At 68.3% G+C, this 56,956-nt stretch carries 47 protein-coding genes (2 of these 47 running past the window's edge); 23 read left to right on the forward strand and 24 right to left on the reverse strand.

The window, feature by feature from the left end; genetic code table 11:
* Nucleotides 1-962: the 3' portion of a putative bifunctional diguanylate cyclase/phosphodiesterase gene (locus AC56LG_RS17185; protein WP_497167278.1), read on the forward strand. 1,141 nt of this gene lie to the left of the window's left edge; the window shows 962 of its 2,103 coding nt (coding positions 1,142-2,103); the start codon falls outside the window, past its left edge; it ends in the stop codon at nt 960-962.
* 155 nt (nt 963-1,117) lie between these two features.
* Here AC56LG_RS17185 and AC56LG_RS17190 read toward each other — a convergent pair whose 3' ends face one another.
* The 3 genes from AC56LG_RS17190 to AC56LG_RS17200 all read right to left on the reverse strand — a co-directional run bounded on the left by AC56LG_RS17190 (nt 1,118) and on the right by AC56LG_RS17200 (nt 2,824).
* A complete protein-coding gene (locus tag AC56LG_RS17190; protein WP_497167279.1) occupies nt 1,118-1,636 on the reverse strand; it encodes an ankyrin repeat domain-containing protein in 519 nt (172 codons plus the stop codon).
* A 117-nt stretch (nt 1,637-1,753) separates the two neighbouring features.
* On the reverse strand, nt 1,754-2,299 hold the full coding sequence (locus tag AC56LG_RS17195) for a M23 family metallopeptidase (RefSeq protein ID WP_497167280.1): 546 nt from the start codon (nt 2,297-2,299) through the stop codon (nt 1,754-1,756).
* A gap of 129 nt (nt 2,300-2,428) precedes the next feature.
* Entirely contained in the window at nt 2,429-2,824 is a 396-nt protein-coding gene (locus AC56LG_RS17200; RefSeq protein WP_497167281.1) for a hypothetical protein, read from the reverse strand.
* 241 nt (nt 2,825-3,065) lie between these two features.
* Between AC56LG_RS17200 and AC56LG_RS17205 the strand changes: the two genes are divergently transcribed.
* The 5 genes from AC56LG_RS17205 (at nt 3,066) to AC56LG_RS17225 (ending at nt 6,237) form a co-directional block, all read left to right on the forward strand.
* Complete coding sequence (locus AC56LG_RS17205; protein ID WP_497167282.1) at nt 3,066-3,422, forward strand: YciI family protein; 357 nt, start codon at nt 3,066-3,068, stop codon at nt 3,420-3,422.
* Nucleotides 3,423-3,529: 107 nt separating this feature from the next.
* Nucleotides 3,530-3,955 carry a YciI family protein gene (locus AC56LG_RS17210; RefSeq protein ID WP_497167283.1) on the forward strand — a complete coding sequence of 142 codons (426 nt, stop codon included), beginning with the start codon at nt 3,530-3,532 and terminating at the stop codon, nt 3,953-3,955.
* 9 nt (nt 3,956-3,964) lie between these two features.
* Nucleotides 3,965-4,501: an SRPBCC family protein gene (locus AC56LG_RS17215; protein ID WP_497167284.1), complete on the forward strand. Its 537-nt coding sequence runs from the start codon at nt 3,965-3,967 to the stop codon at nt 4,499-4,501.
* Between the two features lie 24 nt (nt 4,502-4,525).
* The gene (locus AC56LG_RS17220; protein ID WP_497167285.1) at nt 4,526-4,951 is read left to right on the forward strand and encodes a VOC family protein; all 426 of its coding nucleotides are present in this window, start codon (nt 4,526-4,528) and stop codon (nt 4,949-4,951) included.
* Nucleotides 4,948-6,237, forward strand: a complete 1,290-nt coding sequence (locus tag AC56LG_RS17225) for an RNA polymerase sigma factor (RefSeq protein ID WP_497167286.1) — start codon at nt 4,948-4,950, stop codon at nt 6,235-6,237. Before AC56LG_RS17220 ends, AC56LG_RS17225 begins: the two co-directional genes overlap by 4 nt.
* 241 nt (nt 6,238-6,478) lie before the next feature.
* On the opposite strand, the gene AC56LG_RS17230 is transcribed toward AC56LG_RS17225, so the two are convergent.
* On the reverse strand, nt 6,479-6,865 hold the full coding sequence (locus tag AC56LG_RS17230; protein WP_497167287.1) for a cupin domain-containing protein: 387 nt from the start codon (nt 6,863-6,865) through the stop codon (nt 6,479-6,481).
* Between the two features lie 196 nt (nt 6,866-7,061).
* Here AC56LG_RS17230 and AC56LG_RS17235 point away from each other — a divergent pair, with 196 nt between their 5' ends.
* From AC56LG_RS17235 to AC56LG_RS17250, 4 genes are read left to right on the forward strand one after another with little or no spacing between them, the layout of a single operon-like run.
* Complete coding sequence (locus AC56LG_RS17235; protein ID WP_497167288.1) at nt 7,062-7,895, forward strand: ABC transporter substrate-binding protein; 834 nt, start codon at nt 7,062-7,064, stop codon at nt 7,893-7,895.
* 10 nt (nt 7,896-7,905) lie between these two features.
* A complete protein-coding gene (locus AC56LG_RS17240) occupies nt 7,906-8,601 on the forward strand; it encodes an amino acid ABC transporter permease (protein ID WP_497167289.1) in 696 nt (231 codons plus the stop codon).
* Nucleotides 8,602-8,608: 7 nt separating this feature from the next.
* The gene (locus AC56LG_RS17245) at nt 8,609-9,331 is read left to right on the forward strand and encodes an amino acid ABC transporter permease (RefSeq protein ID WP_497167290.1); all 723 of its coding nucleotides are present in this window, start codon (nt 8,609-8,611) and stop codon (nt 9,329-9,331) included.
* Nucleotides 9,328-10,056 carry an amino acid ABC transporter ATP-binding protein gene (locus tag AC56LG_RS17250; RefSeq protein ID WP_497167291.1) on the forward strand — a complete coding sequence of 243 codons (729 nt, stop codon included), beginning with the start codon at nt 9,328-9,330 and terminating at the stop codon, nt 10,054-10,056. The genes AC56LG_RS17245 and AC56LG_RS17250 overlap by 4 nt, the downstream gene beginning before the upstream one ends.
* On the opposite strand, the gene xth is transcribed toward AC56LG_RS17250, so the two are convergent.
* Entirely contained in the window at nt 10,057-10,866 is an 810-nt protein-coding gene (xth, locus tag AC56LG_RS17255) for an exodeoxyribonuclease III (RefSeq protein ID WP_497167292.1), read from the reverse strand.
* Nucleotides 10,867-11,057: 191 nt separating this feature from the next.
* Between xth and AC56LG_RS17260 the strand changes: the two genes are divergently transcribed.
* The 3 genes from AC56LG_RS17260 (at nt 11,058) to AC56LG_RS17270 (ending at nt 13,101) form a co-directional block, all read left to right on the forward strand.
* On the forward strand, nt 11,058-11,576 hold the full coding sequence (locus AC56LG_RS17260; RefSeq protein ID WP_497167293.1) for a hypothetical protein: 519 nt from the start codon (nt 11,058-11,060) through the stop codon (nt 11,574-11,576).
* A 133-nt stretch (nt 11,577-11,709) separates the two neighbouring features.
* Complete coding sequence (locus tag AC56LG_RS17265) at nt 11,710-12,684, forward strand: IS1595 family transposase (protein WP_497167294.1); 975 nt, start codon at nt 11,710-11,712, stop codon at nt 12,682-12,684.
* A gap of 108 nt (nt 12,685-12,792) precedes the next feature.
* The gene (locus tag AC56LG_RS17270) at nt 12,793-13,101 is read left to right on the forward strand and encodes a hypothetical protein (protein WP_497167295.1); all 309 of its coding nucleotides are present in this window, start codon (nt 12,793-12,795) and stop codon (nt 13,099-13,101) included.
* Nucleotides 13,102-13,143: 42 nt separating this feature from the next.
* Here the strand turns inward: AC56LG_RS17270 and AC56LG_RS17275 are convergent, their stop codons facing one another.
* The 5 genes from AC56LG_RS17275 to AC56LG_RS17295 form a co-directional block, all read right to left on the reverse strand.
* Nucleotides 13,144-14,265: a metallophosphoesterase gene (locus AC56LG_RS17275; protein WP_497167296.1), complete on the reverse strand. Its 1,122-nt coding sequence runs from the start codon at nt 14,263-14,265 to the stop codon at nt 13,144-13,146.
* Nucleotides 14,266-14,277: 12 nt separating this feature from the next.
* A complete protein-coding gene (locus tag AC56LG_RS17280) occupies nt 14,278-15,246 on the reverse strand; it encodes an MYG1 family protein (RefSeq protein WP_497167297.1) in 969 nt (322 codons plus the stop codon).
* 338 nt (nt 15,247-15,584) lie between these two features.
* Nucleotides 15,585-16,538 carry an alpha/beta fold hydrolase gene (locus tag AC56LG_RS17285; protein WP_497167298.1) on the reverse strand — a complete coding sequence of 318 codons (954 nt, stop codon included), beginning with the start codon at nt 16,536-16,538 and terminating at the stop codon, nt 15,585-15,587.
* The gene (locus AC56LG_RS17290; RefSeq protein WP_497167299.1) at nt 16,535-17,344 is read right to left on the reverse strand and encodes an SDR family NAD(P)-dependent oxidoreductase; all 810 of its coding nucleotides are present in this window, start codon (nt 17,342-17,344) and stop codon (nt 16,535-16,537) included. Before AC56LG_RS17290 ends, AC56LG_RS17285 begins: the two co-directional genes overlap by 4 nt.
* A complete protein-coding gene (locus AC56LG_RS17295; protein WP_497167300.1) occupies nt 17,341-18,819 on the reverse strand; it encodes a flavin-containing monooxygenase in 1,479 nt (492 codons plus the stop codon). Before AC56LG_RS17295 ends, AC56LG_RS17290 begins: the two co-directional genes overlap by 4 nt.
* Before the next feature lie 86 nt (nt 18,820-18,905).
* On the opposite strand from AC56LG_RS17295, the gene AC56LG_RS17300 reads away from it, so the two are divergent.
* The 6 genes from AC56LG_RS17300 to AC56LG_RS17325 all read left to right on the forward strand — a co-directional run bounded on the left by AC56LG_RS17300 (nt 18,906) and on the right by AC56LG_RS17325 (nt 26,925).
* Nucleotides 18,906-19,538, forward strand: a complete 633-nt coding sequence (locus tag AC56LG_RS17300) for a TetR/AcrR family transcriptional regulator (protein ID WP_497167301.1) — start codon at nt 18,906-18,908, stop codon at nt 19,536-19,538.
* Between the two features lie 174 nt (nt 19,539-19,712).
* Nucleotides 19,713-22,022 (forward strand): sensor histidine kinase, encoded by a 2,310-nt coding sequence (locus AC56LG_RS17305; protein ID WP_497167302.1) that lies wholly within the window; start codon nt 19,713-19,715, stop codon nt 22,020-22,022.
* A 145-nt stretch (nt 22,023-22,167) separates the two neighbouring features.
* The gene (locus AC56LG_RS17310) at nt 22,168-22,692 is read left to right on the forward strand and encodes a Csu type fimbrial protein (RefSeq protein WP_497167303.1); all 525 of its coding nucleotides are present in this window, start codon (nt 22,168-22,170) and stop codon (nt 22,690-22,692) included.
* A gap of 22 nt (nt 22,693-22,714) precedes the next feature.
* A complete protein-coding gene (locus AC56LG_RS17315; RefSeq protein WP_497167304.1) occupies nt 22,715-23,443 on the forward strand; it encodes a fimbrial biogenesis chaperone in 729 nt (242 codons plus the stop codon).
* A gap of 38 nt (nt 23,444-23,481) precedes the next feature.
* Nucleotides 23,482-25,905 (forward strand): fimbria/pilus outer membrane usher protein, encoded by a 2,424-nt coding sequence (locus AC56LG_RS17320; RefSeq protein WP_497167305.1) that lies wholly within the window; start codon nt 23,482-23,484, stop codon nt 25,903-25,905.
* Nucleotides 25,906-25,914: 9 nt separating this feature from the next.
* The gene (locus AC56LG_RS17325; protein ID WP_497167306.1) at nt 25,915-26,925 is read left to right on the forward strand and encodes a Csu type fimbrial protein; all 1,011 of its coding nucleotides are present in this window, start codon (nt 25,915-25,917) and stop codon (nt 26,923-26,925) included.
* A gap of 84 nt (nt 26,926-27,009) precedes the next feature.
* Here the strand turns inward: AC56LG_RS17325 and AC56LG_RS17330 are convergent, their stop codons facing one another.
* From AC56LG_RS17330 to AC56LG_RS17380, 11 genes are all read right to left on the reverse strand, one after another.
* Nucleotides 27,010-27,237 carry a hypothetical protein gene (locus AC56LG_RS17330; RefSeq protein ID WP_497167307.1) on the reverse strand — a complete coding sequence of 76 codons (228 nt, stop codon included), beginning with the start codon at nt 27,235-27,237 and terminating at the stop codon, nt 27,010-27,012.
* 174 nt (nt 27,238-27,411) lie between these two features.
* Nucleotides 27,412-27,777 (reverse strand): response regulator, encoded by a 366-nt coding sequence (locus tag AC56LG_RS17335; RefSeq protein ID WP_497167308.1) that lies wholly within the window; start codon nt 27,775-27,777, stop codon nt 27,412-27,414.
* On the reverse strand, nt 27,770-29,356 hold the full coding sequence (locus AC56LG_RS17340) for a sensor histidine kinase (RefSeq protein WP_497167309.1): 1,587 nt from the start codon (nt 29,354-29,356) through the stop codon (nt 27,770-27,772). The genes AC56LG_RS17335 and AC56LG_RS17340 overlap by 8 nt, the downstream gene beginning before the upstream one ends.
* 73 nt (nt 29,357-29,429) lie before the next feature.
* Nucleotides 29,430-30,041, reverse strand: coding sequence for a response regulator (locus AC56LG_RS17345; RefSeq protein WP_497167310.1), 612 nt, complete (start codon nt 30,039-30,041; stop codon nt 29,430-29,432).
* A 2-nt stretch (nt 30,042-30,043) separates the two neighbouring features.
* Entirely contained in the window at nt 30,044-32,608 is a 2,565-nt protein-coding gene (locus AC56LG_RS17350) for a hybrid sensor histidine kinase/response regulator (RefSeq protein WP_497167311.1), read from the reverse strand.
* 244 nt (nt 32,609-32,852) lie between these two features.
* Nucleotides 32,853-34,658: a glutathione-regulated potassium-efflux system protein KefC gene (gene kefC, locus AC56LG_RS17355; RefSeq protein ID WP_497167312.1), complete on the reverse strand. Its 1,806-nt coding sequence runs from the start codon at nt 34,656-34,658 to the stop codon at nt 32,853-32,855.
* A gap of 3 nt (nt 34,659-34,661) precedes the next feature.
* Complete coding sequence (gene kefF, locus AC56LG_RS17360) at nt 34,662-35,219, reverse strand: glutathione-regulated potassium-efflux system oxidoreductase KefF (protein ID WP_497167313.1); 558 nt, start codon at nt 35,217-35,219, stop codon at nt 34,662-34,664.
* A 293-nt stretch (nt 35,220-35,512) separates the two neighbouring features.
* Nucleotides 35,513-37,201, reverse strand: a complete 1,689-nt coding sequence (locus AC56LG_RS17365; protein ID WP_497167314.1) for a hypothetical protein — start codon at nt 37,199-37,201, stop codon at nt 35,513-35,515.
* A 10-nt stretch (nt 37,202-37,211) separates the two neighbouring features.
* A complete protein-coding gene (locus AC56LG_RS17370; protein WP_497167315.1) occupies nt 37,212-42,029 on the reverse strand; it encodes an SdrD B-like domain-containing protein in 4,818 nt (1,605 codons plus the stop codon).
* An 89-nt stretch (nt 42,030-42,118) separates the two neighbouring features.
* A complete protein-coding gene (locus AC56LG_RS17375) occupies nt 42,119-43,447 on the reverse strand; it encodes a hypothetical protein (protein ID WP_497167316.1) in 1,329 nt (442 codons plus the stop codon).
* Between the two features lie 23 nt (nt 43,448-43,470).
* Complete coding sequence (locus AC56LG_RS17380; RefSeq protein ID WP_497167317.1) at nt 43,471-43,953, reverse strand: hypothetical protein; 483 nt, start codon at nt 43,951-43,953, stop codon at nt 43,471-43,473.
* A 665-nt stretch (nt 43,954-44,618) separates the two neighbouring features.
* On the opposite strand from AC56LG_RS17380, the gene AC56LG_RS17385 reads away from it, so the two are divergent.
* From AC56LG_RS17385 to AC56LG_RS17400, 4 genes are read left to right on the forward strand one after another with little or no spacing between them, the layout of a single operon-like run.
* On the forward strand, nt 44,619-46,316 hold the full coding sequence (locus AC56LG_RS17385) for a methyl-accepting chemotaxis protein (RefSeq protein ID WP_497167318.1): 1,698 nt from the start codon (nt 44,619-44,621) through the stop codon (nt 46,314-46,316).
* 3 nt (nt 46,317-46,319) lie between these two features.
* Complete coding sequence (locus AC56LG_RS17390; RefSeq protein WP_497167319.1) at nt 46,320-47,177, forward strand: CheR family methyltransferase; 858 nt, start codon at nt 46,320-46,322, stop codon at nt 47,175-47,177.
* Nucleotides 47,174-47,683 carry a chemotaxis protein CheD gene (locus tag AC56LG_RS17395; RefSeq protein ID WP_497167320.1) on the forward strand — a complete coding sequence of 170 codons (510 nt, stop codon included), beginning with the start codon at nt 47,174-47,176 and terminating at the stop codon, nt 47,681-47,683. The genes AC56LG_RS17390 and AC56LG_RS17395 overlap by 4 nt, the downstream gene beginning before the upstream one ends.
* Nucleotides 47,680-49,287: a chemotaxis protein CheW gene (locus AC56LG_RS17400; RefSeq protein ID WP_497167321.1), complete on the forward strand. Its 1,608-nt coding sequence runs from the start codon at nt 47,680-47,682 to the stop codon at nt 49,285-49,287. Before AC56LG_RS17395 ends, AC56LG_RS17400 begins: the two co-directional genes overlap by 4 nt.
* Nucleotides 49,288-49,560: 273 nt before the next feature.
* Here the strand turns inward: AC56LG_RS17400 and AC56LG_RS17405 are convergent, their stop codons facing one another.
* From AC56LG_RS17405 to AC56LG_RS17415, 3 genes are all read right to left on the reverse strand, one after another.
* Nucleotides 49,561-55,053: an AAA domain-containing protein gene (locus AC56LG_RS17405; RefSeq protein WP_497167322.1), complete on the reverse strand. Its 5,493-nt coding sequence runs from the start codon at nt 55,051-55,053 to the stop codon at nt 49,561-49,563.
* Nucleotides 55,050-56,234 carry a M48 family metalloprotease gene (locus AC56LG_RS17410; protein WP_497167323.1) on the reverse strand — a complete coding sequence of 395 codons (1,185 nt, stop codon included), beginning with the start codon at nt 56,232-56,234 and terminating at the stop codon, nt 55,050-55,052. The genes AC56LG_RS17405 and AC56LG_RS17410 overlap by 4 nt, the downstream gene beginning before the upstream one ends.
* Before the next feature lie 85 nt (nt 56,235-56,319).
* Nucleotides 56,320-56,956 carry the 3' portion of a LysR substrate-binding domain-containing protein gene (locus tag AC56LG_RS17415; RefSeq protein WP_497167382.1) on the reverse strand. It continues 275 nt past the right edge of the window, so the window shows 637 of its 912 coding nt (coding positions 276-912); its start codon lies beyond the right edge, outside the window; its stop codon occupies nt 56,320-56,322.

Raw genomic sequence — 56,956 nt, forward strand, 5'->3', positions numbered from 1 at the left:
ACCTGGCGCAACCCTATCCGGTGCTGCGCCAGCCGCTGCACCTGACCTTCAGCGCCGGCGTCGCGCTGTCGCGCGGCAGCCTGCACGGCGCCGCCGAACTGCTCGGGCGCGCCGAAGCGGCGATGTACTCGGCCAAGGACAACGGGCGCGACCAGTACCGCTTCTATTCGCCCGAACTCGGCTCGACCGTGACCGAGCGCGTCGAACTCGAGCGCGACCTGCGCGCCGCCGTCGGCACCGGCGCCTTCGCGCTGCACTACCAGCCGAAGATGCGGCGCGACGGCAGCATCGCCGGCTTCGAGGCGCTGATCCGCTGGGACCGTCCCGGCGTCGGCCTGGTCGCACCCGACAATTTCATTCCGCTGGCCGAGCAACTGGGCCTGCTGCTGCACCTGGGACGCTGGGTGATCGAGCAGGCCTGCCGCCAGATCGCCGCCTGGCGCGACGCCGGCCTCGGCACGATCCCGATCGCAGTCAACCTGTCGACCAGCCAGCTGACCAGCGCGGCGCTGCCCGACTACGTGTTCGACCTGATGCGCGAGCACGGCATCGAACCCGGCTGCCTGGAAATGGAACTGACCGAATCGATGATGATGTCCGACCCGGATCTCGCCATCGCCATCCTGCACCGCCTGCGCGGCGGCGGCGTGGCGCTTTCCATCGACGACTTCGGCACCGGCTTTTCGTCGATGTCCTACCTGCGCCAGCTGCCGGTGAACTACCTCAAGCTCGACCGCTCCTTCGTACGCAACTGCGCGGTCGATGCCAAGGACGCCGACCTCTGCGCCGGCATCATGGCGCTCGCGCACAAGCTCGACATGCACGTGGTGGCCGAGGGCGTGGAAACGCTCGAGCAGCACCGCACGCTGGCGGACTGCGATTGCGACCTGTTCCAGGGATTCCTGTTCAGCCGGCCGATGGCGGCCGGGGCGGCGACGGAGTTTTTGCGGCGGACACACTGATGCCGTAACGCCGTTGTAGGGTGGGCTCTCGAGCCCACGCGGTATGACGGATGATCGGTGGATGCCACTGCAACACCTTGGACGCAGGCATCGCGGCTTTCGTTCGACGTCGCGATTTGACTACGCCTGCGTCCGCGTGGGCTCAAGAGCCCACCCTACGATGCGCGACCGTCGAGGTGCTCGTTGAGGAACGCCACCGCTTCGACCGCGCCCATCTTCGCGGCCGCTTCCCGAATGGATATGCCGGCCGCGTCAAGCACCCGCGGATCGGCCCCATGCGCGATCAGCATGCGCATCATCTCCACGCGGTTGAACATGGCGGCGATCATCAGCGCCGTCTTGCCGTTCGGCCCGGCTGCATCGACCTGCGCGCCGCATTCCAGCAGCAGCGTCACCACCGCGGCGTCGCCCTTGAAGGCGGCCCCGGCCAGCGGCGTCTGGCCGGCGTCGTTCAGCAGTTCCGGATCGGCGCCGTGCTCGAGCAGGACGCGCGCGGTATCGACGTGCCCGTGGTAGCAGGCCAGCATCAGCAAGCCGTCGCCGCGCTCGTTGCGCAGGTTGGCGGGCAAGCCCTGTCCCAGCAGCGTCGCCAGTTCCGCAGTCTCGCCAGTGCGCGCATACTGAAACACCCGCCGCGCGAACGCGAGGGTATCGTCGTCGAGTTCACCTGACATGAGGATGGCTCCTTCGTAGTTGTGTTGGCCGTAGCGTACCGTAGGGTGGGCACGGGTGCCCACGCGGACGTGCTGACGCAATGGCTTGACGCCCCCGTCAGTCCGCCCCGCCAGCCATCACGGCGCGTCCGCCACCGCCACCCGCGGCCTGGCCTTCAACAACGGATACGGATTGATCGCCCCATCCGCCTCATAAATCCCGTAATGCAGATGCGGCGGCGTCCCCTTGGCATTGCCCGTGTCGCCCACATACCCCAGCACCGTCCCCGCCCGCACGCGCTCGCCGTTCTCGATGTCGGCATAGCGATCCAGGTGGGCATAGTAATGGCGCTGGCCGCCCGGCCCCAGCACCCAGACCACTTGCCCGCCGAGGCGGTTGGTCGACACGCGCAGCACCACGCCCTCCGTCGCGGCGATCACCGCCGTGCCGCGTTTGGCGAAAATGTCGATACCCTCGTGCTTGCGGCCCTCGCTGCGCGCGCCGCCCCAGGTGTCGCGCAGGCCGCGCGGCTCGACGCCGCGCACCGGTACCGGCAAGGCGCCTGGTGCCGGCATCGACGCCAGGCGCATCGCGTACAGCATGTTCTTGATGTAGGGGCCGAAGAAGGCATAGCCGCCCAGCAGCAGGACCGCGAGCAGGGCGCCGCGCAGCAGAAATCGCATCGGGTCTCCAGGGTAGCTGGCAAAGTGGCCAGTGGAACGGCGCAGACGCGCCGATCGAACGCCCCGGCCTCAAGCGGAGCATTCGCGGTTGTTTGGGCGCGCCCGGGAAGCGCGCCGTGTGTAGCCGGCTTACTGCTCCTTGCCCATCACATCCTGGTCGAGGCTGTGACCGAGCGCATTGCCGCCCCCGTTGCCCGACTGGCTGCTTCCTTGCGCACTCTGCTGGTTGCCGCCGCTCTGGCTGCCCTGGCTCGATTGCGACTGACCGGATTGCGACTGGCTGCCGGCGCGCCCGCGCGTGCCGCGCCCAAGCGCCGGCGTGGTGTCGCCGTCGTCCGGTTCGGCCGCTTGGCGGTTGCCTGCGCGATAGCCGCTGTCGTCCGGCGCCGGCATGCCGATGCCGCCATCGCGCGTGCCCGTGTTCAGGTTGCCGGTGGTGCCGGTGATGCCGGCACTGCTGGTGCCGACGCCCGTCAGTTCGTCGTAGTTGCGGCCTTTCGTGCCCTTGCCTTTGTTCTCGCCCATTGCTGCCTCCTGCTGTCGGTGATTGGTTCCCTCATGGTAAAGCCGGGCCAACAATGGACAATAGGCGCATGCGAGACTGCCTTGTAGGAGCAATCGCACGCGATGTCATCAATCGCAGTGGACGGGCGGCGCGCACGATTGACGCGGCCGGGCAGGGCGCGGTCTCACCCATGCTTTACTCGACCGGCGCCGCGTTGCATACTGCTTGTTCCAATGTCTACATTCATTGATGGGAGAGTCGATGTCGTACATGTTGCTGATCCATGAAGCCGTCGGCCAGCGCGCCACCCGCAGCGAGGCCGAAGGGCGCGTGCTTTACGACCGTATGCTGGCCTTTGGCGACACCCTGCGTGAAGAGGGTGTGCTGCTGGGTGCGCAGTCGCTGGCGCCGCAGAGCCGCGCCACCCGGGTCCGGGTCGAGGGCGGCAAGGCGCGTGCGGTCGATGGCCCCTTTGCCGAAGCCAAGGAAATGATTGGCGGCTTTTTCCATGTGGATGTCGCGACCCATGCCGAAGCGGTGGCGCTGGCGGCGCGCTGCCCGGCGGCCGAATGGGCGACGGTCGAGGTGCGTGCGCTGGCGCCCTGTTACGAAAGCTGAAAAAAATTTTCTGTGGCGTGTCGATTTCCGGCTAGCTGCTTCGTCGTGTGTATGAACCGCCCAGCGCGCGGCATGCGCCGCGCCCGGTCCACACAGAGGAGAACAGCATGCGTTACATGATTATCGTCAAGGCCACCCCCGAATCCGAAGCCGGCTGCATGCCGGGCGAAGACTTGCTGGCCGCGATGGCCGATTACCACGGCGAACTGGCGCGCGCTGGCGTGCTGCTCGACGCCAGCGGCCTGCACCCGTCCAGCCAGGGCTGGCGCATCCGCTACCAGGGGAAGGAACGCAGCATCGTCGACGGCCCCTTCACCGAATCGAAGGAGATGATCGCCGGCTACACCATGATCAGCGTGCGCACCCCCGAAGAAGCACTGGAATGGGCGCGCCGCTTCCCGAACCCGCGCGGCGACGGTCTCGAGGCTGAGATCGAGGTACGCCGCGTGTTCGAGCTCGACGATTTTCCGCAGACCGAGACGCTGGAACGCTTCCGGGCGCTCGAAGCCGGCCAGCCTTCTTTGAATGCCTGAGAGGACGCCATGATCCTCCTCCTCATCGCCGCCGGCGTCGCTGGCGCCGTCGTGCTGGCGGCGGCGCGCCGGCCTGACACGTTCCGCGTCGAGCGCAGCATCCACATCGCGGCGCCGCCCGACAAAATCCAGCCAATGATCAGCGACCTGCGCCGCTTCAATACCTGGAACCCGTTCGCCGACAAGGGTCCGCAGCAACTGACCTACACCGGCCCCGAGAGCGGCGCCGGCGCCACCAGCCACTTCGCCGGCGCGCGCGCGGCCGGGCGCGGCAGCCTGGCCGTGCTCGACGCCACACCGGGCAAGGTGACGATGCTGTTGAGCATGACGGCGCCGCTGCGCTGCGAAAACACCATCGAATTCCTGCTTTCGCCCGGCGTGGGCGGTACCGAAGTCACCTGGACCATGCAGGGGCGCAGCCCGTTCATCGCCAAGCTGATGGGGCTCGTCGTCGATACCGACCGCATGTGCGGATGCGATTTCGAGACCGGACTGGCCGCGCTCAAAGCACAAGCCGAAGCACAGGACGCGCGCAGCGCAGCCTGAGCCCACCATACAAGAGGAGACACCATGCACAAGCAGATTTACGTCAACCTGGCAGTCGAGGACCTGGCGCGCAGCCGCGCATTCTTTACCCGCCTCGGCTTCGAATTCGATCCCCGGTTTACCAACGACGACGGCGTCTGCATGATCGTCGGCGAAAACATCTACGCCATGCTGCTGCGTAAACCCTTCTTCCAGAGCTTTACCAACAAGCCGGTGACCGACGCGCGGGAAAGCACCGAAGTGCTGATCGCGCTCTCCTGCGAAAGCCGCGAGGAAGTCGATGCGCTGGTGGCCAAGGCAATCGACGCCGGCGGGCGCGCGCCCAATCCGAAGCAGGAATACCCCTTCATGTACGGGCACGGCTTCGAGGATCTCGACGGGCACATCTGGGAATTGTCGTGGATGGATGCGGCCGGCGTAGGCTTGAGTTTGGTACCGGCGCAGCCGTGACGCGCGCCAAGGTCGACCAGGCCATCGGCGCCGTCTGGCGCATCGAGTCGGCGAAAATCGTCGCCGGCGTGGCGCGCCTGGTGCGCGACATCGGCCTGGCTGAAGAACTGGCTGGCGACGCGCTGGTGGCCGCGCTCGAACACTGGCCAGTCTCCGGCATTCCCGACAACCCCGGCGCCTGGCTGATGCGCACGGCGAAGAACGCGGCGCTCGACCACCTGCGCCGCGATAAATCCTTTCGCGAAAAATGCGTGCAGATCGGCCACGACCTGGAAGCGCAGGAGGCGCATATTGTGCCGGACTTCGTCGATGACCTCGACGCGGCGCGCAACGACGTCGTCCACGACGACCTGCTGCGCCTGATGTTCACCGCTTGCCACCCGATCCTCTCGACCGAGGCGCGGGTGGCGCTGACGCTGAAGCTGCTGGGCGGCCTGTCCACCGTTGAGATCGCGCGCGCCTTCCTGGTGCCCGAGCCGACCATCGCCCAGCGCATCGTGCGCGCCAAGCGCAGCCTGGGCCAGGCGCGCGTGCCCTTCGAACTGCCGGCACCAGGCGAGCTGGAAGAACGGCTCGGTTCGGTGCTGGAAGTCGTCTACCTGGTCTTCAATGAAGGCTATACCGCCACCGCCGGCGAGGACTGGATGCGCCCGGCGCTGATGGAAGAAGCGCTGCGCCTGGGGCGCATGCTGGCCGCACTGGCGCCGCGCGAGCCGGAAGCGCAAGGCCTGGCCGCGCTGATGGAACTGCAGGCCTCGCGCGCCGCGGCGCGGGTCGACCGCGCCGGCAAGCCGGTGCTGCTGCTGGACCAGGACCGCACACGCTGGGACGGCATCCTGATCCGGCGCGGCCTGGCGGCGCTGGCGCGCGCCCGGCTGCTGGGCGGGCAGGGGCCGTATGCGCTACAGGCCGCCATCGCCGCCTGCCATGCGCGTGCGCGCACGGCGGACGAAACCGACTGGGCCCGTATCGCGGCGCTGTACGGCGACTTGGCGCGCGTCAGCCCGTCGCCGGTGGTCGAACTGAACCGCGCTGTGGCGGTCGGCATGGCCGAGGGGCCGGCGGCCGGGCTGGCGCTGGTCGACGCGCTGGCGCAGGACGCCGCCCTGGAGCGTTACCAGTGGCTGCCGAGCGTGCGTGGGGATTTGCTGGAAAAGCTGGGCCGGCGGCCTGAGGCCGCGGCCGAGTTCGCGCGCGCGGCGCGGATGGCGACGAATGTGCGCGAGCGGGATTTGCTGCTGGAGCGGGCGCGGGTGAATGCGGAGAACGGCCGGCCGGCGATTTGACCGGCATGCCGTTTCCCCTCGCGGCGCATGTGCATCGTCGATCGACGGGTTTGCACACGCCGTAACGCGGGCATGCCTGCCCTACACGTCGGCCGTCGTGTACCGTAGGGTGGGCGTGCCCACGCGTGTGTGCGGGTGCATTGGCATAGCGTCCCCATGCCCGGCGCAGGGGCACGCCGTTGTTTCATGGGTTTGCACATGCTGCACGGCGGGCATGCCCGCCCTGCGCCGGGCGAGCCGCTCAATGGCCGTGCTCTTCCTCAAACTTGTCCGCTTCGGCCTTGGTCGCATGCACGATCCCGTCCGGATGCTCTGGCGGGGTGTACAGGGTGTACAGGCGCAGGGGTTCGGTGGTCGAGGTATTGATGACGTTGTGCTCGGTGCCGGCCGGGATCACGACAGCGACGCCGTCTTCCAGCGCGTGCTCTTCGCCGTCGAGGATGGCCACGCCCGTGCCCTGTTCGACCCGGATGAACTGGTCGTGGCCTTCGTGGTGTTCGCTGCCGATTTCCTCGCCCGCCTGCAGGGTCATGATCACCAGCTGGCTGCGCTGGGTCGTGTACAGGACTTCGCGGAAGTTGTTACCGGCCAGGGTTTTTTCTTCGATGTTGATGCTGTAGCCCGACATGTTTTCTCCAATCAAAAGGCCGGCGCCGCTCACACCGGGCGCCGGGGTGTCTTGATTGTATAGCACGGGTCGAAGCGCTGCCCGGCGACGCTTCTTTATGCCCGTTGAACATGTTCTTATAGGAATTCGATCCTTCGCGGCGTCATTCACCTGACATATAATCTCCGGTTCGTTTATTCACGCTATTGGAGTTCCCATGGCCACCCGCCGCACCCTGCTTGCCTGCGCGATCGCGCTGTCCGCCCAATTCGGCCTTGCCGCCGTCGCCCACGCCGACCAGCTGGCCGACATCAAGAAGAAGGGCGAGATCGTCTTCGGCGTGCTCGGCACCGATGAGCCGAACAGCTTCATCGACCCGAAAACGCGCGAACTGGTCGGCTACGAGATCGACCTGGCGCGCGCCGTGGCGAAGAAGATCGGCGTCAAACCCGTGTTCAAGCAGATGTCGGTCGCCGCGCGCATCCCGGAGCTGCAGCAGGGCCACGTCGACGTGCTGGCCGCCACGCTGACCCACAACAAGGAGCGCGAGTCGCAGGTCGATTTCGCGCTGACCCACTTCGTCACCGGCTCGAAAGTCATGGTACGCAGCGCCAGCGGCATCACCGCGCTGCCGCAACTGGCGGGCAGGAAGGTCGTCACCGTCCGCGGCGGCACCCAGGAAACCAATATCCGCGCCGCCGTTCCGACCGCGACTGTCGTCACCTTCGAGAATACCCAGCAAGCCTTCCAGGCCCTGCAGCAGGGCAAGGGCATCGCCTACGTCAACGACGAATCTTCGCTGCTGGCCGATTACGGCAAGCTCGGTCCGAACGCGAAAAACTTCACGATCCTGCCGAACAGCATCGGCGTGGAATCGATCGCGCTCGGCCTGCGCAAGGGAGAAAAGGGCTTGAAGACCGTCGTCGACGCCACCCTGCGCGAGCTGGAAGCGAGCGGCGGCGCGAGTGCCTTGTTCAACAAGTGGTATGGCCCGGGCACGCGCCCGAACATGGCCAAGCGCGCCTTCACCATCCATACCGACAAGATCTGAGTAGTCTGCCTTGACGTTTTTCGACGCAAACCTGCTGCGGTCGGGCGAATACCACGACTGGCTGGTGCAGGGTTTCATCCTGTCGCTGCAACTGCTGGGCGCCAGCTTCGTCATCGCGCTGCCGCTGGGCGTGGCGATCGCGCTGATGCGCACCTCGCCCAGCGCGCCGCTGCGCGCCGTTGGCGCCAGCCTGGTCGAGGGCATCCGCAACGTGCCGCTGCTGGCGCACCTGCTGTTCTGGTATTTCGCCTTTCCCGAACTGCTGCCCGAGACCGTCAAGCTGGCGCTCTACGACAGCAATCCCGAATTCATCTGCGCCACGATCGCACTCGCGCTGTACGCCGGCGTGCACATGGCCGAAGACATCCGCAGCGGCATCCGCGCCGTGCCCGCCGTCCAGATGGAAGCGGCGCGTTCGCTCGGCCTTGGGCGCATCGCGGCCCTGCGCCTGGTGCTGCTGCCGCAAAGTATCCGCATCGCCGTGCCGCCGCTGCTGTCGCAGACCGTCAACCTGTGGAAGGACACCAGTGTCGCCACCGTGATCGGCGCGGCCGAGATGATGTACCAGGCCGCGCGCGTGGAGACGGCCACCTTCCGCAGCGTCGAAGCCTTCACCTTTGCGACGCTGGCCTACCTGACGGTGTCGCTGGCGATCTCGCTGGCGGCGCAGCTGTACGCGCGCCGCTTCCCGGTGCGCACTGTATGAGACCGGCATGATCGAACTGATTCAAGACTACTGGCTCTACTTCCTGGTCGGCCAATACCCGAACGGGCCGCTCGGCGGCTTGTCGCTGACGATCCTGCTGTCCGCCGCGGCGCTGGTGCTGGCCATGCCGCTCGGCCTGCTGCTCGGTGTAGCCCGCGTCAGCCCATTGCGTGCCGTGCGCTGGCCGGTGGCCGTGCTGGTGCAGGTGGTGCGCGCCGTGCCGCTGCTGCTGGTCGTGTTCTGGGCCTACTTCTTCCTGCCCGCCGTGACGGGCGTGAAGACCGGCCAGGCCGCCACCATGCTGATGACGCTGGTGCTGTTCGACGCCGTCTACCTGGCGGAGATCGTCAAAGCGGGTATCCAGTCGCTGCCGAAGGGGCAGCTCGAAGGCGCGCGTTCGCTCGGTCTGTCGTACCCGCAAGCGCTGCGCCTGGTGATCCTGCCGCAGGCGCTGCGCCACGTGTCGCCGTCGCTGGTGAGCCAGCTGGTGGCGACCATCAAGGCCACTTCGCTCGGCTACATCATCGGCCTGTCCGAAGTCTCCTTCATCGCCACCCAGGTCAACACGCTGGTGTTCACCAAGGCGGTCGAGGTGTACATCATCCTGGCGGCGACCTACTTCATCCTGTGCTTCGGACTCTCGCGCCTCGCCTTCCTGCTCGAACGGCGCCTGAACCGGCGCCCGGACGCGGCACATGCTTCTGTATCGGTACCAAAGGTTTCTCTATGATCCAGCTCGACGGCGTCAACAAGTGGTACGGCCAGTATCACGCCCTGGTCGACGTGTCGGAACACGTCGCCAAAAACGAAGTGGTGGTGGTCTGCGGCCCGTCGGGTTCGGGCAAGTCGACCCTGATCCGCACCCTGAACCGCCTCGAGGAAATCGACGGCGGCCGCATCGTCATCGACGGGCGCGACATCCATGCGCCCGGCCTCGACGTCAACGCGCTGCGCGCCGGGATCGGCTTCGTGTTCCAGCACTTTAATCTGTTCCCGCACCTGAGCGCGCTGGAAAACTGCATGCTGGCGCCGGTGAACCTGAGGCGCGCCAGCAAGGCCGAGGCGCGTGCCTATGCGCTGGAACTGCTCGACGGCGTCGGCCTCGCGCACAAGGCGGACGCCTATCCGCACGAACTCTCCGGCGGCCAGCAGCAGCGCGTGGCGATTGCGCGCGCGCTGGCGATGCGTCCGCCGGTCATGCTGTTCGACGAACCGACTAGCGCGCTCGACCCGGAAATGGTCGGCGAAGTGCTGGGTGTGATGCGCCGCCTGGCCGGGCAGGGCATGACCATGGTCTGCGTGACCCACGAGATGGGCTTTGCGCGCGACGTGGCCGACCGCATCCTGTTCATGAGCGAAGGCCGCATCCTCGAACGCGCCGCGCCGGAAGATTTTTTTACTCACCCCACCCATCCGCGCGCGCAGCAGTTCCTGGCCGACCGCAGCGGGCGCTGACTACGCCTTCTTCCCCGCCTTCTGCGGCGCCAGCGCGCTCAAGTCCAGTTCGATCCAGGTCGGCACGTGGTCGCTCGGCTTCTCGCGGCCGCGAATGTCGTGGTCGGTGCCGGCCGCGCGCAGCGCCGGCGCCAGCGCGGGACTGAGCAGCAGGTGGTCGATGCGCAGGCCGGCATTGCGCCCGTAGGCGTTGCGGAAGTAATCGTAAAACGTGTAGATGACTTCGTCCGGGTGCATGCTGCGCAGCGAGTCGGTCCAGCCCTGGTTCACCAGCCGGTGGAAGGCTTCGCGCGACTCGGGGCGGAATAATGCGTCGGTCAGCCAGCGCTCCGGCTTGTAGACGTCGAGTTCGGTCGGCATGACGTTGTAATCGCCCGCCATCACCACCGGCGCGCCCGTTTCCAGCAGCTGCGCCGCACGCGCGATCAGGCGCTCCATCCAGGCCAGCTTGTAGTCGAACTTCGGTCCCGGCGCCGGATTGCCGTTCGGCAGATATAGGCAAGCCACCACCAGTTCGCCCACCACCGCTTCCAGGTAGCGGCTCTGGTCGTCGCTATCGTCGCCCGGCAAGCCGCGCGTGACTTCGACCGGATCGCTGCCGCGCGCCAGGATGGCGACGCCGTTCCAGCTCTTTTGCCCATGCCAGATCGCGCCATAGCCGGCGCCATTGATCTCGGCCAGCGGGAAGCGTTCCTGCGGCGACTTCAGTTCTTGCAGGCAGACGACGTCCGGCTGTTTTTCTTCGAGGTATTCAAGCAGGCGCGGCAGGCGGCTGCCGATGCCGTTGATGTTGAAAGTGGCGACGCGCATTTTCTCTCCGTTGTAGTGGCCTAGTGACGTTATCTCAGCCGCGCTGTAACCGGCGCACGCCAGCCTGTCAATGTTGCCTCGAAAACATGTATCTTGAGAACGACAGATCGCTTCAAATACTGCTGAGCGTGCGTGGTAACTTTTATAAAAAATATATTATTATTAAATCTTTCTTAACTTCGGAGACACACATGTTCACTTCCTTCCTGCGCACGATTGCCCGTCCAGCTGCCGTTTCCCTCCTGCTGGCTGCTTCGGCCTCGGCATCGGCAGGGGGCTGGGTCACCCAACAACTCGAGGTCGAAGGCACGCTGGTCGAAGCCGTCGGCCCGAACGACAAATGCTTCTCGAAATTCGGCGGCACCATCAGCGGCCACGGCACCAGCGCCCTGATGGGCGGCAAAGTCGTGTTCATCGCCACCGACTGCATCACCCCGATCGGCCCGCTGTTCCACTTCAGCAATGGTAAATTCATCGTCATGACCACCGAAGGCGACCAGATCTTCGCCAACTACAGCGGCCAGTTCGTGCCGACCGGCAAAGGCGCGGAATACGTCTTCTCCGGCGCGACCTTCCAGGTCACCGGCGGCACCGGCAAGTACTCGAAGATCACCGGCGGCGGCATGCTGACCGGCGGTGAAGACATGGTCACGGGCGCCGGCAACATCAAATTGTCGGGCCGCGTGATGTATCTGTCGAACAAGAAATAATTCGCGATACCTCTTCGAACGGCGCCTCGACGGCGCCGTTTTTTTTGGCGCTGTCACCGTTCGCTATGGATGAGGATTGAACTGCTGAGCTCTTGCACGGTCGAACCCGTATCGCCATCGATATGGAGCTGCCATGAAAGCGCCAGGGTTCAAGAAGTGGTTCGCGGCATTGCCGACACTCAACCAGCCGCAGCGGCTACGGGTGCTCGATGCCTTGCGGCCGGCGGCCGGGTTGCAGCAGTTGCTCGCACTGATCGAACAATTGCGCGGACCCGGGCGCCGCTGCCCGCATTGCCGCTGTCCCGGCTGGCACCGCCATGGCCGCGCGAACGGCCTGCAGCGCTATCGCTGCCGCGGGTGCCGGCGCACCTTCAACGACCTCACCGGCACGCCGCTGGCACGGCTGAGCCTGCGCGCCAAATGGCTCGATTACCTCGATGCGCTGCGCGCGTCGCGCCCGGTGCGCGCAGCGGCAGAGCACGTGGAGGTGCACCGGAATACCGCATTCAGATGGCGCCACCGGTTTCTCGACCGGGTCAAGGACGACCGGCCGGTGTGCCTGAACGGCATCGTCGAGGCCGACGAAATGTTTCTACGCGAGTCGCAGAAAGGATCGCGCAAGCTCGACCGGGCGCCGCGCAGGCGTGGTGGCGCGGCGGCAAAGCGCGGTATCTCGCGCGAGCTCGACTGCATCCTCGTAGCCCGTGACCGCAGCGGCCAGACCATCGACGCCGTGACCGGGCGCGGCGCCCTGAGCAAGGCGCAACTCGAGCACCACTTGCTGCCCCACCTCGACCGGCAAGTGCTATTGGTCACCGACGCGCATGCGGCCTACCGCGCGTTCGCGCGGGCGCACGGGATTGCGCACCAGGCCGTCAACCTGCGCGCCGGCGAACGCGTCCGCCGCGAGGCCGCGGGCGCCATTCACGTGCAGAACGTGAATGCCTGGCATCGCCGCTTTCGCGAATGGCTGGCGCGGTTTCACGGGGTCGCGTCGCGTTATCTGCCGAATTACCTGGGCTGGCGCCGCGCGCTCGATGGTGGAAAGGTCACTTCCGCCGATCAATTGCTGCGTCTGACCATCGGCCCCATCAACAGTGAACGGTGACAGCGCCTTTTTTTTCGCCGCCGTTTTCTCCCGTGCGCCGACTGGCCTCCGATGCTGGCACTCTATGATGTAACTGTGCTAACTAACTGAGCGAACGAGGAGAACATCATGTCGACACAAGACGATAAAAAGGACGTCCAGGGCCGCTCCTGGGACCAGATCACCCAGAACGGCACCAGCAGCGCCGGCAGCGTAGGCGTGGGCGGCACCGGCGACAGCGGCAAGCTGCAGCGCGAGGGCAGCGAGCAATCGGCCAGCCGCACCGACGACCTGCTCGACGACGGTTCGTCGCAAGTGGGCGATACCGGCTTTTCGCGCGGCAGTGGCCAGATCCAGACCGGGCTCGAAGGCATCGGCAACCTGACCGGCGGCGCGAAGGGGAATCAGCAGTCGGACAAGGAGGAAGAAAAACGCTGAGCCGCACGAACCAATGCCTGGCGGCGCAGGCTCAGCCCGGGTTCAACGCGGCGCGCGCAGCGTGATCTTGACGATCTCGCCTGGCTGCCACAGGCGCATGCGCGGTCCCCAGCTACCGGCGCCGCGGCTGATGACGAGCTTCATCGGCCCGACGGCGTGCTGGCCGACCAGTTGCGGAAAACGCTGCTGCACCAGGTAGCTGAACGGCCAGATCTGGCCGCCGTGGGTGTGCCCGGACAGCATCAGGCCGACGCCGCGCGCTGCCGCCATCTCGATGACAGGTGCAGCCGGGATATGCGAGAGCAGGATCGTCGCTGCGGCGTTCGGCGAATCGGCCGACGCCGGCAGCACGTCGGCCAGTCCGGTCGTGAGCTCGGCGCCGCCGCGCATGCGGCTGCCGACATCCTCGATCCCGGCCAGCACCAGGCCCGGCGCCAGTTCCGCGCGCCTGTCGCGCAGCCAGCGCACGCCGCCTTCCTCGAATTCGCGCACCGTCGTCTCGGCGTCGCCATAGAACTCGTGGTTGCCGGTCACGGCCCAGACCCCGCGCGGCGCCTTCAAGCCGCGTAATACCTCTGCCAGGCGCGGTTCGCCCAGCGGATTGTCCTCGACCTGGTCGCCGACCATCAGCACGGCGGCCGGTTGCAAGGCGTTGATCTGCGCGACCCGCTTCTCCATCCAGTCGGCGCGGCGCTGGGCGCCCAGGTGCAGGTCGGTCACCATCGCGAGGACGGTGCCGTCCAGCCGTGGCGGCAGGTGCGGCATGACCACTTCCTGCTCGACGATGACCGGTGCACGCACGCCCTGGAAGATCGCAAAGGCGGACAGCAGCATCCCGGCCAGCGCGCCGATGCCGAGCACCCGCTGCACCCGCGCGCGCCACCAGAAGCCGAAGCCGGTGACCAGGTCGGCCGGCAGCAGGCACAGGGTCATCACGAACAGGATGCCGAGCCAGGTCAGCGCGAACTGCCCCGGCCACCAGCGCCAGTCGATCGCTTCGTCGCCCAGGTGTACGCCGCCCAGGTAGACCAGCCAGAGCGCCAGCGCGCCCAGCCACCAGGCCCCGGGCCGCACGCGCGTGCGCACCGGATCGAGGCGGTACAGGCGATGGGCGACGTAGAAGTGGAACAGGCTGCCGATGATGTTCAGGACGATCGAAAACATGGCACTCCGGGATCAGCAGGCGTGGCCGGGCACGACCGGAAAGGCAACATCCTCCAGCGCCAGACGGGCCAGCGCGCGGATGCCTTCGTACGACTTGGCGGCGGCGATGAAGCGGCCGTTATGGCAGAAGGTCGCATCGGGCACGCCGGTCACGCGCGCCAGGTCGGCGTCGCGCAGGCCGGCCCAGGACTCGGGCAGGTCGGCCCTGGCGTCGAAACTGTCGGCGCTGACCGGCACCGCGTGGATCATGTAGCGCTGCTCGGCGATGCTGTGGCTGATCACGAACAGCACCTTCGGCATCTCCTTGCGTACGACGGCGGTCCAGGGCAAAGCGCCATTGTTCAGGAACAGGAGCTTGCCGCCTTCGAGCACTTCGGCATTGCGCACCTGTTCCAGCGCGAGCAGGGCGCCGACCCGGTACTTGACCGAGTTGACCATGATCTCGGTAAGGAAGGCCATCGCCTTGCGGAACTGGCTCAGGCGGTAGGCGTCGGATGCTTCGCCGTAGCCGAGCCGCTCTTCGTCCATCCAGTTGGGATTGAAGCCGGAAACCACCGCCGACAGGCCATACCCGCCGGGCGCGTTCTTGGCCGCGCCGACGTCGGAGAGATCGAGGTACTGGACGATGTCGGCGTCGATCGCATAGGCCATCTGCTGGGCCGCCTCCAGGCCCAGCGTGCGCCCGCTGTGCTCGAGCGCGAGCGCCGCCACGCAACGCGCGCCGTATTCGCGCCACACCAGGCCGGCGCTGGCATACGGCACGCCGGTCTGGCGCGCGGTGGCGAAGCCCTTCTGGTGATGGTCGAAGCGGCCTGTGGCCGGATCGTGGATGCCGCCGACGTCGATCGCAAAATCGGCCGCTTCGATCGTGGCCGTGTCGCGCGTGCGCACCAGGTGGCTGTCCGGATACAGGATGAACAGGACGGCAACCGCCCAGGCGTCGTCCGCGTGAAATTTGCCGCTATGCGTTACCACTACCATGCCACACTCCCATCTGAACCTGTCGAACGGCCAGCCGGCGCGCCGCCGGCTGGCCTGGAAGACAGATGATAACGGTTCAGGCGCGCGCACGTGCAAATGGGCGGAGAAGGGCACGCGGCGCGTGTCGGTTGGCGGTTGACGTCACGTATGCCGGAGACGCACATAAGGCGGGCATGCCCGCCCTACGGTGCACAACGACAAAGCGCCGTTGTATGGGATAGGCGCGGCCCGCAGGGCGGGCATGCCCGCCGGCGATGCAACGCGAAGCCCGAACAGATGGGATGATCGCGGTCCGTAGGGCGGGCATGCCCGCCGGTGAGGGAACGCGGATGGATCGATCAGGCCGCGGCCGGCACAGCGAGGCGGGCGCAGCGCGCCACGAAATCGGCCACCACCTCCGGCTGGGTCACCGGCAGCATATGGCCCCCGTCGACCAGCTCCAGGCGCAGGCCCGGCACCTTGTCGGCCAGGGCCTGGCCGTGCTGGCACCAGTCGAGGATGGCGTCGGCGCGGCCGTACAGCACGCTAGTGGGCAGCGCCAGCTGACCGTAGCGGGCGACCAGCGCCGGCATGTGGGCGGGCAGGGCTTGCATGTCGGCGGACGCCGCGAGGAACTGGCGCGGGCGCAGGCTGAGCATGCCGCCGCCGCGTACCGGGAAGTCGCGCGGCGCGCGTTCCGGGGCGAACACGGCGGCCAGCACCTTGCTGCCGCCGGCGATCGACGCCGGCGTGGCCAGGGTCCAGGCGAACAGCTTGCGCAGCAGGGGCGAGCCGATCGCCAGCGCCTTGAACACCTGCGGCGGCGCCGTCTGCACATGGGTCAGCGGCGCCACCAGGGCCAGCGCGCCGACCCGGTCCGGATGCGCGAGCGCCAGCGTGAGCGCGACCGCGCCGCCCAGCGAGTGCCCGGCCACGGTCGGGCGTTCCAGTCCGAGCGTGTCGATCAGCGCGGCCAGCGCCGCGGCCTGGGCCGGGAGGTCGGCCGCCGTGCCCGGATGGCGTTGCGAATAGCCCGAACCGGGCCGGTCGACCGCGACTACACGGTGATCGCGCGCCAGCGACTCGAACACGCCATAGTCGAAATGCGCGCTCTGGCCGCCCAGCCCGTGGATCAGCAGAACCGCCGGTCCGCTGCCGGCCTCGCGCACGTGCAGGCGCGCGCCGGGCACGTCGACGAAACTGCCGCGCGGCGGCAGGTAGGTTTCGATGCGGCGCGCGGTGCGTGCCGTGAACCAGCCCAGGCCGGCGAGGACCAGGGCCACAAGGGCCGGCAGGAACAGGAGGATCTTCATCGGGCCGTCGCTTTCTTGAGGATGCGCCAGTAATTCACCGGCGACAGGCGTTCCAGGATCGAGACCACCTTGGCGTCGGTGCCGACCAGGATGCGCGAGCGGCGTCCTTCGATACCGCGCGCGATGATCTCGCCGGCCGCCGCCGGCGCCAGGCGCAACAGCTTTTCGGCTTGCGCGCGTCCCTGCGCGATTTCATCAATGGGCGTGTCCGCCGGCACGCGTGCGTTGCGCGCGATTCCCGTGGCCACGCCGCCCGGATGGACCACGCTCACGGCCACCGTGCTGCCTTCGAGCTCATGGCGCAGCGCATTGGAAAAGCCGCGCACGGCGAACTTGCTGGCCGAGTAGGCGGCCTGTCCCGGCGGCGAGACGATGCCGTAGATGCTCGAGACGTTGACGATGCGCGCCTCGTCGCTGCGGCGCAGCAGCGGCAAGAAGGCGCGCGTCATGCGCACCACGCCGTTGAAGTTGATGTCCATCAGCCAGTCGAAGTCTTCTTCGCTGACCTGTTCGAAGCTGCCACCCAGGGCCACGCCGGCATTGTTGATCAGGAGGTCGACGCGTTTGTGGGCGTCGTGCACCCGGCCCGGGAGGGCGCGCACGGCTTCGCGGTCGGCCACGTCGAGCGGATGGGTGGTGATGCGCACGCCGAGGTTGGCCAGCAGCGCCGCGGTCTCGGCCAGGCCGGCGGCGTCGATGTCGGCCAGCGCGAGGTGGCAATGGCGGCGCGCCAGTGCGAGCGCGGTGGCGCGGCCGATGCCGCCGCCGGCGCCGGTCAGCACGGCGACCCGGTTCGATACATTCATGGCAGGCTTCCTTTCGGTCCAAAGCGCATCACGCCGTCGGCGATGCGTCCAAAGCGGATGGTGAACATGTCTTGCAGGTAGTTCTGGTATACCTGCCAGGGGTGGCGCGAACCCTGCTGCGGCAGCAGCGACCGGGCGCGCTGCACGTAGCCGGAGGTGAAGCTGAGGAAAGGCTCGGGCGTAACGCCGGCTTCGCGCCGCACCACGGCGATCGCCTGGCCCTTGCGGTCCATGTAGGCCAGCAGGCGGCATACCCAGGCCGCGGTCAGGTCGGCTTTCAGCGTCCACGACGCATTGGTGTAGCCGAAGGTCATCACGCTGTTGGGCAGTTCGCTCAGCATCATGCCCTTGTAGGCCATGTGCGCGCTCGACTCGTAGGCTTGGCCGTCGACCTCGATGCGCGCGCCGCCCAGCACCGACAGCGACAGGCCGGTGGCCATCACGACGACGTCGGCCGCCAGTTCGCGGCCGGATTTCAGCAGGATGCCGCTTGGGGTGAAGCGCGCGATGTGGTCGGTGACGACTTCGGCGCGCCCGCCGCGCAAGGCGCGGAACAGGTCGCCGTCGGGCACAACGCAGACGCGCTGGTCCCAGGGTTTGTAGTTCGGCGTGAAGTGAGCGACGTCGACGCTTGGTCCCAGCGCGTGCGCGGCCATCGCGACGATCTTCTTCTTCGCCAGCTCCGGCTTGCCGCGCGCGATGCGGTACAACAGCATCGATTCGGCGATCACGCGCCAGCGCGTGGCCCAGTAGGCCAGCTTCGGCGGCAGCCGTTTTTGTAGCCGGCGCGCGAAGCGGTATTCGGACGGGCGCGCCACCACATAGCTCGGCGAGCGCTGCAGCATGGTCACGTGCGCGGCCGTGGCGGCCATCGCCGGCACCAGGGTCACGGCGGTGGCGCCGCTGCCGATCACCACCACGCGCTTGCCGGCGTAGTCGAGGTCCTGCGGCCAGAATTGCGGCTGCACGATGCGGCCCTGGTAATCGTCTTCGCCGTCGAAGCGCGGGCGGTAGGCCTTGTCGTAGTCGTAGTAGCCGCTGCACATGTACAGGAAGCGCGTACGCAGCGTCCTGAGCCCGGCGCCGACCTGCGCCTCGACCGTCCACAGCGCTTGCGCGCTCGACCAGGATGCGCGCACGACCTTGTGTTCGAAACGGATGTGCGGTTCGATGCCGTGGCTGTGCGCCGTCTCGCGGATGTAGGCGCGGATCGACGGTCCGTCGGCGATCGCCTTGGCGTCGACCCAGGGCTTGAAGCCGTAGCCGAGCGTGTACATGTCGGAGTCGGAGCGGATGCCGGGATAGCGGAACAGGTCCCAGGTGCCGCCGATGGCGGCGCGCGCTTCGAGGATCGCATAGCGCTTGCCGGGCAGGCGCTCCTGCAGCATGGCGGCGGCGCCGATGCCGGACAGGCCGGCGCCGACGATCAGGACGTCGAGGATGTCGCCGTCGCCAGCGCGGGGAGGAGTGTGCATTGTCTCGGCTTATCGGGCTGATACGTACATTTGACACACTATATTGTCACATTTGTTGCGATAAGTAAATATGGCAAAATAGCGGAATGAACCAAGAACCGACGGCGACCCGGGCCTACCGCGGCGTCTCTCCCGAGCAGCGCCGTGCCGAGCGGCGCGCCAAACTGATCGCCGCCGCGATTGCCGTGTACGGCGAGCGCGGCTACCGCCAGGCCACCGTCAAGGCCGTGTGCGAAGCGGCCGGCCTGACCGAGCGTTATTTCTACGAATCCTTCGAGAACAGCGAGCAGTTGCTGGTCACCTCGTTCAATGCGGTGACCTACGCCGTGTTCGACCAGATCACCACCGCCGCGCGCGGCGCCGGCCGCGGACGCACCGCGCGCGCGCGCGCCATGCTCGACGCCTATTTCAGTGCGTTGCAGCGCGAGCCGGCGTCGGCGCGCGTCTACCTGGTCGAGATCCGCGGCGTCAGCCGGGCGGTGGACAAGGCTTTCGATGCCGCCCTGCGCGCGATCGGCGCCGAAGTGGCGCGCCAGATGGCGCCCGCCGATGCACCCTCGGACGAGCTGCTCGAAGCCGGCATCGTCGGCGGCGTGATGCACATCGCCCTGCGCTGGATCGACAATGGCTACCAGCCGCCGCTGGCGCAGGTGACCGATGCCGCGCTGCGGCTCGGGATGGTGCTGGCGCGTCCGCGCGCAAAGACAGCGGCTGAGTAGCAATGCGTGGCGGATGTGCTACAGATGAGCAGCAGCTGAGCGAGAGTCGGTCGGCATAGTCGTGTTTTGTGGAAAACTGTTTACAAAGAGTTGGTTTTGCCGAAAAACGTGCGTCGCCCCTCATGCAGGCTGTGTTAGCGTCGATGCCAGTTTGATCACGCGATAGAGGGTCCGGTGCAAGGCAGACTAACAAGATTCGTTCCCCGCGGTCTCGAAGCCCAGCTGGCGCTGGCTTTCTCGCTCCTTTCCATCGTGCTCACGATCGCGCTCGTCACGTTCTTCGAGCGGCGCGCCATCGCCGAAATAGAATCCCAGATCGGCGAAGGCCTGGCCGACCTGGCGGCCCAGACCTCCGACAAGCTCGAACGCGGCATGTTCGAGCGTTACCGCGAAGTGGCGCTGATCGCCGGCCAGGCGGTGTCCGACGAGCTGACGGAAGCCGATGCCGACAGCGCAGCCGCACTGGCGCGGGTCCAGCGCAGTTATACCTATTACGAGTGGCTCGGCATCGCCGACGTCAAGGGCAAGGTGCTCGCCTCGGGCAACAACCTGCTGGTCGGGGTCAACGTCGCGGCGCGTCCCTGGTTCCGCGAAGGCTTGCGCGGCGGTTTTGTCGGCGATGTGCACGAAGCGCTGTTGCTCGACAAGCTGCTGCCGCCGCAAGCGAGCGGGCCGCGCCGCTTCGTCGACGTCGCCTTTCCGTTTGCCGATGCCAGCGGCCATGTGCGGGGCGTGCTCGGCGCGCACCTGTCGTGGAACTGGGCGCGCGAGGTCGAGCGCTCGGTCATCGGCACCGTCGCGCGCCATGCGCGGCTCGAAACGATCATCCTCAGCAGCAAGGGCGTGGTCCTGCTCGGGCCGCCCGAACTGGTCGAGAAGACGCTCGATTTGCAGAGTTTCCGGCGCGCGACGCCGACCCGACAGGGCGATTACCTCGTCGAGGATTGGCCCGACGGCAAGACCTACCTGGTGGGTTTCCAGAAAGGCACCGGCTACGCCAATTATCCCGGCCTGGGCTGGGTCGTGATGGTGCGCCAGGATATCGACGACGCCTATGCGCCGGTGCGCGACCTGCGCCTCCAGCTCCTGTTCGGCGGCATCGCGCTGGCGTTGATGTTTTCGCTGGCCGGGGTGTGGGTGGCGCGCCGCATCACCCGTCCGCTCAAGCAGCTGGCCAGCTCGGCCGGCGACATCACCGATGGCGGCGCGTTGCAGATCGCGAGCAGCCAGGGCGGCTACGAGGAAGTGCGCGCCCTGAGCCGCTCGCTCAACGCCCTGGTCGCCGACCTCGACGAACGGCGCCGCCAGCTGCAGGAGTTGAACGGCACCCTGGAAGAAGTGGTGGAGGCGCGCACCCATGAATTGCGGCGCGCGCTCGACACCGTGCGCACCAGCGAATCGCGCATCCGCGCCATCGTCGAGACGGCGCAGGACGCCTTTATCGGGGTCGACCTCGCCGGCAGCGTGATCGAGTGGAATCGCCAGGCCGAACAGTTGCTGGGCTGGCGCCGCGACGAAGCGATCGGCAAGCCCCTGACCGGGCTGATGCTGCCCGAACGGTTCCGCCCCGTCACCGGCCAGTCCGGCCTGGCCTTCCTCGACGAACACGGCGGCGTGCTCGACCGCCGCGTCGAACGCATCGTCACCGACCGCCACGGCGCCGAGATCCCGGTCGAGATGAGCAGCGGCCTGACCGGCCAGGGCGACGGCACCACCTTCAGCATCTTCCTGCGCGACATCACCGAGCGCAAGCGCATCGACCGCGCGAAGAACGAATTCGTGGGCACCGTGTCGCACGAACTGCGCACGCCGCTGACCTCGATCCGCGCCTCGCTCGAACTGCTGGCCGCCGGTGCGCTCGGGCCGGTGCCGCCCGACATGCTGGAGCTGGTCGAGATCTGCCACGCCAACTGCATCCGCCTGAACCGCCTGGTCGACGACATGCTCGACATCCAGAAGATCGAGGCCGGCATGATGTCCTTCAAGCCGGTGCTGCAGCCGGTCCTGCCGCTGGCGCGCGAGGCGCAGCGCACGATGCGCGGCATGGCCACCGCCAGGGACGTGACCCTGGTGCTCGACTGCGCGCCCGGCGCCGAGAGCGTCGAAGCCACCTTCGACTACGACCGCATGACCCAGGTGCTGACGAACCTGCTGTCGAATGCGATCAAGGTCGCGCCGCCCGGCAGCCCGGTGCTGCTGCAGGTGGTGGCGGAGGCGGGCGGCGCGCGCTTGTCGGTATGCGATCGCGGACCGGGCATTCCGCCGGAGATGCGCGAGCGCGTGTTCCAGCCTTTCGTGCAGATCGAATCGAAGGGGCAGCCGGCCGCGCCCGGCGGCACCGGCCTCGGGCTGGCGATCTGCCGCCGCATCGTCGAAGAGCACGGCGGCAGCATCACCATCGAGGACGCGCCCGGCGGCGGCGCCGTGTTCGCGGTGCGCTTGCCGTACGCTGCCGCGCCTGGCAGCAAAGGCAACGAACAATAAGAAGGCGACAATATTTTTTTCAACTCTGATGCTTTTGCGCAACAAGTATCGATTTTATCGAGATTTCTGTATTTGCTGATTTAGAGAAACTCTGGCATAGTTGATGTATAGCAACTAACCGCATCACTATTCCAGGGGAATCCACATGTTTGCATCGAATCTTCGCCGCGCCATCGCCACCGCAACCGCCATCGTCATCGCCGTCGCGCCGGGCATGTCCGCCGCTGCCGTCTACGGCAACGGCACCAAGGCCGCGACCTTCGATGTGACCATGCGTATCGTTGCCAACTGCGCGATCAACGCCAACGGCATCGACTTCGGCCAGACCCAGGGCGTGCTGGCGACCGCGGTGACGGCTTCCTCGAACATCAGTGTTACCTGCAGCAACACGACCCCGTACAATATCGGCCTGAATGCCGGCACCGGCACCGGTTCGAGCGGCACCGACCGGTTCCTCAGCGGCACCGGCAGCAACGCCGGCACCGTGCGCTTCAACCTGTACAAGGCGCCAGGCGCTTCGCCATGGGGCAACACGCAGGGCAGCGATACCCTGGACGGCACCGGCACCGGCACCGCCCAGAACCTGACCGTGTACGGCGAAATCCCGGCGCAAGCCACGCCGAGCCCGGACAACTACAAGTCGACCATCACGGCGACCGTGTACTTCTGATCCCTTGTTCGATTCCATGTCGATGGCGCGTTCCTTTTTCCTTCGCTTTTTCCTGACTATCTTTAGCGCACTGGCGCTGGCCGCGCCCGCGTTCGCCGCCAGCCTGCAGATCTCGCCGGTGCTGATCAACCTGCGCGCCAGCCAGGCGGCCGGCGGCATCAGCCTGCAAAACCTGGGCGAGCGTCCGATCCACGGACAGGTGCGGGTCTACGCCTGGGAACAGCGCGGCGGCGAAGACGTCCTCACCCCGACCGACGAACTGGTCGCCAGCCCGCCGATCATGGAAATCGCCGCCAAGACCAGCCAGACCATCCGCCTGGTGCGCCGCGGCGGGGCAACGCCCGGGCCCGAGCGCGCCTACCGCCTGCTGATCGACGAAATCCCGCGCGGCGACGAAGCCGCCAGCGGCGTGGCGATCCGCCTGCAGTATTCGGTGCCGGTGTTCGTCGCCGCCAGCGACGAGGCCGCTGCCCCGAACCTGGCCTGGACCGTGGCGCGCCGTGGCGGCGCCTGGATGCTGGAACTGAAAAACAGCGGCGGCCTGCATGCGCAGATCGGCGCGGCTACCCTGGTCGACGCCGCCGGCAAGGAATACGAGCTGAGCAAGGGTCTGCTGGGCTATGCGCTGGCTGGCCGCGAGCGCGTCCTGCGCCTGCCGCTGGCGCCGGAGACGAAGCTCTCCGGCCCGGTGACCGTACGCGCCAACGTCAACGCCCGTCCGCTGAGCGCTGCCGCCAGCGTGGTGCCCTAGGGTCTGGCTTGCAATGACAGGTGTGCGGTGATGGATCGATGAAGAACAGCAGGGGCAGGGCGCGCATGCCCGGCCGTGCATTGCTGCTGGATGTGCTTTCGCTGGTACTTTCCTGCCTGCTGCTGGCTGGCCACGCCGCCGCGCAGGAGGCGCCTGCGCCCGCATCTGCCCCGGCCGCCGCCGAACTCTATCTCGAAGCCAGCCTGAACGGCGACGCCACCGGCGCCGTCGCGCGTTTCGTGCGCACGCCCGCGGGCGGCTTGCGCAGCACGCTGCAGGACTTGCGCGAGCTCGGCCTCGATACCGGGCAACTCGGCCTGCGCGGCGAGGCCACGCGCGAAGTCGATCTCGACGCCATCCCCGGCCTGTCCTATACCTGGGACAACGCACGCCAGAGCATCGCCCTGCGCCTGGCCGACACCCTGCGCGCGCCGCTGCAGCTCGACACCCGTTCCGAACGCGCCGTCAGCGCCGGCAGCGCCAGTCCCGGCTTCCTGCTCAATTACGACCTGTACGCCCAGTCCGGCAGCGGCGCCAGCCGTGTCGCCGCACTTAACGAACTGCGCTATTTCGATGCGCGCGGCGTGTTCAGCACGAGCGGCGTGACGACCCTGCACGGTCCGGGCCGCCGCTACCTGCGCCACGACACCTCCTGGAGCTGGGCCGATCCGGTGGCGCTGTCCTCGCTGCAGGTGGGCGACCTGGTCAACCGCTCGCTGACCTGGACGCGCTCGCTGCGCATGGCCGGCGTCGAGTGGCGCAAGAATTTCGAATTACGCCCGGACCTGGTCACCTATCCGGTGGCCGATTTGAAAGGCTCGGCCGTGGTGCCGAGCAGCGTCAGCCTGTACGTCAACGGCATGCAGCAGTTCAATGCGCAGGTGCCGGACGGCCCCTTCGTCCTGAACGGGATCACCGGCCTGAACGGCGCCGGCCAGGCCACGGTCGTCACGCGCGACGCGCTCGGGCGCGAAGTGGCGACCACGCTGCCGCTGTACATCGATACCCGCCTGCTGGCGCCCGGCCTGTCCGATTATGCGCTGGCGCTCGGCGTGCCGCGGCGCGACTTCGGTGCGCGCTCGTTCGGCTACGCCTCCCGGCCGCTGGCCAGCGCCTCGCTGCGCCATGGCTACAGCGAGACGCTCACGCTCGAAGCGCACCTGGAGGCGGGCTCGCGCCTCTTCAACGGCGGCGCCGGCGCGCTGCTGCGCGTGGACCAACTGGGCGTGCTGCAGGGCGCCATCGCAGGCAGCAACGGCGATGGTGCGCGTGGGATGCTGGCCAGCGCCGGCTACCAGTACCTGTCGGCCGGCTGGTCGCTCGACGCCCAGAGCACCCGCAGCACGCGCGCCTACGCCGACCTGGGCACGGCCGAGGGCAGCCCGGTGGCGCGCGCCAACGACCGCCTCAGCCTGAACCTGGCGCTGCCGGGCGGCCAGAGCCTGAGCGCCAGCTACATCGGCTACCGCCCGCCGGGGCAGGACAGCACGCGCCTGGCTTCGCTGGCCTGGTCGGCGCGCCTGGGTATCGGTTCTTACTTCAATGCCTACCTCAGCGTCAACGCCTACCAGGACCTGCGCCGGCACGCCACGCGCGGCGTGGCGGCGACGCTCAACCTGGGCTTGCCGGGCCGCGTCGGCGCCAGCGCCGGCGCCGGTAGCCGCGTCGGCGCCAGCGCCGGCGCCGGTAGCCGCGACGGCGCGCGCACCTGGAACGCTTCGCTCAGCCGCGCCGCCGATTTCGACGGCGGCCTGGGCTGGAGCGTGCAGGACGCCGACCAGGGCGGCGGGCGCTTCAGCCAGGGGCAGCTGAACTACCTTGGCCGCGCCGGCCAGGTGAGCGCGCTGCTGCAACGCAGTGGTAGTGGCAATGCCGGCAGCGTCACCCGCGCGCTCGGCGCGACCGGCGCCGTGGTGGCGATGGACGGCACGCTGCTGGCGGCGCGCCAGGTCGGACGCGCCTTTGCGCTGGTGTCGACCGGCTTGCCGGACGTGCCGGTGTTGCAGGAAAGCCGGCCGATCGGGCGCACCGACGCCGGCGGCCATTTCCTGGTGCCGGACCTGGCGCCTTATACGGCCAACAACCTGTCGATCGGTACCGAGGAATTGCCGGTCGACTTCCGCGTGCGCGGCACCAGCCAGGCGTTGGTGCCGCAGCGCGCGGCCGGCATCGTTGCGCGCTTCGCCGTCGAACGCACCATGTCGGCAAGCGTCGTCGTGCATGGCGCCGATGGCCGCCCGCTGCCGCTCGGGACCGTGGTGGAGATCGACGGCGGCGCGCCCACCGTGGTGGGCTACGATGGCGTCGTGTTCGTCGATGGCGCGCGGCCGGCGAACCGGCTGATACTGCGTCCGGCGAGCGGCGCCTGTGAAGTGCGGTTCGGGTTCGATCCGAAGCCGGGCGTGGCGGCGCCGGTCGGTCCGCTGGCCTGCGTGCCGCTGAAGGAAAACAAAGGGAAATAAGGTATGAAAATGCTGGGAATAACCGCACGCCGCGCTGCACTCGCGCTTGGCCTCGTGCTAGGGCTGGGCAGCGGCGCCGCACACGCCGCCGACAGTTGCAGCGCCAGGATGACCGATATCGTGTTCGCCAACGTCAGTCCGATCTCGGGCAGCGATTACGATGCCAGCGGCACGCTGACGGTCTCCTGCACGCTGGCGCTCGGGCTGCCGAGTCTGCTGCTGCCGAACATCACCTACTGCCTGAGCCTGGGCGCGGGCAGCGGTGGCAGCACTGGTGGCGCGCGCACGCTGGCGGCGGGCGGCGCGCGCCTGCCGTACAACCTGTACACCGACAGCAGCTATGCGGGCGCCGCGGTATGGGGCGGCGCGGCCATGCCGGCCAACCAGACCCCGATCAAGGAAACGGTGCTGGCCGGACTGCTGGGCCTGGGCGTGTACACGAAAAGCTATACGATCTACGGCAAGATTCCGGGCAGCGCGCTGGCCGGCGTCGGCACCAGCGGCGACGCCGACACCGTCTACGCCAGCAGCTTCGGCGCCGACGCGACCTTTACCTATGCGCTGTCGACCCTGCTCGGCCCGCCGTCCTGCACCACCGGCACCATCACGACCGTCCCGTTCCAGGTGCGCGCCACGGTCGTCAACAACTGCGTCATCAATGCCGGCAACCTGTCGTTCGGCAACAGCAACGTGCTTACCGGCGCCGTGCGCGCCAGTGCCGCGCTGGGCGTCCAATGCACGGCCAACAGCGCCTACCGCATCGCCCTCAACGGCGGCGCCAACGGCAGCGTGGCCGAGCGGCGCATGCGCAACGCCGCCACCGGCGAAACGGTGCGCTACCTGATTTCGACCACGCCCGACGGCGCGCCCTGGGGCGACGGCACGGCCGGCACCACCATGGCGACCGGCACCGGAACCGGCGCCTTGCAAAGCCTGCCGCTGCATGGGCGCGTGCCGGCGCAGGCGACGCCGTCGCCGGGCGACTATAAGGATACGGTGACGGCGACGGTGTATTTCTGAAACGGTCCGGACAAAAAAATGGGCCGTCGATCGACGGCCGCATTTTTTTATTGTCCGGAATTTACCGCCGGACCAGCGATTGGTTCAAAAGGTAACGGTCCAGGCAGCCTTGTTCGCGGCCGGCGCCACGCGGTACAGCGACGCATCGCTGCACGACACGAGCGGGGCGCTGGCGGCGCCGGGAGCGTCGACGGTGCAGGCGGCGTGGATGACGAAGCTCACCTCGATGCGCGCACTCGCGCTGCCGGCATGGGCTGGCAAGACCAGCAGCGACAGCAACAGGGCAGCGAGGGGCAGGCGACGGTTCATCATTCACTCCTTGATTATGCGATTTGTCACGACTATTTCCAAGTGGCAACCTATGAATGGATGATACAGGAAATTCGGCGTTCTCGACAGCGAGGCAAATACCTGACGGCATTTTGGCCGCTGTTGCTACCGTTTTTATCGATTTTAACGAAGATTATCGAATTTGCTGATTCTTGATCATTCACCGAGCAATCCGGCCACCGTATCGAGCAGGTCGCGCGGGCTGAAGGGCTTGACCACATAGCTGTCGGCGCCGGCCGCCAGCCCTGCGGCCAGGTCGGCCTGCTGGCCATAGGCGGACAGCAGCACGATGCGGATCGCCGCGGTCGCCGGGTCGTTCTTGAGCGCGCGGCACAGGTCGAGTCCGCTCTCGGCGCCGAGCGAGACGTCGAGCACGATCAGGCGCGGGCGGTCGTTCCGTACTTTCGCGAGCGCCTCGGCGCCGGTGCCGGCGGTTTCCACCCGACCCAGGGTCAGCAGGCTGAGCCGGATCAGCAGGCGCAGTTCGGGCTGATCGTCGACCACCAGGATCGGCTCACCCATGGGCCACCTCGCCGGCCGCCGCGGCGGCGGCAGGTACGCGCAGCGTCACGGTCGTGCCCGCGCCCGGTGCCGACACCACGCTGACGCTGCCGTTGTGGGCATGCAGGATCTCCTGCGCGATGGCCATGCCGAGTCCGGTACCGCCGTCGCCCGGCTTGCCCGCCGCGCGGTAAAAGGGTTCGGCGATGCGCGCCAGCTGTTCCGGGGTCATGCCGATACCCTGATCGCGCACTTCGACCAGCACCGCGCACGCGCCCGGCGCCGGGTCGGCCCAGGCCCGCAGCGTGACCGGGGCGGGCGCAGCGGAATAGGCGAGCGCGTTGGCGAGCACGTTGGCGAGCGCCATCGGCAGGCGGTAGCGGTCCGCCGCCAGCAGCGGCAGCCCGGCTGCGCATTCGACGACGACGCGCGCATTCTGGCCGAGCGCCTCGGTGCCCGCCAGCGCCTGGGTCAGCAGCGCCTCGAACGGTTGGGGTTCGATCTGCATCCCGCCGTGCCCGGCCGCCTCGATGCGCGCCAGGTCGAAGGTCTGGGTGACCACCGTCGACATCAGCTTGGCCTGCGCGTTCACGATCTCGAGCAATTCGCGCGCGGTCGGCGCGTCGAAGTCGCGCTTGATCAGCAGTTCGGAAAAACCCATGATGCTCGCCAGCGGCGTGCGCAGTTCGTGCGCGGCGTGGGTGAAGGTCTTGTGGCGGCGCTCGCCCGCGGCGCGCAGGCGCCAGGCCTGCTCCAGCCGCGGCGCGGCGTCGCGCACGATGGCGGCGTAACGGCGCCGCCCGCCCAGCATGACCGCGCTGGCCGCCACGTCGACCGGAAACGTGGCGCCGTCGCTGCGGCGCGCGGTCACTTGGAAGGCGCGCACCGCGCCGTCCGTCAGGGCTGCGAGCTGGCCGGCGATGGCATCGACCGCGAACGACTGGGCGCTGCGTCCCGCCAGCGCCTGCGGATCGGCGCCGAACAGGGTGCCGGCGGCGGCGTTCGCCGACAGCACGTGGGCATCCTCGTCGAGCAGCAGCACGCCTTCGGGCAGGTGTTCGAGCAGGGCGCGCAGCCAGGTTTCGCTGGCGCGCTGCTGCGCCAGCGCGCGCCGCAGTTCGTCGGTGGCGAATTCGCCCGCGACCATGGCGGCCAGGTCGCGCAGCAGCGTACGCTCTTCGGCGCCGAACTGGCGCGGCGTGCTGTCGACCAGGCACAGGGTACCGACCTTGCTGCCGTCGGGCGCCGCCAGCGGTGCGCCCGCATAGAAGCGCACGTGCCCGGCGGCGACGAACGGGTTGTCGGCGAAGCGCTCGTCGTGCAGGGCGTCCTCGACCACCAGCGCCGCGTCCTGCAGGATGGCGTGGGCACAGAAGGTCACGTCGCGCGCCGCCTCGGTGTCAGGCACGCCGACCCGCGACTTGAACCATTCGCGCTCGGCATCGATCAGCCCGATAAAGGCAATCGGCACCCTGAACAGGCGCGCAGCCATGCGCGTGATGCGGTCGAAGCGTTCCTCGGGTGCGGTGTCGAGCAGGTTCAGGTCGAGCAGGACCTGGAGGCGGTGTTGTTCGTCAGGCGGCAGTGGCGGAGCGAGCATGGTGGTGGCAATGACGGGTAAAGAAAAGACGGCAGGCACAGCGGGGCCGGGTCCGTAAACCCGGCCCGCAACCTTATCCTGCCAGCGCTTTTTCGATGGCGGCGCGCAACTGGTTGAAGGGCACGGGCTTGGGGAAGACGGGGATGTCGCCGGGCAGTCCCATCGAGTCGATCGTCGGCCGGTCCAGGCCGCTGACCACGATCACCGCCATGCTGGCGCAGCTGGCGTCGGCGCGCAGGGTGCGGATCATGCGGAAACCGTCCATGCCGGGCATGGAGAGGTCGCTGACCAGCACGTCCGGACGCTGCTCGCCGATGCGTAGCAAGGCTTCGAAGCCGTTGTGCGCCTTGATCAGGGTCAGCGGCAGGTTCCAGCCGGAGATCTCCAGTTCGTACAGGCGCAGCAGGGTGATGTCGTCGTCGACCAGCAGCAGTTTCTTGGTGCTGGCGGCGGGCGCCGGCGTGTCCGGCCCGGTGACGCCGCGCCGCTCGTTGACCAGCTTGTTCACGGAAGCCATGGTGATGCGGCGGTGCCCGCCGGCCGTCTTCCAGGCTTGCAGGGCGCCGTTTTCCACCCACAGCTGGACGGTGCGGTGCGAAACCCCGAGCAGCAGGGCGGCATCCTTGGTGGAACAGAAATCGGCGGCGTTATAGGCGAGGTCGGGTTGTGCGTCAGGTTTTTGCATGATTATGAAGCGTTCGGCGCCGCAGCGGGTGCGATCGGTTCCGATGGTGGAATGGTTGCTGCCGAAGTTGCAGCCCACGGAAGTGCATTATCGTCGAGAACGGCGCAAAGGGCGTCCAGGTTGACCGGCTTGACGAAATGGTGATCGAACCCGGCGCCGCGCGCCAGCACCTTGTCGTGCGCCTGGCCGTAGCCCGTGAGGGCGATATAGCGCGTGGGACGGTCGCCCTGCAGCGCGCGCAGGCGCCGCACCAGGGCGTAGCCGTCGATGTCGGGCAGGCCGATGTCGAGGATGAAGACCTCGGGCCAGGCCGCCACGGCGAGGTCGAGCGCGGCGCGCGAACCGTCGGCGGTCGCCACCCGATGGCCGAGCGCGCCGAGCACCTCGGCCAGCGACTGCGCGGCGTCGGCGTTGTCGTCGACGATCAGCAGGCGGCGCCCGGTGGAGGCCGGCATGCCGTTCGGTGCGGCTGACGCCGGCGCGGGCGTACCCGCGCCGGCGACCAGGTCGAACACCACCCGGAACGTGCTGCCGCACCCGGTCCCGGCGCTGTGCGCTTCGACCCGGCCGCCGTGCAGCTGCACCAGGCTTTTCACCAGCGCCAGGCCGAGGCCGAGCCCGCCCTGCGAGCGGTCGGGCGTGCGCTCGGCCTGGGAAAACAGGTCGAACACGTGCGGCAGCATCTCCGGACCGATGCCGATGCCGTCGTCGCGCACGCTGATGGCGACCTGGCCGTCGTGCGCGGCCGCGCTGAGCACGATATTCCCGCCCTGCGGCGTGTACTTGGCGGCGTTGTTGAGCAGGTTGGAGAGCACCTGCACCAGGCGCGTGCGGTCGCCCAGCATGCGTGCACCGCCCTCCAGAGCCGCCAGGTCGACTTCGAAACGGTGGCCACGCGCCTCGATCAGCGGGCGCGCCTGTTCGACGGCGCCACGCACGACAGCGGCGAGCTCGACCGGTTCGCGTTCGACCGCGACCAGGCCGCGCGTCACGCGCGAGACGTCGAGCAGGTCGTCCACCAGCGCCGTCATGTGGCGCACCTGGCGCGTGATCACTTCGCCCGCCTTGTGGATGCGCGCCTCATTGGCGCCGGCCATCGTCAACAGGCGCGCGGCATTGCTGATCGGCGCCAGCGGATTGCGCAGTTCGTGCGCCAGCATCGCCAGGAATTCGTCCTTGCGGCGCGCCGCCGCGCGCAGTTCATCGGCGCTTGCGGCCAGCGCGCGCTCGGCCGCCACCTGCTCGCCGATGTCGCGCGTCACCGCCACCACGCCGGTCAGGGCGCCGCCGGCGTCACGCATGGCCTGGGCGCGCACCAGGATCGTCCTGCGCACGTCCGGCAAGCCGAAGGGTTCGATCACGATCACGGCTTCGTCGGCATCGGCCCCGGCCAGTACACGCGCGACCGGCCAGTCGTGCGCTTCCAGCGCCCGTGGCGCGTCGGCGCCAGCGCCAGGAAACCATCCCTTCCAGGCGCCATAGCCGGCCACGCCGACGTCAAGGCGCTCGTCGCCCCAGATGGCGCGGTCGGCGGCGTTCGCCACCAGCATGCGCCCGCCGGTGTCGGCATAGGCGATGCCGACCGGCGCCGCATCGAACAGGGCGTCGAGGCGGCGCAGGGCATCCTCGGCGCGCAGCGTCGCCGCCGCCGCGCGTTCCTCGCTGGCGCTGCGCGCCGCTTCCGCCTCCTTGCGCGCCGTGATGTCGACCGCGATCCCGGCGAAGCGGCGCCGGCCACTGGCCGGATCGGCGAACACCTTGCCGCGCGCATTGACCCAGACGTCGACACCCGAGCGCTGCGGGATGCGGTAATCGATGTCGTAGCGGCTATCGTCGCCGCTGTCGCCGATAATTGCGTCGGCGATCGCGGCCACCACGCGCGCGCGGTCCTGCGGATGGATCATGTCGGTGAAGCGTTCCAGCTCGGTACCCGACAGCGCCAGCGCCGCGTCGACCTGGAACAGGCGCGCGAAGCGTTCGTCAACGTGGGTGGTGCCGTCGTCGAGGTCGTACGACCAGGTGCCGATGTTGCCGGACGCTTCGAGCGAGAGCGCCAGGCGCTCTTCCGCTTCCTTGTGGCGCGCCAGCGCCTGCACCTTGCCGGTCACGTCGACGCAGGTGCAGAGCATGCCGCGCACCGCGCCGTGTTCGTCGCGCAGCGGGCTGTACGAAAAGGTGAACCAGGCCGGTTCCGGATAGCCGTAGCGTTCGAGCGTGATCGCGTAGTCTTCGAAAAAGAAGGATTCGCCGTCCAGCACGCGGCGCACGTAGGGTCCCAGGGTGTCCCAGACTTCATGCCAGACCGCGCGGTAGGGCGCGCCCAGGCTGTCCGCTTTTTTGCCCAGCATCGGCTCGTAGGGATCGTTGAAGAACAGGGTCAGGTCCTCGCCCCAGGCCAGGAAGGTCGGGAAGGCGGAACCGAGGACGATGCCGAGGCTGGTGCGCAGCGCGGCATCCCAGCCGGCGATCGGGCCGAGCGGGTGCTGCGACCAGTCGCGGTCGCGGATGCGGCGCCCGAGGCGTCCGCCATTGTCCAGGAACGCGTCCGGGTGCGCTTGCTCTTTCACATTCGCCCCCGGCGCAGAAACGGCATATTGTACAGGGATGGGTGCAGCGCCAATCGTGCACGCCGGAGGAGGGCGGGACGCGGCCAGCTTCATACGCCGGCCGCCCTCCCAGCCAGGCATCCGCGCAAGTATCGTTTTTGCCGATTTTTCCCATGGGCCGATACTACGGCATTTCGGCGGCGCGCACAGCAAGGGTTTGTGAGCGTCAAGGTATTGTTGCTAGGAGGATACAGAACGAGGGCGCTCAATCCCAGCCGCGTTCGGACTCCTTTTCATAGTTCTTCAGGTCGCGCGCGAACATTTCGTTGAGTTCGTCGCGCGCGCGCTTGGACATCGAGGCGTACTGTTCGCGGTCCTTGTAGAACGGGTAGACGGCGTCGACGCTGGCCTTGTTGTGCTCGCGGAATTTCAGGGTCGCTTCGCGCGCGCGGTAGGCGCCGTAGCCGAGCTGGCACAGCACGCGCCGTCCCAGCTGCAGCGCCGACTCGAAGGTTTCGCGCTCGATGACGGTGACGCCGCGGTCCATCAGCTGGTAGTAATGGGTGACATTGCGTGCCCGCGCCAGGATCGGCAGGTCGGGGAAATGCTCGCGCACGGCGTCGGCCAGGGCCAGGCTGTCCTCGATCTCGTCGATCGCCAGCACCAGCGCGCGCGCATTGGCCGCGCCGGCCGCGTGCAGCAGGTCGACGCGGGTGGCGTCGCCATAGAACACCTTCCAGCCGAAGCGGCGCAGCAGTTCGATCTGGTCGGGGTCGTGGTCGAGCACCGTCAGCTTGAACCGGTTGGCATTGAGCAGGCGCCCGACGATCTGGCCGAAGCGCCCGAAGCCGGCGATGATCACGTGGCCTTCGTCGCCCTCGATGGCGTCGGCTTCGCGCAGGTTCTGGCCGTGGTAGCGCGGCTCGAGCACCTTGTCGTACAGGACCAGCAGCAGCGGTGTGGTGACCATCGACAGTGCCACGGTCGCCACCAGGATCGAGCCGGCTTCCGGCGTGAAGACGCGCGCCGCGCCGGCCGCGCCGAACACGACAAAAGCGAATTCGCCGCCCTGCGACAGCAGGAACGCGAACAGCCAGCGCTGGCCGCGCGCGATGCCGAAGCGGTAGGAGAGCGCGAACAGGACCACGATTTTCAATACCAGGAAGCCGGCGACCAGGCCCAGGATCAGCCAGGGTTTCGACAGGAACACGCCGAAGTCGACCGACATGCCGACCGCGATGAAGAACAGCCCGAGCAGCAAGCCCTTGAACGGTTCCAGGTCGGTTTCCAGCGCGTGGCGGTATTCCGAGTCCGCCAGCAGCACGCCGGCCATGAAGGCGCCCAGCGCCATCGACATGCCGACCCATTGCATCAGCAGCGAAATGGCAATGACCAGCAGCAGCGCGAAGGCCGTGAAGATTTCGCGCATGCCTGACCTGGCGATGATGCGTAGCGCCGGGCGCACTAGGAAGCGCCCGGCCACGACCACGCCGACGATCACGGCGCCCAGGCGCGCGGCGTCGAGCCAGCCGTGGCCGGCGCCGCTGTCGGTTGCCGCCACGCCCAGCAGGGGAATCAGCGCGATCATCGGGATCGCGGCGATGTCCTGGAACAGCAGGATGGCGAAGCCGGCCTGGCCGGCGGGCGTGCCCATCAGGTTGCGTTCGCCCAGCGTCGCCAGCGCGATCGCGGTCGAGGACAGGGACAGCCCGAGCGCGCCCACCAGCGCCACCTGCCAGCCGATCCCCACCAGCAGGGCGGCGCCGAACAGTACCCCGGCCACGCCCAGCACCTGCGCCGCGCCCCAGCCGAAGATCGGCCGCCGCATCGACCACAGGCGCGCCGGTTCGAGTTCGAGGCCGATCAGGAACAGCAGCAGCACGACGCCGAATTCGGAGAAGTGGAGGATGGTCTCGACCTCGCGGATCAGTCCCAGGCCCCAGGGACCGATCGCCATCCCGGCCAGCAGGTAGCCGAGTACGGCGCCCAGGCCGAGGCGCTTGGCCAGCGGCACCGCGACCACGGCGGCGGCGAGGTAGACGACGGCGTTCGACAGCAGGCTGTGATCCATGGCTTAGGCTCCGTCTTTCGCAGGCGTGAGCAGGAAGGCTTCGAGGCGCGCGCGGAAGGCGGCGACGTGGGCGTCGACGGCGGCGTCCTGTGCGGCGTGGGCGCCATGCAGGATGTGCGGCGGCCACCACTCCATGCCGCACAGCAGGGCGGTCTGCTCGAACGGCGGCAAATAAGCCTCGAACGGGCGCCCGTGGCGTTCGCCGGTGCGGTAGGCTTCCTCGGGGCTGCCGGTGGTCACCGCCAGCCAGTAACCCTTGCCGCGCAGGGCGGTGGCGCCGGGCCCGTAGGCCCAGCCGGCCACCAGCACGCTGTCGACCCATTCCTTCAGCAGCGCAGGCATGCTGTGCCAGCGGATCGGGTGCAGGAACACGACCAGTTCCGCCGCTTCGAGCAGCGCCTGCTCGCGCGCGACGTCGATGTAGAAATCGGGATAGGTCTCGTACAGGTCGTGCACCAGCACCCCGTCGAGGGCGCGCGCGGCATCGGCCAGGCGGCGGTTGATGCGCGAGCGGTGCGGGGACGGATGGGCGTACAGGACCAGGATGCGGGGGGTGGGCATGGGAGGGCGGCGTGTGGTGTTGTACAAATTGTACAGCTACCGGGGCATGTTCAGCGTATCCCGGGACCGATGCGCAGACCCGTAAGGTGGGCGGCTCGACCCGGACGTATGCCCGTCCGCTGCCTGGATGCCGCCCACGCGTTCAACCAGCGGATATTGGTCGCACCGTGGTTTTCAGCCGTGCGTTGAACGCGTGGGCGGCGTGAACGCAGATGGTCCGCACCTTTATCAGGTAGAGCCGCCCACCTTACGGGTTCGGGCAGCCCTATCGCAGGGATTGAGAGTACAGGCCCCTACAACACCCGCACCTTGATCTTCACCGTCCCGGTCGCCCCCGGCTGCAGGCTCCCCGTAAACCGCCACTCCACCTGCCCATCGCCCCCGGCCGCGGGCTGGGTCGCGATCGCGCAGGTGACCAGGTCGGCCGGCAGGGCGCCGCACTCGGCGCCGACAAAGGAGGTGAACGCCGGGGTGGCGTCGGTGATCGCCAGGCTTGACAAGGTGGTGGTGCCGCTGTTCTTGTACGCGATCTCGTAGCTGATCACGCTGCCGGGCACGGCGTTGGCCTTGTCGGTGGTCTTGGTGAGTTGAAAACTGTCGCAGGCCTGGCAGATGCCGTTCACCGTCACCGTCATTTCGCCCAGCCCGATGCCGAGCAGTTTCAGCAGCGGATCGGCGACGCCCGTCAGTATCGGCGTCAGCACCGGCGACAGGGTATTCACCACCAGGGTTTTCAGCACCGGCTTGAGCAGGCCGTCGAGCAGGCGCGTGACCGGCGCCAGCACGATGTCGAGCAGGCCGCCGGTGAGGATGGTGGTGCGCAGCGACAGGTTGTTCACCAAGGTGTCGGTGAGGCCGGTGACGAACGCGGCGCTGGTGCTGACGGTGCGGGTCTGCGGGAAGCTGCCGCTCATGGTCACGCTGGTGGCGAAGGGCGCCTGGCCGCGCGCGGACGACTTGACCTCGAGCGCGACATTGATGCCGTTCAGGGCCAGTTGGCCGATCTGGCCATAATCGACGTCGCTTGCCGCCAGGCGGCGCGTGCGGTTGAAGAACACGCTGTCGGCGATGCTGCCGAGGTAGATGTCGGCCACGCCCGGCGCCACTTGCAGGGTCACGGCGCCGAGCGCGGCGTCCACGGCCGCCAGGCTGCCTTCACCGCGCGCCGCGTCCACATAGACGTCGAGCTTGCTGATGGCGACCGTCGCGCTGCTCACGCCGGCCACCGCCTTCAGGCTGTCGGTGGCCGGGCTCAGGGTGACCAGGTCGAGTTTGAGCTTGAGGCGGATTGCCGCCGAGTGGAACTGGCTGCCGGTCGGGCCGCACACGTACACCGGCGGCTCGATCACCTGGGCGTACAGCTGCAGGTTGTTGACCACGCCGAGCATGCCGAGCGCGCCGCCGGAGATGCCGATCGGGGTCGGCGTGGTCAGCATGTTGCGGTGGTTGTACAGCTGGATCAGGCCGGTCAGCATGTCGAGCGAATTGATGGTGGTGTCGACCAGGGCGCCGGCATCGGTCGAGACCTTGAGCAGGTCGCCGACGCGCACGGTGGCATTGGCATTGCCCAGCTGGCCCTGCAGCGTATTGAGCACACCCGACAGGCTGGTCTTGGCCTGGGCCTGGGCCGCCACGTTCAGGGCAGCGTTCACCTGGCCCAGGGTGACGCCGGTGCCGAGCGCCTGGGTCGGGCTCGAGACGTTGGCCTGCACCTTCAGTGCGTTCAGAAAGTCGAGCAGTTTGACGTCGCCGCCGGCGAGGGCGTTCCAGTCGGCCACCGACAGGTTGACGTTACTGCCCAGCAGGCCGCCTAGCAGCGGGTTGAGCAGGGCGCTCTGGGTCGAATTCACGCTCGCCAGGCGCGGGCCGGCCGAGATGCAGGCGCCGGCCACGCAGGCAGCCTGGGCAGGAACGATGGCCAGCAGGGCGCACATCATGAGGATGGCGCGCAGCCAGCCGAAACGGTTCGTCAAGGAGGTCATGGTTGTTTCCTTAGTTGAATGCGGACAGCATGCCGCCCAGGGCGCGCTCGTCGAATTTCATGCGCAGGCGCAGATACACGCCCTTGGCGGTGGCGTCGGCACCGGCCAGGTCGCGCTCCTTGAAGCCGAGCAGGTTGTAGCCGGCCGAGACCCAGACGTTTTGCTGCAGCTGGTAACCGGCTTCCAGGCCGAGGCCGAACTGGCGGCTCCGTTCCGGGCCGCTGAACAAGACCTGGGCGACGGCGCCGACATCCCAGTCGCGGCCGATGTCGCGGGTGATGCGCGCAGCCAGCAGCTGGGCCGTGCCGCGGGTGTCGAGGCCGTTCGAGGCGTCGCGCACCTGCTTGGCGGCGTAGCGGCCGCTCAGCACGGTGTCGGCGGTCGGCTGCCAGTTAGCGGCCAGCGACACGGCGTGCACGGCGCGCTCGAGGTCGGCCGGGCCGTCGTCCGACTCCAGCTTGAACTCGTACTTGGCCAGGCCGTTGAAGCCGAGGCTGCCCGGTGCACGGTAGGCGACGCCGCTTTGCAGCAGTTCGTTGACGCGCTTGCTGCCGGTGGTGCGGCTGCGGTTGGCGGCGTAGGTGTTCTTGCCGAGGAAAGTGAAATCCTCGCTCAGCTTGTGGGCCAGGCCCACGGTATTGAGGACGCTGTCGCTGTCTTCGCCATGGCGCAGTTCGAGGCGGGCGTTGGCGCGCCAGAGCGGGTTGCGGGCGTAGTCGAGCGCGCCGGCGACGGCGATCGATTCGTTGGTGGCCGGGCCGCTCAGCACGCGCACGCGCTCGAAGCTGGTGTTGGCGCGCACGCCGGGCGCGATGGTCCACAGGTTGCGCAGGCCGATCGCGGCTTCCGCTTCTTTCGAACCGAGTTCCGAACCGCGGGCACGGTATTCCGAGAACACGCGGCCATCCTTCATGTAGTCCGAATCCATGCCGAACACGGTGGCGTTGCGCTGCTGGCCTTCGTTCAGGGCGTAGTTCGAACCCAGGCTGCTGATCAGCTCATGGCGGCCGTAGAAACGGCTGCCGCCAGCCAGGCGGTAATCGCCGCCGATGGCGACCATGCGGCGGCCACTATCTTTAATATCCTGCTCGGCTTCCAGCGAAACGCTGGCCTGCGGCAGGCCCGGGACCTGGGCGCTGGCCTTGGTGCGCACGCTGGTCAGATCGGGCTGGGCCAGGACCGTACCGCCAGCGGCGGTTTCCTGCGAGTGACGCAGGCCGGCTTCGACGCGCACGCCGTTCTTGAGGGCATAGCCGGCGCCGACCTGGACGCCGTCGCGCGCGGCGCCGCTGACCACGTCTTCGGTGTGCAGCGCTTCCACGTCCAGGCGCAGCTGTTCGTCGACCTTGTAGCCGGCGCGCAGGCCCGCTTCGACGCGGCCTTTCGGCACCAGGGCCGACTGGTTGTCGAAGTGTTCGCTGGTGCGCACCGCGAACAGGCGGCTTTCCAGCTTGCCGTCCTTGCGCACGGCCTCGATGCGGGCGGCGTTGCCGTCCCGGTTGTTACTAAGTTGCTTGTCCGTGTGGGCCGCTTCGACGATGACCGTGGTCTTGTCGTCCGGCTTGACGGTGGCGTTCACGCTCGACAGCGTGGTCTGGGCGATCGGGTTGCGGTCGGCGACATAGCTGCCGCCGATCTCGACCATCGTACCGAGCTTGTACTGGCCGGCGACGCCGCCGACCCAGAACTGCGGTGCGCCCTGGTCGACTTCGTAGCTGATGCGCACCGACACCGGGTTCAGGTTGGCGTCCAGGCTGGCCACCGGGGCGCGGAACAGGATGCGGCCGGTCAGCGGCTCGATGTCGTAGTCGACGTAGCGCACCTGGGTCACGTTCGACAGCACGACGCCGCCCTGGTTACGGTCGCGCACGACGAGTTCGACGCGCTCGCTGTTCAGGACCATCACGCCGCTGCCGGTAAGGTAGGGACCCGAGGTGCCGTTGGCGGCGATTTCCTCGACCATCTGGCGCGTGCTGTCGCGGCTGGCGAAGGCGTCCACGCTCAGGTTGCCGCTCTCGATGTGGTGGCGCAGTCCGGTCAGGCTGCGGTTGTAGGCGCCCAGGCTGCGCGCCGGCGTGCTGCCCGGCGGCGTGAAGTCGCCATACAGCAGCCACGACTTGTTGCGGTCGGCGCGCAGGTACATGCGGCTGGTCGACTGCGCTTCGAAACCGCGCTGCGCATCGTCGCCCAGGGTCGGATAAAAACCGGTCGGATCGACGTCGCGGAACAGCTTTTCCTGCTTTTCCTTGGTCGAATCGTAGGCCATGGTCAGCAGCGTATCGTTGCCGACGCTGCCTTTCAGGAAGAAGGCGGCGCGGGCGCCGGCCTCGGCCTCGTTGCCGCCCAGCTTGCCCGACACGCTGCGCAGGCTGTCCTCGAAGGCGTCGAACGAGCGGTTCGGGTTGCTGCGGTTGCCGCGGATATCGTTCAGGCTGATGCTGCCTTCGACCACGCCGGCGGCGACCAGCGGACGCAGGTCCGGCACGAAGCCGAGGGTGGCCGTGGCCTTCACCTGGCCGCTGCTGGCGGCGATGGTCGCTTCACCGGCTTCCTGCGGCGCGCGCAGGGCGAATTCGGCCTGGCCGCCTTCGATGAAGGTTTGCACGCCCGCTTCGCGTGGATCGAGGTCGCCTCCCAGCCACTGGCCCAGGCTGGTGTCCAGGGTGACCGGGGTGCGCTGCAGCACGGCCACGCCCTGGGCGTCTTCCAGCTTGACCAGCACGGCCACGGCGGCGCGGCCATCGGCGGCCACCGTGGCCTGCGGCAGTTCAACGCGCAGGCGCGCCAGCGCGCCCGGCACCACCACCTGGATGCGATGGCTGCCGCGCGGGTTGCCGAAGGTATCGACCTGGCGCAGTTCGACCACGTTCTTGCCGGCGTGCAGGGCGACGCCGACGAATTCCCAGCTTTCCAGCTGGCGCTCGGCGACCTTGTTGCGCTGGCCGATGTGCGATTCGGCGACGGCTTCGCCGTTCACCAGCAGCGCGAAACGTGCACCGAGGGCGCCCTTGACGCGCACGGTGGCCTGGTGCTGGGCCAGCACGGCGCCATCCTGCAGGCCCACGAAGCCGAGGCTGTTGTCGAACTGGGTCAAATCCAGCTTGGCCGGGGCGGCCTTGGCGGCAGGCGCCTGCACGGCGGCTTCGGCAGCCTTGCCCTCGGCCTTGGCGGCTGCGCGGCGGGCATTGATGTCGGCGCGCAGCGCAGGGCCGCAGCCCTTGACGGCGAAATCGGCGCGCGCCAGTTCGCCATCCTTGGCGTCGACGAAGCGGCTGCCGGCGTCGCCCGCATTGCGCTGCGCCAGCACCGACAGGCTTGCGCCGGCCGGCAGGGTCGACGGATCGAGCTTGGCGACATGGGTGCGCGGACGGGTTTCGGTGAAGCTGTACTTGCCGTCGCGGTCGGTGCGGCTGAAGCTGCCGTCCTCCAGGTAGATGCGCACGCCCGGCACGCCCGGCTCGTTCGCATCCTGGATGCCGTTGCCGTCGCAGTCGGCGAACACTTTGCCGAGGATCACGCCCTTGTCGCTGAAGACGCCGGCTTCGACCTTGACCTTGGCGGCCGCGATCACGCTGGTGAATGCGAGCGGCGCGGCGCTGGTGGCGCTGGCGCGGTTGATGCCGTCGCCTTGGAGGGCGCCGGCGCCGAGGCGCACGCGGTAGCGCAGCACGATCGTCGATTTGGCCGGCAGCGTGCCGACCGTGAATTGCAGCTTCGCGCCGGCGGCGCCGGCCGGGTCGGCCACGGCCATCCCGTCCATGCGCACGCTGCCCGGCACCAGGTGAAAGCCTGCCGGCAGTGCGTCGTCGACCTTCACGCCGACCAGGGCTTGCTCGGCGGTATTGTGCACGCGGATGGTGTAGTCGACGAAATCGGCGATCTCGGCGGTCGCGCGCGAGGCGTTCTTTTCCAGGTACAGGGTGCCCGGCACCATGTCGAGCGGGACGTCGATGGTCACGGCGCCGGTCGCTTCGCTGACGGTGAAGCTGCCGCCGAAGGAGCCGTACAGGTTGATTTCGCGGCCTTCCGGCAGCGCGCCCGGCGCGACTTTCGACGGGAAGGTGTAATTGCTCGGGGCGACCACGGCCAGGCGGTACAGGCTCGGTGCGACCAGCGGGAAGTGGTAGCGGCCGTCGCTGCCGGTCACGACGGTGCTCGGCAGCGGGGTGGCGCCGTCGGTATCGAACACCAGCGCGGCTTCGCCCGGACGGCCGCCATTGCCCTGGCCGGTGACGTCGATCAGGGTGACGGTGGCGCCGCTCAGGAGGACGTTGCTCTTGCTGTCGAACACGACGCCGACCGGGTCGACCAGGATCGAGGCGACGGCGACCTTGCTGCCGCAGCTGGCGATGGTGGCAGTCAGGGTGTCGTCGGCCATGACGCCGATCGAGCCGTCGTTGGTGCCTTCTTGTTCGCCGGCCTTGGCTTCGGCGGTCATGACCTGCGAGGTGATGTGGAACACGGCGCTGTCGACGTCGGTTTCGGTCGCCTGGTAGGTCTGGGTATGGCCGGTTTTTTGCGAGGCGATTTCCAGCGAAATGGTGTCGATCGCTTCCGGATCGGCGTCGCAGGCCGGCGCGGTGGCTTCGACGAACAGGCGGCGGCCGAAGGTGGTGACCGAAGCCTGGGTCGCGTAGCTGGAATTGGTGTAGTAGCGGATGGTTTCCGGCTGCATCGCGCGGACCACGTTCGATTTCACGTTCACCGCATTGCCGAGCGCATTGGCGTAGCCGGCGCTGGCCTGGTTGCGGATGGCGGCTTGGGCGCCGGTGCACACGACCAGGACGAGAAACAGAAAGAAAACGAAATGATCCAGGCGGTTCTTCATGGCGGAAACTCGGAAATTCGGGCGAAGGGGTCCCTGCCGCCGGCCCGTTGGAGGGCGGCGGACAGGGAATTCTTGTTATTGGGGTGGTGTTACTGAGAAATACGAACGCCGAAGGTCATCGTGCTCGACTGGCCCGGCTGCATGGTGCCGACGCTGGCCGAGATGGTGCCGAGCAGGTTGACGATCGGGGCGACGATGGCGCCGGTCGTGTTGTTCGGCATCGAGTGCCAGCTGGTGTAGGCCGGGATCGTGTCGCGGATGACCACGGTGTTGACGTCGCTGGCGCCGGTGTTGGTGGCGGTGATCTGGTAGCGGATGCACGCGCCCGGAATCGCACCGGCGGTGATGTTGTCGGCGCTGAACTCGGTATCCGGCACGCCGTCGCAGGTCTTGTCCAGCGCTTGCTTCTTCACCAGGGTCACTTGCACGGCTTCGTTCACGACGTTGACGGCCTGGTGGATGATGTCGCCCACGTTGTTGCTGGCCAGCGCGCGGAAGTAGATGTCGGTGGTGGCGGCGGTGGCGCCGGCGGCGACGGTCACGTCGGCGTAGACCATGCGGTAGGCGCCGCTGTTGACGGCCGCGTTGTTGATCGGGTTGCCGAAGCCATCCTTGAACACCACGGTCCAGCCGGCCGGCAAATCGGTGTTGGCAAACGCGGCGCTGGTGCTGGCTTGCAGGGCGAAGGTCTCGTTGCTGCCGCCGGCGTTGTTCAGGAACAGGGTGAAGCGCGTGGTGGCGCCGGCGGTGGTGGTGTTGGTGATCACGGCCGTCGTTTCGGCGCCGGCGCCCGCGCCCTGGGCGCCGTTGCCCGCTGCATTGGCGGTGATGTCCATCTGGGCCGAGGCGGTGACGGTGGTGGTGTCGGTGCTGTTGGCCGTCACTTGCGGATTGAAGGTGCTGGTGGCGGTGACGGTCAGTTCGTTGTTGGTGCCCGGGGCGGCGTTCGCCGGCAGGGTTGCCACGGCAACGAAGCGGAAGGTCTCGCCGGCCGGCAGGCTGCCGCTGCTGGTGATCGGGGTGACGTTGTCGGCGATGCCGTCGCCGTTGGCATCGGCGTAGAACACGACGTTGGCCATGGCGAAGGCGCCGCCGTTGCCGGTGCTCAGGGTGAAGGTATCGGCGCCGTTGCCGGTGTTGCTGATGCTGTGTGCATACACGACTTGGGCGCCGGCGGCGGCGTTCTTGGCGCCGCCATCGCCCATGCCGACGCTGCCGACCTGCTGGACGACGGTGACGACGGTGTTCGACACGGCCGTGTGGCCGCGCAGCAGCGAGTCGAGGTAGATGGCGCTGGCCTGGTTGGTGATTTCGGTGCCGGCGGCGGTGGCGGCATGGGCGCCGGACGATGCCAGGACGAGCATCGAAGCGGCCAGGGCCAGGCGCGTGGCGCGCGGGGAAGTGAAGTGCTTGTTCATGTTGTTATTCCTCTACAGATAGATCAGGGTTGGGCTGGCGCGCCTGCGAGACGCATACGGGATTTGACGGTGACGGCGGCGCCGGCGGGCAAGTCGCCCAGGTCCCAGCGCAGGAAGCGGTATTCGGAAAGGGGGACGGCTTCGACCACGCGGCGTCCTGCGCGCTCGACTTCGCGGGTCAGCGGCGCCGCGGCGTAAGTCTTGCCATCCAGGCTGGCCTCGACCTTGGCGGGGAGGGCACTGTCGGCCAGGTAAGCCATGCCGCCTGCCGGAACCGGCAACACCGCCTTGATCTGGCGCGCCGGGGTGGTGCCGCCGTTACGGTAGGTCACCTGGTATTCGATGGTGTCACCCGGCAATGCACGGGTGGTCGGCACCAGCTTGACGTCCTTGCCGCTGCCGGCGACCTGGAAAGCCTGCAGGGTAACGTCGACGGCGCCGGCGGCGGCGAAGGCCGCGTTCAGCTGGAACAGGCACAGGGCCAGGAAGAGAAAGACGCGTTGCACAAAAGCTCCGGTAATCAGAGCCCCCCGCTGGAAAGGCCCGGGTGGCGAAGGCCATCAGAAGGTTTCGAATTTACTGAATTTTTCTGACAGGCGAATGGTATCGGTTTTACTGATTTGCTGTAAAGAAAAATCTTTCTTTCTAGAATCAACGTTGCTTTGGTGCATCAGAGGCCATGGGGGCGGAAATCGCAGATGGCCATTTACTTCTGATAAATGTGCACCGTAGGGTGGACTCCCGAGTCCACGCGCTACGCACGCATCCATTTCACCAGCTGCCTGGATTGCCTGCACACCACGCCTGTGGAGCAAAGCAGTGAACCGGCCTAAGCCAAGCCACCTCAGCTGTAGAAAATATGGTGTTGCGCGGGGGCGGTGGATTCCAACCTCGAGCTCAGCAATATAAAATTCGGTCGGTTGCCTTTTCGACTCGACAGTGGCCGTTAGCTCAGCTATAGAAAATTCGGTCTGGTGACAATGGCAACGAAATGCGCCTGCCAGCGCCATGTTGCCAAGCAACAACGGCAAGAAATAATTTCGCAATTTACCGATTTCCGGATTTACTGATTAGTTGATTTGCGGCATCATTCAGCCTGCTGACTTGAGAACCGCGTCAGCGTGCCTCCGGTGCAGTGCACCCGAGTTCTTCCGCTCTCAACAGGTCAGCCATGCATATCAGCACTCAGGAATCAAACAACGCCGTACACGAACTGCAAGCCATCCACCGCGCGCTCAACCGGGCGCAAGCCGTGATCGAGTTCACGCTCGACGGCTATGTCACCCATGCCAACGAGAATTTCCTGACGGTGACGGGCTATCGCCTCGACGAGGTGGTCGGCCAGCACCATTCGATGTTCTGCGAGCCGTCGTTCGAGCAGTCGGCGGCCTATGTGGATTTCTGGGCAGACCTGGCGGCGGGCAAGGTCGAGCGCGCCGAATACAAGCGCATCGGCAAGGGCGGGCGCGAATTCTGGATCAACGCGTCCTACAACCCGGTGCTCGACGCCGAGGGCCGGGTCCACAAGATCATCAAGTTCGCCACCGACGTCACCGGGGAGAAAGCGCGCAGCGTCGAGCAGGCCGGGCTGGTGGCGGCCATGCGCAAGGCGCAGGCCGTGGTCGAATTCGACATGGATGGCATCTTGCTGGACGCCAACGAGAAATTCCTGGAACTGATGGGCTACGCGATCGGCGACGTCCAGGGCGAACACCACCGCGTGTTCTGCGACGACGATTACGCCGCCAGCCTGGCCTACCGCAAGTTCTGGCAACAGCTGCAGCGCGGCGAGTACGATTGCGGCCGCTACCGCCGCCTCGGCAACGACGGCAAGGTGGTCTGGATCCAGGCGACCTACAATCCGATCCTCGACGCCAACGGCAAGCCGGTCAAGGTGGTCAAGTTCGCCACCGACATCACCGACCAGGTGCTGCTCGAGCAGCGCAGCGCCGCGCGCGCCATCGACGAGCAGCGCAAGGTGACGCTGCTGCTGGCGCAAGTGGCGCGCGCCTCGGCCGGCGACCTGACCGCCATGGCCGAGATCGACGGCGACGAGCCGCTCGACCAGCTGGCGGCCGGCGTCATGAAGATGATCGCCGACTTGCGCGGCGTGATCGGCGAAGTCGTGGGAGCCGCCGGCAAGCTGTCCGGTTCCTCGCGCACCATCGCCGACCGCTCCAACGTGGTCGCGGCCAGCGCCCAGGCGCTCGGCGCCACCGTCGAGCAGATGAATGCCTCGGTCGACGGCCTGACCGCCTCGATCGGCTCGATCGCGCGCAGCACCGGCGACGCCGACGCCCTGGCGCAAGCCACGCGCGACGAAGCGGAATCGGGCGCCAAGGCCGTGGCCAAGACCATCGAAGCGATGGGCCTGATCAACCAGTCGTCGGAAGACATCGCCGAAATCGTCAAAGTCATCGGCGAAATCGCCAGCCAGACCAACATGCTGGCCTTTAATGCCGCGATCGAAGCGGCGCGCGCCGGCGAACATGGCCTCGGCTTCTCGGTCGTGGCCGACGAAGTGCGCAAGCTGGCCGAGCGTTCCTCGCAGGCGACCAAGGAAATCTCCAAGCTGATCAACGAATCGGTGCGCCGCGTGGTGCAGGGCAGCGACATCTCGCGCCAGGCCAGCGATGCGTTCGACCGCATCGCTTCCGGCGTGGAAAAGACGTCGCTGGCGATCTCCGACATTTCGCGCAGCGCCGACGAGCAGTCGCTCACCGCGCGCGAAGTGAGCGCCGCGATCGCCTACATCGCCCAGGAAACCGAGCGTTCCGCCGGCTCCTGCGACAGCATCGCACGCTCGACCGAAGGCTTGAACGAGAATGCCGAGCAGCTCAACCGCATCGTGTCGCGTTTCGTGGTCTGAGCCATGCCGGCGACTTCCTTTGACAGCGCCGACCTGACGGGCGCCGACTTCGCCGCCCTGGCGGCGCTGGTGCGCGAGCACACCGGCATCGCCATGCATGAGCACAAGCGTGTGCTGCTGCAGGGCCGCCTGCGCCCGCGCCTGCGCACCCTCGGCCTGGCCCGCTACGGCGACTACATCGCGCGCGTGCGCGCCGACCGCACCGAGGTGCAGGCCTTCATCAACCTGGTGACGACCAACGATACCGCGTTCTTCCGTACGCCGGCCGTCTGGGACTACCTCGAGCGCGCGTTCCTGCCGGCCTGGGTGGCCCAATCCCCGCAGCGCACCCTGCGCATCTGGTCGGCCGCCGCCGCCAGCGGCGAGGAAGCGTACTCGCTGGCGATGCTGTGCAGCGGCTTTCAGGCGCGCTTTCCCGGCCTGCGCGCATCACAGCTCACATTCTCGATCACCGCCACCGACATCGATACCGCGGTGCTGGCCACGGCCGCCGCCGGTCTCTACGAAGGCCGCACCGCGCAGCGCTTCGCCGAGACGCACCCGGAGCTGGCGCGCACGCATTTCACGCTTGAAGCTGGCGGCTTGCGCGCCCGGCCCGAACTGCGCGCCCACGTCCGTTTCGGCGAGCACCACCTGCTGGCGCCGTGGGCGGGCGGCGCGCAATTCGACCTGGTCCTGCTGCGCAACGTGCTGATCTATTTCGACGAAGACAACCAGGGGCGCGTACTGCGCCAGGTGCGCGCGGCCATGGCCCCCGGCGCGCGCCTGATCCTCGGCGAACAGGAGTCGATCTCCCGCATCGCCACCCCATTCGAATTCGAACAGACCCACGTCTACCGCATCCGCCAGGAACACGCATGAACATCCAGTCCATCGACGCCACCCGCCACCATGTCTTCGCCGGCCAGATGCAGGTCGGCGCCGGCAGCGAAGTCCTGACCGCGCTGCTCGGCTCCTGCGTCGGCATCGGCATGATCTGGCGTAACGGCCGCCGCTGCGGCCTCGCGCATTGCCTGCTGCCCGAGACGGGCGCCGTGCAGGACGACGCGGGACAAGCCGATCCTTGTGCGCGCTATGTGAGCGCAGCCGTGCCGGGCCTGCTGCGGGCGCTCGGCGTGCGGCGCGACCAGTACGACGAAGTCGAAGTCGTCGTCGCCGGCGGCGCCAGCATGCTCGCCGCGCTGCGCGGCACGGAACCGATCGGACGGCGCAACGTGACGGCCGCGCGCGAACACCTGACCCGGCGCGGCCTGCGCGTCAGCTTCCAGGACGTCGGCGGCCACCAGGGCCGCCGCATCAGCATCGATTGCGACAGCCAGCGCTATTCGGTGGTCGGCATCGGCGCTGCCACGGGAGCGCTGCAATGATGGCCTTTGAAACGAGCGCAGCCCAGCCGACGCTGGCGCAGTCGGCCCAGGCTGCGCTGGCGGCGATGAATGCCGCGCGCGCCGAGGCGGCGCAAGTGCTGGCCGGCGCCGCCGGCACGACGCTGTACGGCAGCTTCCTGCTCGGCGGCCAGGAATTCGCGCTGCCGGCGCTGTCGATCCGCGAAGTGGTCAACCTGCCCGAACGGATCACGCCCTTGCCGTTGTCGCCGCTCTACCTGGAAGGCATCTTCACGCTGCGCGGCGCGGCCATTCCCGTGCTGAACCTGGCGCGCATCCTCGATCCCGCCGCACCCGCCGTGCAGCCGGGCCAGCGCATCGCCATCCTCGACCACGACGGCGTCCAGGTCGGCCTGCTGTTCGACGCCACCGGCGAAGTGCTGCGCGTGCGTCCCGAACAGCGCAGCAGCGTGCAGTATGCGCCCGGCACCGCCAAAGCCGTGATTTGCGGCGCGCTGCTGCTGGACGAGGGCCGGCGCCTGGTGCAGGTGCTCGACGCGAACGCCCTGATCCGGGTCGAGAACGTGCCGCAGGTGCGTTCGCTGGCGGCGGCCGCGCACGACGCCCAGCGCGCGCGCTTCCTGCGCCAGGCCGAAGGCCACAAGGCGATCGTGTTCCGCGCCGGCGCCACCGCCTTCGCGCTGCCGATGCTGGCGGTGCAGGAAATCATCCGCGTGCCCGCCATCGAACCCTCGGCCATGCTGAGCGAGGTCTGCAAGGGCTGGTTCAACCTGCGCGGCAGGGCGGTCGGCGTGGTCGACTTCGGCGTGCTGCTGCGCTGTTCAGCGCCTGGGACCGACGCGGCCGAGCGCCGCATCCTGGTGGTACGCGTCGGCGACGAGCTGCTCGGCCTGCTGGTCGATTCGGTCGAGGACGTGCGCGCCCATTTCGACAGCGACATCCTGCCGATCCCGATGCTCGGCACCGGCCGCGCCGCCATGTTCCGCGGCTGCCTGCCGCATGCGGACGGCGCCGATGCCCTGTTCCTGGCGCCCGAGCATATCTTCACCCAGGGCGAAGTAGCCGAGATCTGCGCCGGCCACGGGCGCCTGTACGGCGCGCAGGCCGCCGCCGCCGTGCGCGGCGCCGGCAGCGCGGCGCGGCGCCGCGTCTACCTGGCATTCTCGCTCGGCAGCGCCTGGGCCGCCGACATCGGCCAGGTGCGCGAGATCGTTCCCTACGGCACGGTCGCGCTGCGCCCGCCGGGCATGCCGGATTGCGTCGAAGGCATGATGCAGCTGCGCCAGCAGATGCTGTGCGTGGTCGACCTGCGCCGCCTGTACGGCATGGCGCCGCTGGACGACCCCTCCGAGCGCCGCATCCTGGTGGTCGAGCACGAGGGCGAGAGCTTCGGCCTGGTGGTCGATCGCGTCGACAGCATCCTGACGCTCTCGGACCGCGAGCGCCGCCCCGCGCCGACCCTCGGCCGCAACGGTGGTGGCAACGGCGCGGGCGCGCCCGACATGCGCCGCGACGTCGGCGAAGTGCTGGCGGTGGCGGGCGAAGACGACGGCGCCGAACGTATCGTCTGCCTGTTCGACCGTGCCCGCTTCGCCGCCACCTTGCGCGCGCGCCTGGAAGCTTGAGCAGCATTCAACAGCCGGCATCGCGCAAAGTACGTGGCCGGCACGCGTTGCCACGCGTGGGCGGAGCCCACCCTACGTACCGCGACATTCATCCGTCAACGATGCCCCAACAGCCGGCATCGCGCAAATCGTAGGGCGGACCGGGCGGCGAACCGCTTCGTCCACGCGTTACGCACGGGTCCGGGTCGAAACATGGTACGAGGCCGGCACGCATTGCCACGCGTGGACCGAGTCCACCCTACGGATCGCGAGATTCGTCCGTCGACGGTGTTTTCAAGCAGCGGCATTGCGCCTGGCGAGCTCGGTGTATCCCTTGCGCAGCTTTTCCGCCACCAGCTTGTCCATCTCGCGCGCAGCGCGTTCGCTACTCTCGAAATTCTTCGCCAGCGTCTGCCCGGCGCTGCCGACACGGCCGTAGCTGACCGTGAGTTCGGTGCCGCGCACGGTGGCGCGCCAGAACTTGTGCGAGCCGCCGGCCTGGAAGACAAGGGAACGTTCCATATCGGGTGCGCCGGTGTCAACAACCGCAGCCTCGACCGGCTCGGGCTCCATCACCCAGGCACGCGGCACGGGCGGCGGCGTGGCCACTTCCACGCCCAGGACCGTATCTTCAGCGCCGGCCAGCATCGCCTCGATGCGCGCCATCACGCCATCCGGATCGTCGAGCCAGTCCTTGCCCGGCAGGTCGAGCACGCGCCAGCCGAAGCTGCGCAGGATCCCTGGACGGAACACATAGCGCTCGGCACTGTCGGGTACCGCTTCGCCCGGATTGTCGAGCAACAGGGCAAGGGCATAGCCACCCCTGGATGGGTCGGCGATCGCCAGGTCGCAGCGGAACTGGGAACGGCCGACGTTCAGGTGGACGTCGTGGCCGCGTGCGCGCAGCGCCTGCGCCAGCGCGTCGCGGATGCTGTCGGCGCCGGCCTGGCGCTCGAAGGCGTCGCGCGCGCCGGCATTCAGGGCGCCGAGGACGGCCTGGGCGCGCTCGAACTGGCCCGCGCTGCTGGCCTGGGCGAACTGGAGGAAGGCGCGCAGGGCGGCGGCGCCATCGTTGTGGGTGTTGGTGATCGCATCCGGCCCGATCGTCGCCACCACCGCCATGCGCTGGCGCGCGCGGCTGAAGATGACGTTCAGGCGCTTCTCGCCGCCGCGCCCGTTGATCGGCCCGAAGTTCATCAGCATCTTGCCGTCCCGCCCCGGCGCATAGCAGATGCTGAGGATGATCACGTCGCGCTCGTCGCCCTGCACGTTTTCCAGGTTTTTCACGAATAGCCCGTTGAACCCATCGTCGTCCTCGCGCACGTATTCGCGTTCCAGCCGGGTGGCGAAGTCGGGATCTTCAGCCGCAAGGGCGTCGAGCGCGGCCTCGATCGCACCCTGCTGGGCTTCCGAAAAGGCGACGATGCCCAGGCTGTGCGGCGTCTCGCGGCGCAGCAGTTCGCGCACCATCTGCGCGATGTACTGCGCCTCGGGCAGGTTGCGGCGCTCGCTGTAGACGCCGTCCTGCACCAGGTGGTAGCTGACCGGACGCGCCGCCAGGCTGTCGGCGGCGATGGCACCAGCTGCGGCGGCATCCGAGCGCACCGGTGCCGTCGCTGCACCGGCCTGCTCGATGGCGCGGTCCGGAATCGTCACCAGCCGGCCCTCGTAGAAGGCGGCATTCGAGAAGCTGATCAAGGCTTCGTGGCGGCTGCGGTAGTGCCAGGCCAGCAGCGTGGCCGGCAGGTTGCGCGCGGCCTGGCTCAGCAGGCTGTCGGAATCGAGGTGGATTGCGATGCGTTCGCCTTCTTCCTCGACTTCGATTTCGTCCATATCACCAGCACCGCCACTGGCGAAGAAGCTCGTCGGCGGCAGCTGCATCTCGTCGCCGACCACCACCACCTGGCGCGCGCGGCTGAGGGCCGGCACCGATTCCTCGACCGGGATCTGGCTCGCTTCGTCGAAGATGACGACGTCGAACAGGTCGGCTGCCAGCGGCAGCGTGTCCGACACCGACAAAGGGCTCATCAGCCAGACCGGCTTGAGGTCGTTGATGACGGCGCCCGAATCGCCACTGCTCAGTTCGCGGATCGAACGGTGGCGCATGCTCTTGCCGAACTCGTGTTCGAGTTCGCGGCGCCCGCCCGCATAGCGCTTCTTGAATGTCTTGGCGGTATCGTCGAGCCCGGCGGCCGAGGCCGCGGAGAGCGCGACGTGCTGCGCGAAGCGGGCGTGCCGGGTGGCGCGCACCACCTGGGCGTTGAGCGCCAGCAGTTCGCGCTGGCCACCGGCAATCGCACGCGCCGCCCGGGCCAGCGCGGCGCCGCCAAAGGCTTGCAGTACGGGCGAGGCCCGCTCGGCGCGGCGCAGCGCTTCGTCGGCCAGCAGCGCATCGAACTCCTCCGGCGTATGGTCGAGGCGGCGCAGCGCCGTCGCGCAGGCGGGGTCGCCGGCGGCTACGGCGCGCAGGAGCGGCAGCAGGTCGGGCAGGTCGTCCAGGCCCTCGCGCAGGTCGCGCAGCAGTTCGCCGAGTTCGCCCAGCGGCATGGCCGGCTCCAGGTCGAGCGTGTCGTGCGTCGTCCCGGCCAGGCGGTCGAGGACCGGTGCGGCGCGCGCCAGCAGCGCGGCGGCCGCCACCGGGTCGGCGGCGCGGCGCAGCCAGGCCACCAGCACATGGGGACCGCTGCCGGCCTGCAGGCGCGCTTCGAGTTCGCCCAGCGCGCGCAGGAAGGCGTCCATGTCGTCCACGCCGTAGCGTTGGCGGCTGTCGGCTTCGGCGGCGGCAAGGGCGCCGGCGGCCTGCCGTTCGGCGGCCAGTGCGGCCAGCACCTGGCGATAGTCGGGCCGCACCGCGTGCTTGCCGAAGTCGTAGCGGCGCTGCAGTTCGCCGCGCAGGCGCCACCAGCGCGGCTGCAACCAGCGCAATGACGATGGTTCGAGTTCCTGCGCCAGCGCGAGCGCGGCGGCGGTGTCGGCCGGGGCGAGCTTGTCGCGCCAGTGGGCGGTCGCCGCCGTGGCCTCGGCCAATGCGGCGGTACGCGCCGCCAGGTCGGTGCGGGTGGATTGCAGCGTGGCGCGCGCGGCGCAAGACCCGTCGAGCAGGTCGAGGTGCGCCGCCAGGCCGGCTTCCATCAAGCGCGCGGCCTCGAATGCAATGGCACGCGCCTGCGCCAGCGGCGTCGCCGCGCCGATCGGACCGGCTTCGTTTTCGAACAAAGGGTCGAGCTGTTCGAACAGCGTGTCGGCGTCCCGGCACAACGCGTCGACGCGTGCATGGGCTGCATCGTCCGCAATCAGGCCCGGCGCCAGGCGCGCAAACGCATGCGCCGCCAGGCTGTCGAGGCCGAAGCGCTCGCGCATGGCGCGGTGCAGGCGTACGGCCAGCTCGCGCTGGGCGTCCCAGCTGGCCAGTTCGGGCAGCGCCGCGCGGACCGGCGGTGATGCGTCTGGCGATGCCGGCAGCGCCGCCACGCGGCGCAGCAGCGCACGCACGCTGGTACCGAGCGAGGCCGGGGCGGCGGCGAATGCCGCTTCGAAGGCGTCGATGCGGCCCTGGTGCGCGTCGAGCTCGGACGCCAGCGCCGCGCGCCGCGCCGCCAGCGCCTGACCATCGTGCGGCTGGGCGATCCAGGCTTCGTAGCAGGTTTTCAGGTCGGCGATGAAGGCTTTCTTGTCGGTCTGCGAATCGTGGATCAGGCAGCACAGCGGATCGAGGGCACTCTGGCGCAGGCGGCTGAAGACGACGTCGAGCGCGGCGCGTTTTTCGCAGACGAACAGCACGCGCTTGCCGCGGCCGGCATAGTCGGCGATCAAATTCGTGATCGTTTGCGACTTGCCGGTGCCGGGCGGCCCCTGGATGATGAAGCTGCGCTCGCTGCGCGCCAGGCTGACGGCGGCGTTCTGGGTGGCGTCGGACGCGACCACGTTCCAGCGTGCGCTTTGCGCCAGCGGCGCCGGGCTGCCGGTGTCGACGGCGCGCGGCTCGATCGAGAATACGCGGTCGAAAGCCGGATTCGCGTCCGGCGTCTCGAGCAACTGGCTGTAGTCGCGTACCAGCGACATCTTCTTGTAGTTGAAGTTGGCCAGCGTGACCTGGGTCAGGTCGACGTCCCAGGCGTAGCGGTGGCCGCTGGACTCTTCCAGCACGTAGCCTTCGCGAGCCTCGGTACCCTCGGCCATCTGCGGCTGGCGTGGTGCGGCCATGGGCGGCGCACCGGCCTCGAAGCGCTGCGGCAGCGGGCTTGGCCGCACCCATTGTTCGAACAGGGCCTGGCCCAGCGGGCGGTAGTCGTCGCGCGCGTAGCTGTACGGCGGCAGGGCGCCCGTCGCGCCAGGACGCGCGGCCGCAGGTTTGCGCCGCTGGTACTGCTGCATGCGCTGCATGGCTTTCTGGCGTACCAGGCGGATCGCCGGCTTGTCGACCAGGCGCAGCTCGACCGCCGGTTCGGTGCGGCGAATCTGCCCCAGCAGGTCGGCGTGGATCTCGGCCAGCGAGGTGGTGTCGAGATCGACCTTTTCCGGCAGCCGGATGTCGTACAGTTGGCTCAGTTGATGGCGCAGCACCGGGTTGAATTCGGCGTCGGCATCCGCGCACTGCAGCACGTAATGGTCACGCACGCCCTTGCGCTTGACCAGCTCGACGGGCAGCCATAGCAGCGGCGTCACGATGCGCTCGTCCGGGTCTTCCTTCAGGTTGTGCCAGCGCAGGAAAGCGACCACCAGGCGCAGGTTGCTGAAGCCGAACTCGGCGCGGTCGCGGCGCGTGTCGGACAGCAACTGGTCGAGCGCGCCGGGCAAGTATGGCTGGTCGTCGAAGCGCAGCCATTGCTGCAGCGAGACCGCTTTGCCGGCCACGACGTCGGCGGCAAAGGCGCCGTTCCAGGTACAGATGTCGTCGGCGCGGATGCTGTCGACCTGCAGCACCAGCGGCACGCTGGCGACGGTGAGGTTGACGGTGGCCGCGGTCGGGCGGAAGTGCAGCAGGCGATTGCGGCGCGACAGGTCGAACAGGCGGTCGCGCAGGTGTGCCAGCACCGCGGCGCGGCGTCCGCTGGCGCCGGATGTCCCGGCCAGCGCGCGGCCGACGTCGAGCGCGAGCGGCTGGTCGCGCCAGGTGCGCAGGCGCGTGGCCAGCGCGGCGACGCCGGTGGCGCGCTCGTGCCGGTTCACCTCGGTCATCTCGACGACCAGCGCGGCCAGGATCGGGTGCAGGCGCGGGTTTACCGCGAACAGGTTGCGCCGCTGCGTCACGAACTGGCGCAGGTCGTCTTCCAGGGCGAAATCGAGGCCGGTAGCCAGCGCCGCCAGCATCATGCCGAGCCCGAAGACATCGGTCAATTCGTCGTGGTGGCCGAGCAGGCGTTCCCAGCTCAGCGGTCCTGGCAGGTAGGCGGGACGGGCGATGGGCGCGCCCGGGTCGCTTTGCAGGGCCAGGTCGTGTGTCTCGGGCAGGCTGTCGTCGCCGGGGCGGTCGCGTTCAAGTGCGCCGATAATGTTCAGGTTCGAGGCGGCATGCGGCTGGATGCGGGCGATAGCCCCGGATGCCAGGCTCGGTACCAGGCCCTGCGGCCGGCGCAGGGCGAGCGCGCCACCCGCATCGAGCACGATCTCGTCGGCGTCGAGCCCGGCCACCTTGCCCTCGGCGTGCAATGCCGCGACCTGGGCGAACAGCGGCAGCATCAGGCGCACGATGTCGTCGGGCGGCAGCGGCATGCCGGCTTGGGCCTCGATGAGGGCGCGCAGGTCGGCAGCGGGCGCCGCCAGGTTGGCGTCGGTATGGTCGTTCATGCGGATTCCTTCGCCAGGCGGCGTTTGTAGCGGTCCAGTTCGCGCTTGCCGAAGCCGGCGTCGCGGCGCAGGTTGAGCATCAGGCCGTCCAGGCTGCCGAGCGTTGTGGCGACTTCGCCGGCGCGCAGCAGCGCGGCATCCTGCTGGTCGGGGTCGCGCAGGGCCAGGTCGAGCATCAGGGCGTTCAGGTAGGCGTGGACGCTGGCGTCGGCGCCGTCGAACTGCCCTGGCTCCAGCGCCGGTTCGTCGTCGCGCCAGTCGGGGAACATGCTGCGCAGCTGGGCCAGCACGGCATCGCCGGCGAGCGCCGTGCCGGCAAGGTAGTGCGCCAGGAAGCCGCGCGTGAGCGCCTGCAGGCGCGCCTGGCCGGGCAGGTCGAGCCGCTCGAGGGCGAGTGGTCCCAGCAGGCGCTTCTCGAGCCAGGCATCGAGATCGGGGGCGCCGTCCCACCAGTGCGCCAGGGCGCGTGCGCGCAGGAAGGTTTCGGGGTGGGTATGCGCGGCGCTGGCGCCGGCCTCGTCGGCCTCGATCTCGGCCGCCTGGCGCAGGTAGGCGGCCGCGTCGACCGTGCCGATGCCGGTCTCCACCTTCACCAGGGCCGCCACCGCCGGCGCCACCGCGCCGGCCGCCAGCGCGCCGCCGCGGTCGGCGAACAGTTCGGTGTGCAGCGCATACCTGCGCCAGGTCTCGCGCTGGCTGTTCGACGCCTGGCCGGTCACCACGGCGTCGTGCAGGATGCGGTCGGCCACGAACAGGCAGCCGCCGTCCCGCGACCACAACAGGTAGTGCGCCAGTTCGTGGCCGAACACCGCGCGCAGCTCGTCCGCCGTCATGCGCTCGAACAGCGGTCCCTGGACGACGATGTGGACTTCGCCCGCCACGTAGTACAGGGCGGCGTTCATCTCCTGGCCGGGCATCTGGTAGAGCGTGGCCGGCGCCTCGATGCCGAGGCGCGCCATCGCCGTTGCCAGGTGGCCGTGGACTTCGGGGTGCGCCTCCGGCTCGATGCGGTAGGTACCGCGCAGCAGCGCCGCGCGCAAGGCTTCGCGCTGCTGGGCGTCGGTCGTGCGCTCGCTCGCCCAGCGCCAGACGTCGGGCTCGTGGCGGCGCAGGTAATCGACGACGGCGGTGTGGTAAGCCAGGGGAGCGAGCACGGGACGTGCTTTGGTAGGGGAGTCCATGGTGCTGTCGATGAGGTGCGGAAGGTGGATACTGCCGAGTTTACAGGGAAAGCGCACTGGGCGTCCACGCCGGCAGCCGCCGCACTCAGGCCGGGTTCAGCATGCGCTCGACCAGCGTGCCGTCACGCACCCGTTCCTTCCACCAGTCGAGCGCCGCGCCCGTTTCGCCGGTGCGCCAGGCCAGGTACAGGGTTTCGTCCGGCTTGGGTTCCTCGACTGCCTTGACGACCAGGCGGCCGGCGGCGACGTCCTCGCGCACCCAGGGCTCGGGCAGGAAGCCGAAACCGAGTCCGGCGCGCTGGAAGGCATACTTGGTCTGCATGTCGGGCACGGCCAGCGTGTTCTGGCCGAACAGCAGGCCGACCGTGCGCGCCTGCAACTGGCGCGCCGAGTCCGATACCGACACCGCGCGGTGCGCGCCCAGGTCGGCCTTCGACAGCGGCGCGGCGATGGCGGCCAGCGGATGGCCAGGGGTGGTGACGAACAGGAAGCGCACCGTCGCCAGCGGCAGCGCGGTGTAGCCGCCGCCCGAGGGGCCGGCGCCGGCCGCGCCCACCAGCAGGTCGGCGCGGCGGTCGAGCAGCGCTTCCCAGGTGCCCGACAGGGCTTCCTTCAGCAGGCGCAGGCGGGTCTGGTCGGCCACGGCGCAAAAGCTTTCGACCGCTTCCATCAGCGGGTTCGGGCACAGCATCGAATCGATGGCGATGGTGAACTCGGTTTCC

The sequence above is a fragment of the Telluria sp. ZB2R32 genome, from assembly GCF_059685715.1.

What these genes read in the sequence shown, in the direction of transcription:
- AC56LG_RS17190 (WP_497167279.1), bottom strand. Translation starts at nt 1,636, where the DNA reads ATGTCAGGTGAACTCGACGACGATACCCTCGCGTTCGCGCGGCGGGTG.
- AC56LG_RS17195 (WP_497167280.1), bottom strand. Translation starts at nt 2,299, where the DNA reads ATGCGATTTCTGCTGCGCGGCGCCCTGCTCGCGGTCCTGCTGCTGGGC.
- AC56LG_RS17200 (WP_497167281.1), bottom strand. Translation starts at nt 2,824, where the DNA reads ATGGGCGAGAACAAAGGCAAGGGCACGAAAGGCCGCAACTACGACGAA.
- AC56LG_RS17205 (WP_497167282.1), top strand. Translation starts at nt 3,066, where the DNA reads ATGTCGTACATGTTGCTGATCCATGAAGCCGTCGGCCAGCGCGCCACC.
- AC56LG_RS17210 (WP_497167283.1), top strand. Translation starts at nt 3,530, where the DNA reads ATGCGTTACATGATTATCGTCAAGGCCACCCCCGAATCCGAAGCCGGC.
- AC56LG_RS17215 (WP_497167284.1), top strand. Translation starts at nt 3,965, where the DNA reads ATGATCCTCCTCCTCATCGCCGCCGGCGTCGCTGGCGCCGTCGTGCTG.
- AC56LG_RS17220 (WP_497167285.1), top strand. Translation starts at nt 4,526, where the DNA reads ATGCACAAGCAGATTTACGTCAACCTGGCAGTCGAGGACCTGGCGCGC.
- AC56LG_RS17230 (WP_497167287.1), bottom strand. Translation starts at nt 6,865, where the DNA reads ATGTCGGGCTACAGCATCAACATCGAAGAAAAAACCCTGGCCGGTAAC.
- AC56LG_RS17235 (WP_497167288.1), top strand. Translation starts at nt 7,062, where the DNA reads ATGGCCACCCGCCGCACCCTGCTTGCCTGCGCGATCGCGCTGTCCGCC.
- AC56LG_RS17245 (WP_497167290.1), top strand. Translation starts at nt 8,609, where the DNA reads ATGATCGAACTGATTCAAGACTACTGGCTCTACTTCCTGGTCGGCCAA.
- AC56LG_RS17250 (WP_497167291.1), top strand. Translation starts at nt 9,328, where the DNA reads ATGATCCAGCTCGACGGCGTCAACAAGTGGTACGGCCAGTATCACGCC.
- xth (WP_497167292.1), bottom strand. Translation starts at nt 10,866, where the DNA reads ATGCGCGTCGCCACTTTCAACATCAACGGCATCGGCAGCCGCCTGCCG.
- AC56LG_RS17260 (WP_497167293.1), top strand. Translation starts at nt 11,058, where the DNA reads ATGTTCACTTCCTTCCTGCGCACGATTGCCCGTCCAGCTGCCGTTTCC.
- AC56LG_RS17265 (WP_497167294.1), top strand. Translation starts at nt 11,710, where the DNA reads ATGAAAGCGCCAGGGTTCAAGAAGTGGTTCGCGGCATTGCCGACACTC.
- AC56LG_RS17270 (WP_497167295.1), top strand. Translation starts at nt 12,793, where the DNA reads ATGTCGACACAAGACGATAAAAAGGACGTCCAGGGCCGCTCCTGGGAC.
- AC56LG_RS17275 (WP_497167296.1), bottom strand. Translation starts at nt 14,265, where the DNA reads ATGTTTTCGATCGTCCTGAACATCATCGGCAGCCTGTTCCACTTCTAC.
- AC56LG_RS17280 (WP_497167297.1), bottom strand. Translation starts at nt 15,246, where the DNA reads ATGGTAGTGGTAACGCATAGCGGCAAATTTCACGCGGACGACGCCTGG.
- AC56LG_RS17285 (WP_497167298.1), bottom strand. Translation starts at nt 16,538, where the DNA reads ATGAAGATCCTCCTGTTCCTGCCGGCCCTTGTGGCCCTGGTCCTCGCC.
- AC56LG_RS17290 (WP_497167299.1), bottom strand. Translation starts at nt 17,344, where the DNA reads ATGAATGTATCGAACCGGGTCGCCGTGCTGACCGGCGCCGGCGGCGGC.
- AC56LG_RS17295 (WP_497167300.1), bottom strand. Translation starts at nt 18,819, where the DNA reads ATGCACACTCCTCCCCGCGCTGGCGACGGCGACATCCTCGACGTCCTG.
- AC56LG_RS17300 (WP_497167301.1), top strand. Translation starts at nt 18,906, where the DNA reads ATGAACCAAGAACCGACGGCGACCCGGGCCTACCGCGGCGTCTCTCCC.
- AC56LG_RS17310 (WP_497167303.1), top strand. Translation starts at nt 22,168, where the DNA reads ATGTTTGCATCGAATCTTCGCCGCGCCATCGCCACCGCAACCGCCATC.
- AC56LG_RS17315 (WP_497167304.1), top strand. Translation starts at nt 22,715, where the DNA reads ATGGCGCGTTCCTTTTTCCTTCGCTTTTTCCTGACTATCTTTAGCGCA.
- AC56LG_RS17320 (WP_497167305.1), top strand. Translation starts at nt 23,482, where the DNA reads ATGAAGAACAGCAGGGGCAGGGCGCGCATGCCCGGCCGTGCATTGCTG.
- AC56LG_RS17325 (WP_497167306.1), top strand. Translation starts at nt 25,915, where the DNA reads ATGCTGGGAATAACCGCACGCCGCGCTGCACTCGCGCTTGGCCTCGTG.
- AC56LG_RS17330 (WP_497167307.1), bottom strand. Translation starts at nt 27,237, where the DNA reads ATGATGAACCGTCGCCTGCCCCTCGCTGCCCTGTTGCTGTCGCTGCTG.
- AC56LG_RS17335 (WP_497167308.1), bottom strand. Translation starts at nt 27,777, where the DNA reads ATGGGTGAGCCGATCCTGGTGGTCGACGATCAGCCCGAACTGCGCCTG.
- AC56LG_RS17340 (WP_497167309.1), bottom strand. Translation starts at nt 29,356, where the DNA reads ATGCTCGCTCCGCCACTGCCGCCTGACGAACAACACCGCCTCCAGGTC.
- AC56LG_RS17345 (WP_497167310.1), bottom strand. Translation starts at nt 30,041, where the DNA reads ATGCAAAAACCTGACGCACAACCCGACCTCGCCTATAACGCCGCCGAT.
- kefC (WP_497167312.1), bottom strand. Translation starts at nt 34,658, where the DNA reads ATGGATCACAGCCTGCTGTCGAACGCCGTCGTCTACCTCGCCGCCGCC.
- kefF (WP_497167313.1), bottom strand. Translation starts at nt 35,219, where the DNA reads ATGCCCACCCCCCGCATCCTGGTCCTGTACGCCCATCCGTCCCCGCAC.
- AC56LG_RS17365 (WP_497167314.1), bottom strand. Translation starts at nt 37,201, where the DNA reads ATGACCTCCTTGACGAACCGTTTCGGCTGGCTGCGCGCCATCCTCATG.
- AC56LG_RS17370 (WP_497167315.1), bottom strand. Translation starts at nt 42,029, where the DNA reads ATGAAGAACCGCCTGGATCATTTCGTTTTCTTTCTGTTTCTCGTCCTG.
- AC56LG_RS17375 (WP_497167316.1), bottom strand. Translation starts at nt 43,447, where the DNA reads ATGAACAAGCACTTCACTTCCCCGCGCGCCACGCGCCTGGCCCTGGCC.
- AC56LG_RS17385 (WP_497167318.1), top strand. Translation starts at nt 44,619, where the DNA reads ATGCATATCAGCACTCAGGAATCAAACAACGCCGTACACGAACTGCAA.
- AC56LG_RS17390 (WP_497167319.1), top strand. Translation starts at nt 46,320, where the DNA reads ATGCCGGCGACTTCCTTTGACAGCGCCGACCTGACGGGCGCCGACTTC.
- AC56LG_RS17395 (WP_497167320.1), top strand. Translation starts at nt 47,174, where the DNA reads ATGAACATCCAGTCCATCGACGCCACCCGCCACCATGTCTTCGCCGGC.
- AC56LG_RS17400 (WP_497167321.1), top strand. Translation starts at nt 47,680, where the DNA reads ATGATGGCCTTTGAAACGAGCGCAGCCCAGCCGACGCTGGCGCAGTCG.
- AC56LG_RS17405 (WP_497167322.1), bottom strand. Translation starts at nt 55,053, where the DNA reads ATGAACGACCATACCGACGCCAACCTGGCGGCGCCCGCTGCCGACCTG.
- AC56LG_RS17410 (WP_497167323.1), bottom strand. Translation starts at nt 56,234, where the DNA reads ATGGACTCCCCTACCAAAGCACGTCCCGTGCTCGCTCCCCTGGCTTAC.